At 72.2% G+C, this 55,970-nt stretch carries 54 protein-coding genes (1 of these 54 running past the window's edge); 27 read left to right on the top strand and 27 right to left on the bottom strand.

The window, feature by feature from the left end; translation table 11 throughout:
- Nucleotides 1-2,691, bottom strand: partial view of a BTAD domain-containing putative transcriptional regulator gene (locus ABZ386_RS24805; RefSeq protein WP_355715236.1) — the 5' portion only. The gene continues 291 nt to the left of window position 1, outside the view; only the first 2,691 of its 2,982 coding nucleotides appear in the window; its start codon is at nt 2,689-2,691; the stop codon falls past the left edge of the window.
- A 227-nt stretch (nt 2,692-2,918) separates the two neighbouring features.
- On the opposite strand from ABZ386_RS24805, the gene ABZ386_RS24800 reads away from it, so the two are divergent.
- The 6 genes from ABZ386_RS24800 to ABZ386_RS24775 all read left to right on the top strand — a co-directional run bounded on the left by ABZ386_RS24800 (nt 2,919) and on the right by ABZ386_RS24775 (nt 10,563).
- Nucleotides 2,919-4,163: an amidohydrolase family protein gene (locus ABZ386_RS24800; protein ID WP_358965871.1), complete on the top strand. Its 1,245-nt coding sequence runs from the start codon at nt 2,919-2,921 to the stop codon at nt 4,161-4,163.
- Nucleotides 4,164-4,177: 14 nt separating this feature from the next.
- Nucleotides 4,178-5,080 carry an LLM class F420-dependent oxidoreductase gene (locus ABZ386_RS24795; RefSeq protein WP_358966076.1) on the top strand — a complete coding sequence of 301 codons (903 nt, stop codon included), beginning with the start codon at nt 4,178-4,180 and terminating at the stop codon, nt 5,078-5,080.
- Between the two features lie 9 nt (nt 5,081-5,089).
- A complete protein-coding gene (locus tag ABZ386_RS24790) occupies nt 5,090-5,860 on the top strand; it encodes a glucose 1-dehydrogenase (protein WP_358965869.1) in 771 nt (256 codons plus the stop codon).
- Nucleotides 5,861-5,959: 99 nt separating this feature from the next.
- Nucleotides 5,960-7,078 (top strand): LLM class flavin-dependent oxidoreductase, encoded by a 1,119-nt coding sequence (locus ABZ386_RS24785; protein ID WP_358965867.1) that lies wholly within the window; start codon nt 5,960-5,962, stop codon nt 7,076-7,078.
- Between the two features lie 306 nt (nt 7,079-7,384).
- Complete coding sequence (locus ABZ386_RS24780; RefSeq protein ID WP_351338799.1) at nt 7,385-9,115, top strand: D-aminoacylase; 1,731 nt, start codon at nt 7,385-7,387, stop codon at nt 9,113-9,115.
- Nucleotides 9,112-10,563 (top strand): aldehyde dehydrogenase family protein, encoded by a 1,452-nt coding sequence (locus ABZ386_RS24775; RefSeq protein WP_358965865.1) that lies wholly within the window; start codon nt 9,112-9,114, stop codon nt 10,561-10,563. Before ABZ386_RS24780 ends, ABZ386_RS24775 begins: the two co-directional genes overlap by 4 nt.
- Before the next feature lie 3 nt (nt 10,564-10,566).
- Here the strand turns inward: ABZ386_RS24775 and ABZ386_RS24770 are convergent, their stop codons facing one another.
- Nucleotides 10,567-10,959 (bottom strand): nitroreductase/quinone reductase family protein, encoded by a 393-nt coding sequence (locus ABZ386_RS24770; protein ID WP_351338805.1) that lies wholly within the window; start codon nt 10,957-10,959, stop codon nt 10,567-10,569.
- A gap of 101 nt (nt 10,960-11,060) precedes the next feature.
- Here ABZ386_RS24770 and ABZ386_RS24765 point away from each other — a divergent pair, with 101 nt between their 5' ends.
- Complete coding sequence (locus ABZ386_RS24765) at nt 11,061-11,888, top strand: endonuclease/exonuclease/phosphatase family protein (protein WP_358966073.1); 828 nt, start codon at nt 11,061-11,063, stop codon at nt 11,886-11,888.
- A gap of 43 nt (nt 11,889-11,931) precedes the next feature.
- Complete coding sequence (locus ABZ386_RS24760; RefSeq protein ID WP_356525251.1) at nt 11,932-12,444, top strand: hypothetical protein; 513 nt, start codon at nt 11,932-11,934, stop codon at nt 12,442-12,444.
- 10 nt (nt 12,445-12,454) lie between these two features.
- Here the strand turns inward: ABZ386_RS24760 and ABZ386_RS24755 are convergent, their stop codons facing one another.
- Entirely contained in the window at nt 12,455-13,969 is a 1,515-nt protein-coding gene (locus ABZ386_RS24755; RefSeq protein ID WP_358965863.1) for a CehA/McbA family metallohydrolase, read from the bottom strand.
- Between the two features lie 208 nt (nt 13,970-14,177).
- Here ABZ386_RS24755 and ABZ386_RS24750 point away from each other — a divergent pair, with 208 nt between their 5' ends.
- Genes ABZ386_RS24750 through ABZ386_RS24740 form a run of 3 tightly spaced genes read left to right on the top strand, consistent with a single transcriptional unit; the run spans nt 14,178 to nt 17,908 of the window.
- The gene (locus tag ABZ386_RS24750) at nt 14,178-15,032 is read left to right on the top strand and encodes an LLM class F420-dependent oxidoreductase (protein ID WP_351338813.1); all 855 of its coding nucleotides are present in this window, start codon (nt 14,178-14,180) and stop codon (nt 15,030-15,032) included.
- A gap of 40 nt (nt 15,033-15,072) precedes the next feature.
- Nucleotides 15,073-15,279 carry a hypothetical protein gene (locus ABZ386_RS24745; RefSeq protein ID WP_114253654.1) on the top strand — a complete coding sequence of 69 codons (207 nt, stop codon included), beginning with the start codon at nt 15,073-15,075 and terminating at the stop codon, nt 15,277-15,279.
- Between the two features lie 43 nt (nt 15,280-15,322).
- On the top strand, nt 15,323-17,908 hold the full coding sequence (locus tag ABZ386_RS24740; RefSeq protein WP_355715253.1) for a bifunctional FO biosynthesis protein CofGH: 2,586 nt from the start codon (nt 15,323-15,325) through the stop codon (nt 17,906-17,908).
- A 9-nt stretch (nt 17,909-17,917) separates the two neighbouring features.
- Here the strand turns inward: ABZ386_RS24740 and ABZ386_RS24735 are convergent, their stop codons facing one another.
- Together ABZ386_RS24735 and ABZ386_RS24730 are read right to left on the bottom strand one after the other, a co-directional pair.
- Nucleotides 17,918-19,327 (bottom strand): hypothetical protein, encoded by a 1,410-nt coding sequence (locus ABZ386_RS24735; RefSeq protein ID WP_356500253.1) that lies wholly within the window; start codon nt 19,325-19,327, stop codon nt 17,918-17,920.
- A gap of 18 nt (nt 19,328-19,345) precedes the next feature.
- Nucleotides 19,346-19,786, bottom strand: a complete 441-nt coding sequence (locus tag ABZ386_RS24730; RefSeq protein WP_351338821.1) for a GtrA family protein — start codon at nt 19,784-19,786, stop codon at nt 19,346-19,348.
- Between the two features lie 123 nt (nt 19,787-19,909).
- Between ABZ386_RS24730 and ABZ386_RS24725 the strand changes: the two genes are divergently transcribed.
- Together ABZ386_RS24725 and ABZ386_RS24720 are read left to right on the top strand one after the other, a co-directional pair.
- Complete coding sequence (locus ABZ386_RS24725) at nt 19,910-20,908, top strand: glycosyltransferase family 2 protein (RefSeq protein WP_355715260.1); 999 nt, start codon at nt 19,910-19,912, stop codon at nt 20,906-20,908.
- An 83-nt stretch (nt 20,909-20,991) separates the two neighbouring features.
- Entirely contained in the window at nt 20,992-21,546 is a 555-nt protein-coding gene (locus ABZ386_RS24720) for a hypothetical protein (RefSeq protein WP_356500251.1), read from the top strand.
- Here the strand turns inward: ABZ386_RS24720 and ABZ386_RS24715 are convergent.
- Entirely contained in the window at nt 21,539-22,051 is a 513-nt protein-coding gene (locus tag ABZ386_RS24715; protein ID WP_351338829.1) for a DUF2165 domain-containing protein, read from the bottom strand. The genes ABZ386_RS24720 and ABZ386_RS24715 overlap by 8 nt on opposite strands.
- Before the next feature lie 98 nt (nt 22,052-22,149).
- Between ABZ386_RS24715 and ABZ386_RS24710 the strand changes: the two genes are divergently transcribed.
- Together ABZ386_RS24710 and ABZ386_RS24705 are read left to right on the top strand one after the other, a co-directional pair.
- A complete protein-coding gene (locus ABZ386_RS24710; RefSeq protein WP_358965862.1) occupies nt 22,150-24,660 on the top strand; it encodes a tetratricopeptide repeat protein in 2,511 nt (836 codons plus the stop codon).
- A gap of 277 nt (nt 24,661-24,937) precedes the next feature.
- Complete coding sequence (locus ABZ386_RS24705) at nt 24,938-25,090, top strand: hypothetical protein (RefSeq protein ID WP_358965861.1); 153 nt, start codon at nt 24,938-24,940, stop codon at nt 25,088-25,090.
- Between the two features lie 20 nt (nt 25,091-25,110).
- Here the strand turns inward: ABZ386_RS24705 and ABZ386_RS24700 are convergent, their stop codons facing one another.
- From ABZ386_RS24700 to ABZ386_RS24690, 3 genes are read right to left on the bottom strand one after another with little or no spacing between them, the layout of a single operon-like run.
- Complete coding sequence (locus ABZ386_RS24700; RefSeq protein WP_358965859.1) at nt 25,111-25,581, bottom strand: hypothetical protein; 471 nt, start codon at nt 25,579-25,581, stop codon at nt 25,111-25,113.
- 4 nt (nt 25,582-25,585) lie between these two features.
- Nucleotides 25,586-25,777 carry a DUF397 domain-containing protein gene (locus ABZ386_RS24695; protein ID WP_358965857.1) on the bottom strand — a complete coding sequence of 64 codons (192 nt, stop codon included), beginning with the start codon at nt 25,775-25,777 and terminating at the stop codon, nt 25,586-25,588.
- Nucleotides 25,774-26,586, bottom strand: coding sequence for a helix-turn-helix transcriptional regulator (locus ABZ386_RS24690; RefSeq protein WP_358965856.1), 813 nt, complete (start codon nt 26,584-26,586; stop codon nt 25,774-25,776). Before ABZ386_RS24690 ends, ABZ386_RS24695 begins: the two co-directional genes overlap by 4 nt.
- Before the next feature lie 113 nt (nt 26,587-26,699).
- On the opposite strand from ABZ386_RS24690, the gene ABZ386_RS24685 reads away from it, so the two are divergent.
- From ABZ386_RS24685 to ABZ386_RS24665, 5 genes are all read left to right on the top strand, one after another.
- The gene (locus tag ABZ386_RS24685) at nt 26,700-27,134 is read left to right on the top strand and encodes an ATP-binding protein (protein ID WP_355718934.1); all 435 of its coding nucleotides are present in this window, start codon (nt 26,700-26,702) and stop codon (nt 27,132-27,134) included.
- A 225-nt stretch (nt 27,135-27,359) separates the two neighbouring features.
- Complete coding sequence (locus tag ABZ386_RS24680) at nt 27,360-28,139, top strand: helix-turn-helix domain-containing protein (protein WP_358965855.1); 780 nt, start codon at nt 27,360-27,362, stop codon at nt 28,137-28,139.
- Nucleotides 28,140-28,239: 100 nt separating this feature from the next.
- A complete protein-coding gene (locus ABZ386_RS24675; RefSeq protein WP_358965854.1) occupies nt 28,240-28,587 on the top strand; it encodes a DUF6247 family protein in 348 nt (115 codons plus the stop codon).
- Nucleotides 28,584-28,844, top strand: coding sequence for a hypothetical protein (locus ABZ386_RS24670; RefSeq protein WP_114253643.1), 261 nt, complete (start codon nt 28,584-28,586; stop codon nt 28,842-28,844). The genes ABZ386_RS24675 and ABZ386_RS24670 overlap by 4 nt, the downstream gene beginning before the upstream one ends.
- 123 nt (nt 28,845-28,967) lie before the next feature.
- Nucleotides 28,968-30,086: an ADP-ribosylglycohydrolase family protein gene (locus ABZ386_RS24665; RefSeq protein ID WP_351338869.1), complete on the top strand. Its 1,119-nt coding sequence runs from the start codon at nt 28,968-28,970 to the stop codon at nt 30,084-30,086.
- Between the two features lie 23 nt (nt 30,087-30,109).
- Here the strand turns inward: ABZ386_RS24665 and ABZ386_RS24660 are convergent, their stop codons facing one another.
- A complete protein-coding gene (locus ABZ386_RS24660) occupies nt 30,110-30,577 on the bottom strand; it encodes a nuclear transport factor 2 family protein (RefSeq protein ID WP_358839925.1) in 468 nt (155 codons plus the stop codon).
- 2 nt (nt 30,578-30,579) lie between these two features.
- The gene (locus ABZ386_RS24655) at nt 30,580-31,530 is read right to left on the bottom strand and encodes an amidohydrolase family protein (RefSeq protein ID WP_351338873.1); all 951 of its coding nucleotides are present in this window, start codon (nt 31,528-31,530) and stop codon (nt 30,580-30,582) included.
- Nucleotides 31,531-31,692: 162 nt separating this feature from the next.
- Here ABZ386_RS24655 and ABZ386_RS24650 point away from each other — a divergent pair, with 162 nt between their 5' ends.
- Both ABZ386_RS24650 and ABZ386_RS24645 read left to right on the top strand, forming a co-directional pair.
- The gene (locus ABZ386_RS24650) at nt 31,693-32,175 is read left to right on the top strand and encodes a MarR family transcriptional regulator (RefSeq protein WP_356618993.1); all 483 of its coding nucleotides are present in this window, start codon (nt 31,693-31,695) and stop codon (nt 32,173-32,175) included.
- 189 nt (nt 32,176-32,364) lie between these two features.
- Nucleotides 32,365-33,666: a phytase gene (locus tag ABZ386_RS24645; protein ID WP_358965852.1), complete on the top strand. Its 1,302-nt coding sequence runs from the start codon at nt 32,365-32,367 to the stop codon at nt 33,664-33,666.
- Nucleotides 33,667-33,715: 49 nt separating this feature from the next.
- On the opposite strand, the gene ABZ386_RS24640 is transcribed toward ABZ386_RS24645, so the two are convergent.
- Together ABZ386_RS24640 and ABZ386_RS24635 are read right to left on the bottom strand one after the other, a co-directional pair.
- A complete protein-coding gene (locus ABZ386_RS24640; RefSeq protein WP_351338880.1) occupies nt 33,716-35,287 on the bottom strand; it encodes a sodium:solute symporter family protein in 1,572 nt (523 codons plus the stop codon).
- Nucleotides 35,288-35,413: 126 nt separating this feature from the next.
- Entirely contained in the window at nt 35,414-36,199 is a 786-nt protein-coding gene (locus ABZ386_RS24635) for an SDR family oxidoreductase (protein ID WP_355718950.1), read from the bottom strand.
- A gap of 80 nt (nt 36,200-36,279) precedes the next feature.
- Between ABZ386_RS24635 and ABZ386_RS24630 the strand changes: the two genes are divergently transcribed.
- A complete protein-coding gene (locus tag ABZ386_RS24630; protein ID WP_358965851.1) occupies nt 36,280-37,119 on the top strand; it encodes a hypothetical protein in 840 nt (279 codons plus the stop codon).
- A gap of 3 nt (nt 37,120-37,122) precedes the next feature.
- Here the strand turns inward: ABZ386_RS24630 and ABZ386_RS24625 are convergent, their stop codons facing one another.
- A complete protein-coding gene (locus ABZ386_RS24625; RefSeq protein WP_356618989.1) occupies nt 37,123-38,988 on the bottom strand; it encodes an MFS transporter in 1,866 nt (621 codons plus the stop codon).
- Between the two features lie 199 nt (nt 38,989-39,187).
- The gene (locus ABZ386_RS24620; RefSeq protein WP_358965849.1) at nt 39,188-42,055 is read right to left on the bottom strand and encodes a D-alanyl-D-alanine carboxypeptidase; all 2,868 of its coding nucleotides are present in this window, start codon (nt 42,053-42,055) and stop codon (nt 39,188-39,190) included.
- Nucleotides 42,056-42,290: 235 nt separating this feature from the next.
- Here ABZ386_RS24620 and ABZ386_RS24615 point away from each other — a divergent pair, with 235 nt between their 5' ends.
- The 3 genes from ABZ386_RS24615 (at nt 42,291) to ABZ386_RS24605 (ending at nt 44,583) form a co-directional block, all read left to right on the top strand.
- Complete coding sequence (locus tag ABZ386_RS24615; protein ID WP_114253636.1) at nt 42,291-43,046, top strand: GPP34 family phosphoprotein; 756 nt, start codon at nt 42,291-42,293, stop codon at nt 43,044-43,046.
- A 291-nt stretch (nt 43,047-43,337) separates the two neighbouring features.
- A complete protein-coding gene (locus ABZ386_RS24610; RefSeq protein WP_114253635.1) occupies nt 43,338-44,195 on the top strand; it encodes a helix-turn-helix transcriptional regulator in 858 nt (285 codons plus the stop codon).
- A 196-nt stretch (nt 44,196-44,391) separates the two neighbouring features.
- Nucleotides 44,392-44,583 carry a DUF397 domain-containing protein gene (locus ABZ386_RS24605; RefSeq protein ID WP_114253634.1) on the top strand — a complete coding sequence of 64 codons (192 nt, stop codon included), beginning with the start codon at nt 44,392-44,394 and terminating at the stop codon, nt 44,581-44,583.
- A gap of 106 nt (nt 44,584-44,689) precedes the next feature.
- Here ABZ386_RS24605 and ABZ386_RS24600 read toward each other — a convergent pair whose 3' ends face one another.
- From ABZ386_RS24600 to ABZ386_RS24590, 3 genes are all read right to left on the bottom strand, one after another.
- Entirely contained in the window at nt 44,690-45,568 is an 879-nt protein-coding gene (locus ABZ386_RS24600; protein WP_351338895.1) for a MerR family transcriptional regulator, read from the bottom strand.
- A gap of 68 nt (nt 45,569-45,636) precedes the next feature.
- The gene (locus ABZ386_RS24595) at nt 45,637-46,140 is read right to left on the bottom strand and encodes a glutathione peroxidase (protein ID WP_351338898.1); all 504 of its coding nucleotides are present in this window, start codon (nt 46,138-46,140) and stop codon (nt 45,637-45,639) included.
- Nucleotides 46,141-46,149: 9 nt separating this feature from the next.
- Entirely contained in the window at nt 46,150-47,133 is a 984-nt protein-coding gene (locus tag ABZ386_RS24590) for a winged helix-turn-helix domain-containing protein (RefSeq protein WP_355722561.1), read from the bottom strand.
- Nucleotides 47,134-47,242: 109 nt separating this feature from the next.
- Between ABZ386_RS24590 and ABZ386_RS24585 the strand changes: the two genes are divergently transcribed.
- Entirely contained in the window at nt 47,243-48,430 is a 1,188-nt protein-coding gene (locus ABZ386_RS24585) for an MFS transporter (protein WP_355722564.1), read from the top strand.
- A gap of 18 nt (nt 48,431-48,448) precedes the next feature.
- Here the strand turns inward: ABZ386_RS24585 and ABZ386_RS24580 are convergent, their stop codons facing one another.
- The 9 genes from ABZ386_RS24580 to ABZ386_RS24540 form a co-directional block, all read right to left on the bottom strand.
- The gene (locus ABZ386_RS24580; RefSeq protein WP_355722568.1) at nt 48,449-48,922 is read right to left on the bottom strand and encodes a MarR family transcriptional regulator; all 474 of its coding nucleotides are present in this window, start codon (nt 48,920-48,922) and stop codon (nt 48,449-48,451) included.
- 33 nt (nt 48,923-48,955) lie between these two features.
- Entirely contained in the window at nt 48,956-49,639 is a 684-nt protein-coding gene (locus tag ABZ386_RS24575; protein ID WP_358965847.1) for a nucleotidyl transferase AbiEii/AbiGii toxin family protein, read from the bottom strand.
- 141 nt (nt 49,640-49,780) lie between these two features.
- Nucleotides 49,781-50,587, bottom strand: a complete 807-nt coding sequence (locus ABZ386_RS24570) for an SAM-dependent methyltransferase (protein WP_355722575.1) — start codon at nt 50,585-50,587, stop codon at nt 49,781-49,783.
- Between the two features lie 127 nt (nt 50,588-50,714).
- Entirely contained in the window at nt 50,715-51,209 is a 495-nt protein-coding gene (locus tag ABZ386_RS24565) for a hypothetical protein (RefSeq protein ID WP_358965845.1), read from the bottom strand.
- A 199-nt stretch (nt 51,210-51,408) separates the two neighbouring features.
- Nucleotides 51,409-52,101: a polysaccharide deacetylase family protein gene (locus ABZ386_RS24560; protein WP_358965843.1), complete on the bottom strand. Its 693-nt coding sequence runs from the start codon at nt 52,099-52,101 to the stop codon at nt 51,409-51,411.
- 2 nt (nt 52,102-52,103) lie between these two features.
- A complete protein-coding gene (locus tag ABZ386_RS24555) occupies nt 52,104-52,787 on the bottom strand; it encodes a glycoside hydrolase family 11 protein (protein WP_114253625.1) in 684 nt (227 codons plus the stop codon).
- Nucleotides 52,788-53,066: 279 nt separating this feature from the next.
- Nucleotides 53,067-53,984, bottom strand: coding sequence for a calcium-binding protein (locus tag ABZ386_RS24550; protein WP_355727609.1), 918 nt, complete (start codon nt 53,982-53,984; stop codon nt 53,067-53,069).
- 176 nt (nt 53,985-54,160) lie between these two features.
- Nucleotides 54,161-55,075 (bottom strand): aminoglycoside phosphotransferase family protein, encoded by a 915-nt coding sequence (locus ABZ386_RS24545; RefSeq protein ID WP_351338924.1) that lies wholly within the window; start codon nt 55,073-55,075, stop codon nt 54,161-54,163.
- A 100-nt stretch (nt 55,076-55,175) separates the two neighbouring features.
- A complete protein-coding gene (locus ABZ386_RS24540; protein ID WP_358965840.1) occupies nt 55,176-55,784 on the bottom strand; it encodes a dihydrofolate reductase family protein in 609 nt (202 codons plus the stop codon).
- Between the last annotated feature and the right edge of the window lie 186 nt (nt 55,785-55,970).

Raw genomic sequence — 55,970 nt, 5'->3', positions numbered from 1 at the left:
GTTCTCCCGGAAGACGGCCAGCGCCGCGCTGAGTTGTTCCAGCGCCTCGCCGTACCGGCCCGCGACGGTCAGCGCGAGCCCGAGGGCGTACCGTCCGTTCGCCAGACGCAGGGCCGCTCCCAGGCCGTCGTAGATCTCGATGCCCTGCTCCACGAGCGAGATGGCCGTGCTCGTCTTGCCCAGGGCCAGATGCACACGGGAGAGGTTGCACAGTGCGCTGGCCTCTCCGGGGGCGTTCCTGTCATCGCGGAAGTTGTCCAGGGCGATGCTCAGGTAGGTCTCGGCGGCCTCCAGTTCGTTCTTGTAGAAGGCGATGACGCCGCGTTCCAGGGGTGCGTTGCACATGGACCACGGGTCCTCGGCCGATTCCAGGGTCATCGCCTTGCTCGCCTCGACAGCCGCTTCGTCGAAGCGCCCGGCGCGCACGTGCACCTGCGCCAGGGTGGTGCGCGCCTGCGCCTCGACATGAGCGTCACCCAGTTGCTGGGCCGCCCGGCACAGTGCGGTGGCGGCCCGCTCGTAGAAGAGCGAGCTGGCGCCGGACTCCGAAAGGTCCTTCGCCACGAGGAGAAGGCCGGCCGCCCGCCGGAGCGTGGGCGCGAGCAGCGACTGCACGACACAGGCCAGCAGGCACTCGGCCTCGGCGAAGAGCCAGTCGAGGGCCGCCTCCCTGCTGCCGAAGGACAGGCCCTGGTGCGTCGTCGGGGCGAGATGATCCACCAGCCGGTCGCCCGGCCGTTCGATCGCGTACACGGCCGCCGCCGAGGCCAGGTAGAAGTCCAGCAGGCGGGAGACCGCCGCCCCGCGCTCGCTCGGGGGGTGTTCGTCCCGCTCCGCGCACGCACGCGCGTAGAGCCGCACCAGGTCGTGGAAGCGGTAGCGGCCGGGGGCCGCCGACTCCAGGAGGGAGGTGTCGACGAGGGACTCCAGCAGGTCCTCCGTCTCCTCCACGGGCAGGTCCAGGACGGCGGCCGCCGCCGCGAGGGAGATGTCCGGGCCGTCGGCCAGGCCCAGCAGGCGGAAGGCGCGGGCCTGGGCGGGCTCCAGCTGGCCGTAGCCCAGCTCGAAGGTGGCCTTCACCGCGAGGTCTCCGGCCTGGAGTTCGTCCAGGCGGCGGCGTTCGTCGGCGAGTTTCGCCGCCAGGACCGACACCGTCCAGGTGCGGCGGGCCGCCAGGCGGGAGGCGGCGATGCGGATCGCCAGCGGCAGGAAGCCGCAGGCCGCGACCACGTCCAGGGCGGCCTTCCGCTCGGACGCCACCCGCTCCTCGCCGACGATCTTCGTGAACAGCGCCAGCGCCTCGTCCGGGGACATCACGTCCAGGTCGACCAGGTGGGCGCCCGCCAGGTCCACCATCCGCACCCGGGAGGTGACCAGGGCGGCGCAGCCGTCCGTGCCGGGCAGCAGGGGGCGGACCTGGGCGGCGTCGCGGGCGTTGTCCAGCAGGACCAGGACGCGGCGGCCGGCCAGCACCGAGCGGTACAGCGCCGCGCGCTCCTCCAGGGAGTCGGGGATGGCCGAGTCGGCGGTACCGAGGGCGCGCAGGAACGAGCCGAGGACCGTTTCCGGCTCCGCCGCGCGGGCGCCCGCGCCCTGGAGGTCGACGTACAGCTGCCCGTCGGGGAACGCCGAGCGCGCCTGGTGGGCCACGTGCACGGCGAGGGTCGTCTTGCCCACGCCGCCGATGCCCGCCAGGGCCGACACCGCCATCACCCGGCCCTCGGCGGCGGCCAGGAGGTCGCCCAGTTCGCGGACGAAGCCGGAGCGGCCGGTGAAGTCCGGCACCGTCGCGGGCAGTTGCGCCGGGCGGACCGGGACGGCGGCCGGCTCGGGGGCCGGGGAGGAGGGTTCCGCCAGGCCCGGGTCGGCCTGGAGGATCCGCTGCTGCAGTTCGCTCAGGCCGGGGCGCGGGTCGACGCCCAGTTCGTCGGCGAGCAGGCGGCGGGTGTCGGCGTACACCGCGAGGGCCTCCGCCTGGCGGCCGCTGCGGTACAGGGCCAGCATCAGCAGCTCGCGGAGCCGTTCGCGCAGCGGGTGGGCGGCGGTGAGGGCGGTGAGTTCGGAGACGGCCTCGGCGTGGCAGCCCTGCTCCAGGTCCATGTCGAGGCGTGTTTCGAGGAGTTGCAGCCGCCACTCCTCCAGGCGGACGCGCTGCGCCTCCGCGTACGGGCCGGGGACGCCCGCCAGGGTCTCCCCGTCCCACAGGGCGAGGGCGCGCCGCAGCACCTCGCGGGCGTGGCAGAGGTCGCCGGCCGAGCGGGCCTTCTCCGCCTCGGTCGCCAGGTCCTGGGCGACGGCCAGGTCCAGGGCGCCCTCGGCAAGGTCCCGCACCGCGTACCCGCCGGACTCGCTGACCAGGACGCCCGGGTCGAGCACCTTGCGCAGCCGGGAGGCGTACGTCCGCAGCGCCGCCAGGGCCTGCGAGGGCGGTTCCTCGCCCCACAGGGCGTCGATCAGCTCCGCCGCCGTCGCCGTACGGCCCTCGCGCAGCAGCAGGGCGGCGAGCAGGGCGCGTTGCTGGGGGGACCCGGTGCTGATCGGTTCGTCGCCGCGCCAGGCGCGCACCGGCCCGAGCACGCCGAAGCGCAGCGCCGCGAACCCCGCCGGTCCTGCGGAATCCGGCGATACCGCCGGGAAGCCGGTACGCCGCTGCTCCGGTACGCGCGGCACACCGTCCGGTACACCGTCCATGCAGTCCCCCTAGGCATCCTGAGCAACCAGGCCAGTTTGCCTTGTGTGCGGCGGATACGTCAGCCGTGGGAGACACCGATCACAGGCCGACGCACGGGAGTCCACGAGGTCTGCACACTCTCTCCGCACGGACCCGGGGCATGCCGCTGTGACCAGGCCATCGTGGCCGGAACCGGACCGCGTGCGCATAGCTGACGATCCGTCAGATCGGCGCTACCGTGAGCGCCATGGACACCCACGCGAGCACGTTTCCGCTGATCATCTCCGTGGACGACCACACCGTGGAGCCCGCGACCGTCTGGCAGGACCGGCTCCCGGCGAAGTACCGGGGCGTCGGCCCCCGGATCGTGCGGGCGCCCGTGAAGGAGATGACCTTCCTCGGCGGCCGCTTCAAGCCCGTCATGGGCGAACCCGGCGACGACGGCCCCGTCGGGGACTGGTGGGTCTACGAGGAGCTGCGCCGGCCCCTGACCCGGCTCGACACCGCCGTCGGCTGTGCTCGGGACGAGATCAAGCTGGAGGTCATCACCTACGAGCAGATGCGGCCCGGCTCCTACGACGTCACCGCGCGCCTCGCCGACATGGACGTCAACCACGTCCAGTCCGCCCTCTGCTTCCCGACCTTCCCGCGCTTCTGCGGCCAGACCTTCACCGAGGCCGAGGACCACGAACTGGGCCTGCTCTGCGTCCGCGCCTACAACGACTGGATGGTGGAGGAGTGGTGCGGCCCCGACGCGCGGGGCCGGCTCATCCCGCTCACCCTCATCCCCCTGTGGGACGCCGAGCTGGCCGCCGCCGAGGTCCGGCGCAACGCCGCGCGCGGTGTCCGTGCCGTCGCCTTCTCCGAGATACCGCCCTACCTCGGCCTGCCCTCCGTCCACACCGACGACTGGGACCCCTTCCTCGCCGCGTGCGACGAGACCGGCACGGTCGTCGCCATGCACATCGGCTCCTCCAGCCGCATGCCCTCCACCTCGGCGGACGCCCCGCCCGCCGTCGGCTCCACCATCACCTACGCCAACTGCTGCTTCTCGATGGTCGACTGGCTGATGAGCGGCAAGTTCGAGCAGTTCCCGAACCTCAAGGTCATGTACGCCGAGGGGCAGATCGGCTGGATCCCCTACATCCTGGAGCGGGCCGACGTGGTGTGGGAGGAGAACCGGGGCTGGGGCGGCGTCGCCGACAAGGTGCACCGGCCGCCGTCCGAACTGTTCGCCGAGCACGTCTACGGCTGCTTCTTCGACGACGCCTTCGGGCTGCGCAACCTCGACTCCATCGGCGTCGGCAACGTCCTCTACGAGACCGACTACCCCCACTCCGACTCCACCTGGCCCAAGTCCCGCGAGGTCGGCGAGGCACAGATGGGGCACCTGGAGCCGGACGTGGTGGAGCGGATCGTGCGCGGTAACGCCATCGACCTGCTGGGCCTCACGGACGAGGGGCTGTGGCCCGGCCCCGGCGGTGCGCGGTGAGCCTGCTGTACGGGATGCAGCTGCCCGTCCAGTCGCAGAGCACCCTCTACGCCGAGCCCTGGGAGGCGGCGGCGGGCCCCGAGGACCTCCTCGACATCGCCCGCACCGCCGACCGGGCCGGTTTCGCCTACCTGGCGAGCTGCGACCACGTCGGCATCCCGCGCCGGCTGGCCGCCGCCATGAGCACGGTCTGGTACGACCCGGTCGCCACGCTCTCCTTCCTCGCCGCCGCCACCGCCCGCGTCCGGCTGCTCAGCCATGTCGCGGTCGTCGGACTGCGGCACCCGCTGCTCACCGCCAAGCAGTACGCCACCCTCGACCACCTCAGCGGCGGCCGGCTCGTCCTCGGGGTGGGCGCCGGGCACGTCCGTGAGGAGTTCGAGGCCCTGGGCGTGGACTTCCGGCAGCGCGGGCCGGTGCTCGACGAGTGCCTCGACGCCCTGCGCGCCGCCCTCGGACCCGACGAGTTCCCCGAGCACCACGGCAAGCGGTACGACTTCGAGGGACTCGGGCAGCGGCCCCGCCCCGCGCAGGAACGCGTACCGCTGTGGGTCGGCGGCTCCTCGCCCGCCGCCGTACGCCGGGCCGCCCTCAAGGGCGACGGCTGGCTGCCGCAGGGGGACCCCAGGGACCGGCTGCCCGCGCAGCTCGCGCGGATCCGGGAGCTGCGCGAACGGGCGGCGGCGCGGGGTCCGTTCACCGTGGGCGCGATCACCGAGCCGCTGTACGTCGGCACCCCCGGCTGGGACGTGGGCCGCCGCACCCTCACCGGCCGTCCGCGGGTGCTCGCCGAGTCGCTGCGGGCGTACCGGGCGATGGGCGTGGACCAGATCCAGGTGCGTTTCCGCAGCCGGAGCCGCGCCGAACTCACCGACCAGATCGCGGCGTTCGGCGCCGAGGTCGCCCCCGAGCTGTGAGGGAGAGCCATGGGCAAGCTCGACGGACGGGTCGTCATCATCACCGGTGCCGCGCGCGGCCAGGGCGAGCAGGAGGCCCGGCTGTTCGCGGCCGAGGGCGCCCGGGTGGTCGTCGCCGACGTCCTCGACGACCGGGGCGAGACCCTCGCCAAGGAGATCGGCGCGCGGTACGTCCATCTCGACGTCGGCCGGGAGGACGACTGGCAGGCGGCTGTCGCCGCGGCCAAGGACGCCTACGGCCGCCTGGACGGGCTCGTCAACAACGCCGGCATCCTGCGCTTCAACTCCCTCCTCGACACGCCCCTCGACGAGTTCATGCAGGTCGTCCAGGTCAACCAGGTGGGCTGCTTCCTGGGCATCCGCACGGTCGCCCCGGAGATGGCCGACGGGGGCACGATCGTCAACACCGCGTCCTGCACGGGCCTGACCGGGATGGCCGCCGTGGGTTCCTACGCGGCGACCAAGCACGCCGTGCTCGGGCTGACCCGGGTCGCCGCCCTGGAACTGGCCGGGCGGGGGATACGCGTCAACGCCGTCTGCCCGGGGGCCGTCGACACGGCGATGTCCAACCCGGCGCGGCTCGACCCGGACGCCGACCCGGAGGAGAGCGCGAAGGGCCTCGACCGGCTGTACCGCAAGCTCGTGCCGCTGGGGCGGGTCGGGCGGCCGGAGGAGGTGGCCAGGCTCGCGCTGTTCCTCACGTCGGAGGACTCGTCGTACATCACGGGGCAGCCGTTCGTGATCGACGGGGGGTGGCTGGCCGGCGTCAGCGTTATCTGACGGCTCGTCAGCTCTTGACGCTCATGAGGGCCGGTGGAACAGTCGGAGCCATACATCTGATGGTCCGTCAGATAAGATCCCATGGGGCGGTGAACCTCCTTGGAATTCGGCATCTTCGTACAGGGATACGTCGGCAAACGGGCCGAGACCGACCCGCTCGCCGAGCACAAGGCGCTGATGGAGGAGACCGAGTACGTCATCCAGGCGGACAGGTCCGGCTTCAAGTACGCCTGGGCGTCCGAGCACCACTTCCTGGACGAGTACTCGCACCTCTCCGCCAACGACGTCTTCCTCGGCTACCTGGCCCACGCCACCGAGCGGATCCACCTCGGCTCCGGGATCTTCAACCCGCTGGCCCAGGTCAACCACCCCGTGAAGGTCGCCGAGAAGGTGGCCATGCTCGACCACCTCAGCAGCAACCGGTTCGAGTTCGGCAGCGGGCGGGGCGCCGGCTCGCACGAGATCCTCGGGTTCCTGCCGGGCATCACCGACATGAACCACACCAAGGAGATCTGGGAAGAGACCATCGCCGAGTTCCCCAAGATGTGGCTCCAGGACGAGTACGAGGGCTTCCAGGGCAAGCACTGGTCGCTGCCGCCGCGGAAGGTCCTGCCGAAGCCGTACGGTCCGGCGCACCCGGCCATGTGGTACGCGGCCGGTTCGCCCCCCTCGTACGCCATGGCCGCGAGGAAGGGGCTCGGCGTGCTGGGCTTCAGCGTGCAGAAGGTCTCCGACATGGAGTGGGTGCTGGAGCAGTACAAGACGGCGATCGTGGACGCGGAGCCGGTCGGGGCGTTCGTCAACGACAACGTGATGGTGACGACCACGGCGATCTGCGCGCCGACGCATGCGGAGGCCGTGCGGATCGCCGCGAACGGGGGGCTGCACTATCTGCCCTCACTGGTGTTCCGGTACCACGACACGTTTCCTCGGCCCGAGGGGTTCCCGGTGTGGCCGGAGACGCTGCCGGAGTACACCGAGGAGTTCGTGGAGGTGCTCATCGAGGAGGAGCTGCTGATCTGCGGGGATCCCGATGAGGTGCTGCGGCAGTGCAAGCGCTGGGAGCAGGCCGGGGCGGATCAGCTGAGCTTCGGGTTGCCGGTGGGCGTGCCGAAGGAGGAGACGCTGCAGACGATCCGGCTGGTCGGGGAGTACGTGATCCCGAAGATCGACACGGATCCCGTGCATCGGACGTCGCGGTTCCGCCGGGGTGTCTGAACGTTCGTCGGCGGGTGCGGGCGCGTCGTGGCATGTCGCGCAGTTCCCCGCGCCCCTAGGGCCTGTTGTTTGGATCACGCCGCAGACGCGGGGTCTGGCACGCACATCTGCCGCGTTGTCGTCGGTTGCCGACTCCCCCAAGCTCTCGACTTCGCTCGAGCAGGGGGGACCCCCATCGCGTCGACGCCCTCCTCCGCCTTGCAGCTGCACGCACCAGACCCCGCTCACCGGCGCTGAAAAGCACCGTCGCATTCCTGCGACCTGATCCAAACGACAGGCCCTAGGTACCACCAGGAGGTGCGCCCAGTGCTCGATCACGTCATCAAAGGTGCGACGGTCGTCGACGGGACCGGTGCCGTCGCCCGCACCGCCGACGTCGGTATCCGTGACGGTCGGATCGCCGTCGTCGGCACCGTCACCCAGGAATCCCGCACCACCGAGGACGCCGCCGGCCTCGTCCTCACGCCCGGCTTCGTCGACCCGCACACCCACTACGACGCCCAGCTCTTCTGGGATGCGTACGCCACGCCCTCCCTCAACCACGGGGTCACCACCGTCGTCGGTGGGAACTGCGGGTTCACGCTCGCGCCGTTGCACCCGGAGCGGCCCGAGGACGCCGACTACACGCGGCGGATGATGTCGAAGGTCGAGGGCATGGCGCTGGTGGCGCTGGAGCAGGGGGCACCCTGGAACTGGCACTCCTTCGGGGAGTACCTGGACGCCCTGGACGGGCGGATCGCCGTCAACGCCGGGTTCATGGTGGGGCACTGCGCGCTGCGGCGGTACGTGATGGGGCCGCAGGCCGTGGGCGGGCAGCCGAGCGGGGAGCAGCTCGACGCGATGGTGCGGCTGCTGCGGGAGGCCATGGACGCCGGGGCCTGGGGGCTGTCCACCACCCAGTCGAGGAGCCACTCGGACGGGGACGGCCAGCCCGTCGCCTCGCGGCACGCCCGGCCCGCCGAACTGCTCGCGCTGTCCCGGGCCGTCGGGGAGCACGAGGGCACGCAGATCGAGGCGATCGTCGCGGGCTGCCTCGACCAGTTCAGCGACGCCGAGATCGACCTGTTCGTGGAGATGAGCGCGGCGGCGGGGCGGCCGCTGAACTGGAACGTGCTGACCATCGACGCGGCGGTGCCCGAGCGCGTGCCCCGGCAGTTGCTGGCGAGCGAGCGGGCGAGGAAGGCGGGCGGCCGGGTCGTCGCCCTGACCATGCCGATCCTCACGCCCATGAACATGTCCCTGGGCACGTTCTGCGCGCTCAACCTCATCCCCGGGTGGGGGCCGGTCCTCGGGCTGCCCGTCCCCGAGCGGATCGAGAAGCTGCGCGACCCGGACGTCCGGGCCGAGATGCTGAGGCGCGCGAACTCCAAGGAGGCGGGCGTCTTCCGCAGGCTCGCCGACTTCGGGCGGTACGTCATCGGTGACACCTACAGCGAGGACAACGCCGGGCTGACCGGGCGCGTGGTGCGGGACATCGCCGAGGAGCGCGGCCAGGAGCCGTTCGCGTGCCTGGTGGAGATCTGCGCGAACGACGGGCTGCGCACGGTGCTGTGGCCGATGCCGCCCGACAACGACCCGGCGTCCTGGGCGCTGCGGGCGGAGACCTGGCAGCACGAGGACGTGCTGCTCGGCGGGTCCGACGCGGGCGCCCACCTGGACCGCATGTGCGGGGCGCCGTACACCACCCGGTTCCTCGGGGACTGCCTGCGCGGGCGGAAGCTGGTCGGTCTGGAGCAGGCCGTGCGGATGCTGACCGACGACCCGGCCCGGCTCTTCGGGCTGCGCGAGCGGGGGCGGATCCAGGAGGGCTGGCACGCCGACCTCGTCCTCTTCGACCCCGAGCGGATCGACGCGGGCCCGGCCACCCTGGTGCACGACCTGCCCGGCGACAGCCCGCGGCTGGACTCCCGGGCGCTCGGCGTGCGGGCCGTGTGGGTCAACGGCGTCGAGACGATCCGGGACGACGTGGTGACGGGCGCGGTGCCCGGCCGGGTGCTGCGCTCGGGGCGGGACACGGAGACGGTGAGCACGAGGTGACGGCACGGCAGCCGCTCTTCGTCGGCGGTTCCTGGACGGAGCCGGACGGCGGGCACTACGAGGTGATCGACCCGGCGACCGAGCAGCCCGTCGGGTGGGCGCCGGAGGCCTCCCGGGACCAGGTGCTCGCGGCCTGTGCCGCGGCCCGGGAGGCCTTCGGGCCGTGGTCGCGGACGCCTCCGGAGGAGCGGGCGGCGCTGCTGGGCCGGGCCGCGGCCGTCATCCGGGAGAACCTGCCGGAGTACGCGGAGCTGTCCCGGGCCGAGACCGGCGCGACCACGGGCACCGCACGCGGTCTGCAGGTCGGCGTCGCCGCCGCCCGTTTCCGCCGCTACGCGCGCGTGGAGCCCGCCGAGTGGGCGATCCCGCCGCAGATCAACGAGGCGGGGCCGATGGGGAGGGCGGGCGTGATGGGCGCGCTGGCCGTCCGCCAGCCCGTCGGGGTCGTCGCCTGCGTCACCTCGTACAACAACCCCTGGGCCAACCCGGCCGGCAAGATCGCCCCCGCCCTGGCGATGGGCAACACGGTCGTCGTGAAGCCGGCACCCCAGGATCCGCTGTCGGTCTACCGGATGGCGGAGGCGCTTGAGGCGGCGGGCGTGCCGCCGGGCGTGGTGAACGTGGTGTCCGGCCGGTCGACCGGCGTCGGCGAGGCGGCCGTCGCGTCCCCGGACGTCGACATGGTCAGCTTCACCGGCTCCACCGCGGTCGGGCAGCGGATCGCCGAAGTGTGCGGGCGGGGCATGAAACGCCAGTTGATGGAGCTGGGCGGGAAGGGCGCGGCGGTCGTCTTCGACGACGCCGACCTCGGCTCGGCCGTGGCCGGGATCGGGACCACGTTCTCCTTCTACAGCGGCCAGATCTGCACGGCCCCGACGCGGGTGCTGGCCCAGCGCGGGATCCACGACCGACTGGTCGATCAACTGGCGGCCTACGCAAGCAGGTTGAAGGTCGGGGACCCACGGGAGCCGGACACGGTGGTCGGGCCGGTGATCTCGGCGGCGCACCGGGACCGGGTGGAGTCGTACGTCGAACTGGGCCGCAAGGAAGGCGCGGTGGTGGTCACCGGCGGCGAGCGCCCGGACCTGCCGACCGGCTTCTACGTCGCCCCCACCCTCCTCGCCGACTGCACCAACGCCATGCGCGTGGCCCGCGAGGAGATCTTCGGGCCGGTGGTCGTCGTCATCCCCTTCGACGACGAGGAGGAGGGCGTCGCGCTCGCCAACGACACCGACTACGGCCTGATCGACTACGTCTGGTCGGGCGACGTGGCCCGCGCCTTCCGGGTGGCGCGGCGGCTGCGGGCCGGGGGCGTCGGCATCAACACCGTCGGCCGCAACATGGAGGCGCCCTTCGGCGGGTTCAAGCGGAGCGGCGTCGGCCGGGACGTCGGCTCGTACGCGCTGCACGCCTACAGCGAGGTGCAGGCGATCGTCTGGCCGGGCTGACCCTCAGTCCGCCAGATCGACCCGCACCGTCAGCAGATCCGTCCCGAACGCCCGCACCCCCAGGCTGTTCACCCGGGGCAGCCGCCGCAGCCGGGCCACCGGGTCGTCGTCCGGCAGCAGTTGCGCGGTCCCCTCGTGCCACCGGCCCCGGATCCGCACCCGCACCCGCGGGTCCGCCTTGATGTTGCGCACGTACTGGGAGCGTTCGCCGAACTCCGACACCAGCCAGAAGGAGTCGCCGACGCGGCGCCCGCCCACCGGTGTCCGGCGGGGCAGCCCGGAGACGCGCCCCCTGGTCTCCAGGACCGTCTGGAACGGCAGGCGCCGCAGGAGCGGGTTGACGCGGCGCTGGAAGGCGGTGGTGGCGCGGAACCTCAGGTCGGTGCGGCGGGACATCGTCGGCGTACTCCTTCGCACACAGCTCTCACGGTTTCTCCAATGGTTCCTGCTTCAATGATGCTCCCCTGACGTGGCGGGACGGGAGCGGGTGGCCGGTGGTGCGGATCGTGACCTGGAACCTGTGGTGGCGCTTCGGGCCGTGGCAGGCGCGGCAGAAGGCCATCCTCACGGCCCTGCGGGAGCTGCGCCCCGACGTCGTCGGCCTGCAGGAGGTGTGGGCCGCCGACGGGGAGAACCTCGCCGAGTGGCTCGCCGGTGAGCTGGGCCTGCACTGCGCCTGGGCCGCCTCGCACGCCCCGGAGCGCTGGCGGCGGCGGATCGGCGACCCCACCGTCGACATAGGCAACGCCGTGCTCAGCCGGTGGCCGGTCGTCGACCGGGACGTGCTGCCGCTGCCCGCCCCGGCCGACACGGACGACGGCCGGCTGGCCCTCTACGCCCGCCTGGCCGGCCCCGGCCACGACATCCCCTTCTTCACCACCCACTTGACCTCCCCGGTGCACGCCTCGGCGGTCCGCCGCGGCCAGGTCGCCGCGCTCGCCGCGTTCATCGCCCGGCACCGGGGCGACACCCCGTTCCCGGCCGTCGTCACCGGCGACCTCAACGCCTGGCCCGACTCCGACGAGGTCCGCCTCCTCGGCGGCTACAAGACCGCCCCGGCCGTGCCCGGCCAAGTGCTCCTGGACGCCTGGGAGTACGCCGACCCGGCCGCCCCCTCGGCCACGTGGGACGCGGCCAACCCGTACGTGGCGCCGACCCATGAGCCCAGCGTGCGCATCGACTACATCCACGTGGGCCCGCCCGGCCCCGACGGCCTCGGCCGCGTACAGGCCGTGCAGCGGGCCTGCCATGGCCCGGTGGACGGGGTGTGGCCCTCCGACCACGCGGCGGTCGTGGCCGACCTGGCGGCCACGGACGGCGGCTGATCCCCGGGAGGGGTCCCGGCCGGGGCGGGGTTTCATGGCGGGCATGATGCGCAGAACGTCATCCACCGCCGTCGCCCTCCTCGCCGCCGGTGTGTTCACCGCTCTCACCTCGTGCTCCTCGGACTCTGCGGACGGCTCCGCGGCCGAGGCCCGGCCGGGCGTGTCCGGCTCCGGGTCGCCGGCGACCGGCCCCACGCCGACTCCCACCGAGACGGCCCGGCCGTCGCCCTCGCCGACCGGGCCGTGCGCCGACGGGACGTGCGAGACCGAGGTCGCCGTGGGGGACGTCGTGACGGTGCCGGCCAGGTACGGCCTCGGGCCGATCGAGGTGACGTCGATCACCGGCGACGGGGTCGAGATGGCCGCGCCGCTGACGGGGCCGGGCTACAGCGTTTCGGGCTGTTCCGGTGGCGGCGGCGTGTCGTCGGCGGGCGGCGGCGGCGTCGAACTGCGCTGCGACCGGGGAACCGTGGCGACCATCAACGACGCCATGAGCCTGGAGATCGTCGAGATCCGCGACACCGCCGCCGTCCTCCGGATCGAACCCGCCGGGTGACGTACGGCCCTCACCCCGAGCCGCGCCCCAGGAAGATCGGGTTGGTGAACGCCGCCAACGCCCCCGGCACCGGCCCCGCCGCCGCCTCGTGCCGCAGTTCCGCCCGTACGTACGCCGCGTACGACGGCGTCGTCCGCCACTCGACGACACCCGAGCCGGACACCGGCAGCGGGGCACTGGTGTGCAGCACCCCCTGGTCGGTGACGAAGCGGACCGTGCAGCGCGGGGCGCCCGTGACCTCCAGGCGGACGGTGACAGGGGTGTCGCGGCCGACGGTGAGCCGTTCGCCGATGCCCGCGTGCTCCCCGCGCCCGCCGGACGCCCGGAACGCCAGCTCGACCTTCGCGGACTCGGCGACGTACGACCGTCCCGCCCGGATGCCCTCCTGGATGGCCCGGCGGGTCAGGTCGTCGGCGAGGACGACGGTCTGCGGGCTGCCCACCGGGTCCGGGGCGCGGTGCGCGTCGCTGCTGCCCATCGCCGGGATCCAGTCGCGCCCGTCCCGCACGGACGCCACCAGCATGCTGTCCCAGTCGGCCAGGGCGACCTCGTCGTCGGGCGTGTAGGGGCCGTTCCACACCTCGATCGCGTCGGCCTCGCCGAAGCCGAACTTCCAGTTGCAGCCGACGCAGGTGGCGTGCGGGTGGGCCGGGACGACCAGGCCGCCGGCGCGCCGGATCTGCCGGGCGAACCGGCCGAAGCGGTTGTCGCGGGCCCGGTAGCGCCAGTCGACGAAGGTGCCCGGGTCGGTGCCGAGCGCGACCACGTGACCGTTCCTGGTCGTGATCTCCTCGCCCAGCATCACCAGCAGGTCGTCCCCGGCCACGTCGGCCCAGTGGGCGTGCGCCGCGTGCGTGTTGTGCTCGGAGGAGTTGATGAAGTCCAGTCCCGCCGCCCGGGCCAGCTCGCCGATCTCGGCGGGGGTGCGGCGGCCGTCGGAGTACCAGGAGTGCAGATGGCAGTCGCCCCGGTACCAGGCACGTCCCCGGCCCCTGGCCCGCTCCGGCGGGTACACGGGCTCGACGGCCTCGCCCGGCTCGCCGTACGTCAGCGTGATCGTGATCTCGTACGCGAGGCCCTGCGGGGCGACCGTGTACGGGCCGAGCGCGATGTGCCAGGTGCCCTCGCGCACCGGGCCCGGCAGGTAACCGGGCGTGGCGTCGTCGGCGCGGATGAAGAACTCCGTGCGCGCCCCGCCCGACCAGCCCCGGAAGCCCCGGCCCCCCAGCTCGGTGCCGCGCTCGTCGAAGACGCCGATGTCGAGGGCGTTGCCGGTCGTGCCGGCCGGGACGGTCGGCCGGTCGTAGGTGTAGGCGACCTTGATCTCCCGGACCCCGGCCGGGACCTCGACGGGCACGTACACGAAGTCGGGCGAGCCGGGCGGCAGGGTGCCGCGCACCGTTCTGCTCTCCCGGCCGCCGTCGTCCGCTGCGGCGAAGCTCACGCTCCCCAAGGTAAGCGCGGCGGCCGCTCCCGTCACGAACAGCGCCCGCCGACCGGGCCCGCCGCGGTGGTCCTCGCACATGCTGCTGCTCCCAGGTGTCGTCGGTGACGTGGCACGGGCGGTGCAGGGTGGTGCGTGGGAACTCTTGTAGTCCCCCGTGAACTGGCGTGCAAGGGAAGGGAATCCGCCGACGCTGATCCGCGGAACAGGCCGGGACACCAGCCGGGGCATCACAAGAGTCCGACCGGTCGGTATGGACAGTCGGGTCTCCCTCGGGTAGAGATGGCCCATGCGCATCGCCGTGACGATCTTCCTCACCGACGAGACGATCACTCCGACCCGGCTCGCCCGGGAGCTGGAGGAGCGCGGTCTCGCCGGGCTGTACCTGCCCGAGCACACGCACATCCCTGTCGAGCGGACCACCCCGTACCCGGCGGGCGGGGAGCTGCCGCGCGAGTACGGCCGTACGCTCGACCCGTTCGTGGCGCTCGGCCAGGCCGCCGCCGTCACCGAGCGGCTCGGGCTCGGCACGGGCATCACGCTCGTCGCCCAGCACGACCCGATCGACCTGGCCAAGCAGGTCGCGACCCTGGACCACCTCTCCGGCGGCCGCTTCACCCTCGGGATCGGTTTCGGCTGGAACGTGGAGGAGGCCGCCGACCACGGCGTCCAGTGGCGCACCCGGCGCGAGCTGGTCCGGGACCGGATGGGGCTGATGCGGGCCCTGTGGGCGGAGGAACCCACCCCGTACGAGGGGGAGTTCGGGAGCGTACGGGCGAGCCTCGCGCACCCCAAGCCCGTGCAGCAGCCGCGCGGCCCGGTCGTCGGCCCGCGCACGCTGCTCGGCGGGGCCGCCGGGCCCAGGCTGTTCGCCGACATCTGCGCGTACGCCGACGGCTGGCTGCCCATCGGCGGACGCGGCCTGTCCGAGTCCCTGCCGCGGCTGCGCGCCGCCTGGACCGAGGCGGGCCGTGACCCCCGGGCCCTCCAGGTCGTCCCGTACGCCGTTCACCCGACCCCGGGCAAGCTCGCCCACTACGCCGACCTCGGCATCGAGGAGGTCGTGGTGCAGCTGCCGCCGGCGGGGGAGGCGGAGGTGCTGAAGGCGCTGGACGGGCTCACGCGATATCTTCCAGGTACCTGACAACCCGGTCGGGGTGACATGGGGGGAGCAGTACAGCGTCATGAGGATCGCCTGGTTAGCGTGGCTCGGGCGGCATTTCGCCGAGTACGGCTACAGCCAAGGCCTGTTGCGCGGCGCGATCGGCACGCTCGCGGTCCTGGTGACCGCCCTGCTGGTCTGGTTCACCCTGCAGCGCCACAGGCCCCTCGCCGTGGTCCTCAGCGGTCTCGTCTCGGCCCTGGGCATCGGATGGCTGGCCTTCCACTGACAGGGCTCGGCCCTGTTGATCAGCGCACTCGTATGCTCGAAGGATGACGACTTCCGCGACCTCCGGAACCGGCCCCACCGAGAACTCCCTGCGTCGCGCCCTGAAACGGGCCAGGGACGGCGTCTCCCTCGACGTCGCCGAGGCGGCGGTCCTGCTCCAGGCCCGGGGCGAGCAGCTGGAGGACCTGTCGGCCTCGGCCGCCCGGGTGCGGGACGCGGGCCTGGAGGCGGCCGGCCGGCCCGGCGTCATCACGTACTCGAAGAGCGTCTTCATCCCGCTGACCCGGCTGTGCCGGGACAAGTGCCACTACTGCACGTTCGTGACCGTCCCCGGCAAGCTCCGCCGGGAGGGCCACGGGATGTTCATGTCCCCGGACGAGGTGCTGGACATCGCCCGCAAGGGCGCCGCCCTCGGCTGCAAGGAAGCCCTCATCACCCTCGGCGACAAGCCCGAGGACCGCTGGCCCGAGGCCCGCGAGTGGCTCGACGCGCACGGCTACGACGACACCCTCGCCTACGTCCGTGCCATCTCCATCCGCATCCTGGAGGAGACGGGCCTGCTGCCCCACCTCAACCCGGGCGTCATGTCCTGGACCGACTTCCAGCGCCTCAAGCCCGTCGCGCCGAGCATGGGCATGATGCTGGAGACCACCGCGACCCGCCTGTGGTCGGAGCCGGGCGGCCCTCACTACGGCTCCCCGGACAAGGAGCCCGCCGTCCGCCTGAGGGTGCTGGAGGACGCCGGGCGGTCCTCCGTCCCCTTCACCTCCGGGGTGCTGATAGGCATCGGCGAGACCTACGAGGAGCGCGCCGAGTCGCTGTTCGCGCTGCGCAAGGTCTCCCGCGCTTACCACGGCGTCCAGGAGCTGATCATCCAGAACTTCCGCGCCAAGCCGGACACGGCGATGCGCGGCATGCCCGACGCGGAACTCGACGAACTGGTCGCCACGGTCGCCGTCGCCCGCCTCCTCATGGGCCCGAGCGGCAACATCCAGGCCCCGCCCAACCTCGTCGACGACGAGTACGAGCGGCTGATCCGGGCCGGTATCGACGACTGGGGCGGCGTCTCCCCGCTCACCATCGACCACGTCAACCCCGAGCGGCCCTGGCCGCAGATCGAGCAGCTCGCCGAGAAGTCCCGCGCGGCCGGTTTCGAGCTGCGCGAACGGCTCTGCGTGTACCCGGAGTTCGTGCGGCGCGGCGAGCCCTGGCTGGACCCGCGGCTGCGCCCGCACGTGGCGGCCCTGGCCGACCCGGAGACGGGCCTCGCCCGCCCCGACGCCGTGCCGGTGGGCCTGCCCTGGCAGGAGCCGGAGGAGGTCTTCGTCGCCTCCGGCCGCACCGACCTGCACACGACCATCGACTCCGAGGGCCGTACCTCGGACCGCCGGGACGACTTCGACGAGGTGTACGGCGACTGGGGCGCCCTGCGCGAGGCCGCCGCCCCGGGCATGGCACCCGAGCGCATCGACACCGACGTACGCGAGGCCCTGCGCACCGCCGCCGACGACCCGACGAAGCTCACCGACGACGAGGCCCTGGCCCTGCTGCACGCGGACGGCCCGGCGCTGGACGCCCTCGCCCGCGTCGCGGATGACGTACGGAAGTCGGCCGTCGGTGACGACGTGACCTACATCGTCACCCGGAACATCAACTTCACCAACGTCTGCTACACCGGCTGCCGCTTCTGCGCCTTCGCCCAGCGCCGCACCGACGCCGACGCCTACACCCTCTCCCTGGATCAGGTCGCCGACCGGGCCCAGCAGGCCTGGGACGTGGGCGCGGTGGAGGTCTGCATGCAGGGCGGCATCCACCCGGACCTGCCGGGCACGGCGTACTTCGACATCGCGCGGGCCGTGAAGGAGCGCGTCCCCGGCATGCACGTGCACGCCTTCTCGCCGATGGAGGTCGTCAACGGCGCGGCCCGTACCGGCATGTCGATCCGCGAGTGGCTGGCCGCCGCCAAGGAGGCGGGCCTGGACACCATCCCGGGCACGGCCGCCGAGATCCTCGACGACGAGGTCCGCTGGATCCTCACCAAGGGCAAGCTGCCCGCCGCCGACTGGATCGAGGTCGTGACGACGGCCCACGAGCTGGGCATCCGGTCGTCCTCGACGATGATGTACGGGCATGTGGACCAGCCGCGCCACTGGCTCGGGCACCTGCGCACCCTCGCCTCCATCCAACAGCGCACCGGCGGCTTCACCGAGTTCGTGACCCTGCCGTTCGTGCACACCAACGCGCCGGTGTACCTGGCGGGGATCGCCCGCCCGGGCCCGACCATGCGGGACAACCGCGCGGTGACGGCCATGGCCCGGCTGCTGCTGCACCCGCACATCCCCAACATCCAGACCAGCTGGGTGAAGCTGGGCACGGAGGGCGCGGCCGAGATGCTCCGCTCCGGCGCGAACGACCTCGGCGGCACGCTCATGGAGGAGACCATCTCCCGGATGGCGGGCTCGTCGTACGGCTCGTACAAGTCGGTCAAGGACCTCATCGCGGTGGCGAACGCCGCGGGCCGGCCCGCCAAGCCCCGCACCACCCTCTACGGGGAGGTCCCGGAGGAGCGGCAGCGGGCCGCGCGGGAGTCGGACGGGCACCTGCCGGAGCTGCTGCCGGTGCTGGACTGAGGCGACCGGCTACTGCCCCCCGGCGTCCGCCGGCTGGTGCGCCGTCAGGGCGCGGCCGGCCGTGGCGCCGGGGGGTGCCGGTGGCGGGGGAGGGGTGCGCCGGCCGAGCCGGAGGAGCAGCAGGCCGAGGGCGCAGGCGATCGCGGGCCAGTACAGGTAGCGGTAGTTCGTCGCGGGCATGATCGGGAGATAGCCCAGGATGTAGGCCGCCGAGCTGATGCCGAGCGCCCGGACGGGCATCGCGAAGGTGCCCTTGCCGGGGCGGATCGCGAGCACCAGCGCGACGGCCAGCCAGAACCAGCCGCGGAACAGCCACCGCAGGTCCGTGGCCATGCCGGTGACGTACGTGTCGAGCATGTCCTCCAGCCGGGGGTGCGCCACCTCGATGCCCTGGTCGTTGCGGCTGACCCCCGGGTGGTACGGATAGCCGGTCTCGAACAGCAGGCTCGTGAAGAGCCGCAGCCGGTACTGGACGTAGTGCGGCACATGCCCGCTCATCTCGCGCAGCCACAGGGACGTGATCTCGTCCGAGTCGCCGCGCAGCCCGTCCGCCGGGCGGTCGTAGCAGGCCCAGTAGGCGTCCGACAGGGCCCCGACGCGACGGCATTCCCGCGCGGCGGCCACGAGCCGGTCCCTGAGATCGGGTGACACGTCCGCCGACCGCAGCTCGTCCGCCCCCAGCACGTGCACCAGGTCGTCGATCATGATCTGCGCGCCCTGCTTGGTCTGCAGCGGCTGCGCGAACAGGGAGATGGCCGCGGCGGGCACGACGAGCGCGGCCGCGAGCGCCGCCGCGCACGTCACCCACGTACGGCGCCCGGGAGCCCGCCACAGGGCGAGGACGAGCATCACGAAGACGGGGAGCGCGGCGACGAAGGCGTTCTTGCGCACGAGCATGGCGTAGGCGAGGAACAGCACGCCCAGCCAGAGCAGCGCCCAGCGCACGGCCGGACGCGGGCGGGTGTCCCGCAGCCGCAGCCCGGTGAACGCGACCGCGCACGCGGCGAGCAGCGCGAACGCCGCGTGGACGTCCTTCCACACCACCCCGGCGAACGTCAGCACGAACGGCGTCAGCCCGAGGCCGAGCACGGCGAGCGAACCGCCCCGGCTCCCGGTCAGCCCCCACACGCACCAGGCCAGCACCCCGAGCGCGCCCCAGAAGACGACGGCCTGGACGACGAGCAGGGAGGTGATCGAGCCGGTCACGGCGATCAGCGCCCGCCACACCAGGCTCAGCACGGGCGGATGCCAGTCGGTCAGGGGCCTCTTGCCCTCCGCCTGCTGGAGCTGGTCGAGGCTGTCGGGACTCAGGTACCCGGGGGCGAAGACGAGGATCGTGGCCAGGCAGCAGACCGCGGCGACGGCGGCCAGACTCCACGTCCAGCGCTGCGCGAACGGCAACCGCCCCTTTTGTCCCATGTGCCGGATGCTAACGGCTCAGGGTGCGACGAACACGTAGCGCCGGTAGGCGTAGAAGCGGAACAGCGTCGCCAGGGCCCAGCCGAGGATGCGGGCCGTGTTGTCGCTCAGCGCCGAGTCGAGCCCGAGCAGGTTCCGTGAGGCGAAGACCGTGCCCGCCGTGATGGCCAGCCCGACCCCGTTCGCGACGAGGAACAGGGCGAGTTCGCGGCTCACCTGCTCGCGGTGCTGGTGGCGGTAGGTCCAGTAGCGGTTCCCGGCCCAGCTGAACAGGGCCGCCGCGCCGGTCGCGACGACCGACGCCTGGACGGGGGCGTCCCGCATCGCCCCGCCCCCGGCGCCGCCGGGCAGTCCGAAGACGAGCAGGTTGTAGCCGCCGTTGTCGACGACGAACGCCAGGGCCCCGACGACGCCGAACTTGGCGGCCTCGCGCCAGATGCCCCGGAGGGTGTCGCGCACGCGCAGTGTCACAGATGCGAGGACCGGCACACGGCGAGCGTAACGACCCGGCGCGCCCTCACCGCCCAGACGCGCTCATATCGCATGATTTCCTACCGAACGAGACATCGGTCCGGGTGAGGAGTGGTCGTGGAACCGACGATCGCGTGTGTCGTGCCGTGTCACAACGAGGAGGCGGCCGTCGGCAAGGTCGTCCGCGACCTGCGCGCGGCCCTCCCCGAGGCCGACATCTACGTCTACGACAACGCCTCCACCGACCGCACGGTGGAGATCGCCCGGGAGGCGGGCGCGATTGTCCGGACGGAACCCCGCAAGGGCAAGGGCAACGTCGTCCGCCGCGCCTTCGCCGACGTCGACGCGGACGCCCTGCTCCTCATCGACGGCGACGACACCTACGACGCCTCCCGCGCCCGGGACCTCGTGGACCTGCTCTTCGAGGGGCCCTACGACCAGGTCGTCGGCGCCCGCCGGGTGACGGTCGACGGGGCCTACCGGACCGGGCACGCGGCCGGCAACAAACTGCTCACCGGGGCGGTGCGGTCGCTGTTCGGCAACGACGTGACCGACATGCTCAGCGGCTACCGGGTCTTCTCGCGCCGGTTCGTGAAGTCCTTCCCGGCCCTGGCCCGCGAGTTCGAGACCGAGACCGAGATGACCATCCACGCGCTGCACCTGCGGCTCCCCACGGCGGAGGTCGTCGTGGACTACCGGGTCCGGCCCGCGGGCGGCGAGAGCAAGCTGCGCACCTACCGGGACGGCTGGCGCATCCTGCGGGTCATCCTCGACCTGGCGCGCCGCGAGCGGCCCTCCCTCGTGCACACCCTGGTCGCGGGCGTGCTGGCCCTCGTCTCGGTCATCCTCGGCATCCCCGTCGTCACCGAGTTCGTGCGGACGGGCAGCGTGCCCCGCCTGCCCACGGCGGTGCTCGCCGCCGCGATCATGACCATCGCGGCGCTCGTCCTGCTCGTGGGCTACATCCTGGAGTCGCTCACGCACATGCGGCAGGAGCAGTCCCGGCTGGTGCACCTCGCCTACCCGGCGCCGGTGCGCACCCCCCGCTACACGGCCCACGGCGCCGGCACGGGCCCCGTCCCGGTCCGCAAGCCCCTCGGCGGGCCCTGAGCCTCCGAGCGACCGGCACGCGCGCAGTACGATGATCGGAACCCCGGGTGTGCGGGGTCCCGTGACTGAGGAGATGCGTGCCGGTGCCTGCCCGACTTCCTTCGTGGGCCTGGACGACCGGGCTGACCGTAGGAGCGATAGCCGCGGTGACGGTCCTGGCCGTGCAGGCGGACCGGGGCCCGCACCCCACCGCCACCTCGGCCAAGCCGAGCAGCACGGCATCGGCGCAGCCCACGCCCACGGCGTCCGCCCCGGCCCGGGTCCCCGACGGCTCCGGCACCGGCCGGCGCATCGTCTACTCCCTCGGCGAGAAGCGGGTGTGGCTGGTCGACGCGAGCGAGGCGACCCGCCGCACGTTCACGGTCTGGCCGGGCACGGTCAGCCCCGACCCCGGCACGTACACGGTGTCGGACCGCAACCCGGCCACCACCGGCTCCGACGGCGTCCAGATCGAGCACATCGTCTACTTCGCCGCGAAGTCCGGCGTCTCCGTCGCCTTCTCCAACGCGGTCGACGGGGCCTCGCCGCCGCCCGCCGCGTCCGGCACGCAGACGGGCGGGGTCCGGATGCGGAAGGCGGACGGCTCGGCCCTGTGGGCGTTCGGCACGGTCGGCACGACCGTGACCGTCGTCAAGTAGCGGACGACTCCGACCGCGGGGCCGACAGCTGGTTGACGATCAGCACGACCCCGCTGAACAGGAACACCCGGGTCGCGGCGTCCAGCCCGTTCCAGCTCTTGGACTGCCACATCGAGAACCACTCACCGCCGATCGCGATGAACCCGGCCCCGAACAGCAGCATCACCATCAGCAGCCCGTACGTCGACATCCGCCGGGCCCGCGCCGCATCGCGTCTTGCCCACAGCCAGCTCCCGTATATGAGGACGAGCGCGGCGACGGTCTCCCACACGATGATCGCGACGTAGGCGGCGTCCTGGAGCCCCTGGTTCGTGATGGCCCGCCACATCAGGTCCTCGTCCTTGAACGTGGTGTCCATGGCCAGCACATGACGGACGAACTGCTGGTTGGTTCCGAAGTCGGTGATGTTCCCGAAGGCGACGAGCGCCATGTAGAGGGCGATGGTGGCGGTGAGCAGCAAGGCGGCGAGGGACAGCCCGCCGCGTGAGGTTGTGGAGGTGGCCATGTCGATCATTCTTCCCGGGCGCGACCGCGATTGTCCCCCCAACCGCTGAGCGAGAATGACGACGGAGGGCGGTCGGGCGAGGCGAGGGGGCGGAACGGATGGCGCAGGCGAGACCGTCGGTGCAGGAACTGATACGCCGGCGCAGCCGGGCCGGGTTCGTCGGCCGGTCCGCCGAACGGTCCGCCTTCCGCGCCAACTTCGACACCGCACCGCACGACGAACGCCACCGCTTCCGCTTCCACGTGCACGGCAACGCGGGCGTCGGAAAGACCTTCCTGCTCAGGGAGTTGGAGCAGATCGCCCGCGAGTGCGGCGCGCTGACCGCGTACGTCGACGACAGCGCCGGCAGCGTGCCGGAGGCGATGGCGGAGATCAGCCGCCAGTTCGCCGCCCAGGGCAGCCGCCTGAAGGACCTGGACCGCCTGCTCGCCACCCATCGCGAGCGCCGGCACGAGGCGGAGCTGGCGGCCCTCGCGGCCCAGGACACGGAGGCGGAGGAGACCGGCCAACCCTCGGCGGGCGGGAGGCTGGCGGCCCGGGCGGGGGTGGTGGCCGCCGGGATGGTGCCGGTGGTCGGCCCCCTGGCGGGACTGCTCGACCCGGACCAGGTCGCCGAGGGGGCGGGCCGGTTGCGCGCGAGCCTCGTCGCCCGCTTCCGCAACCACGAGGACCTCCAGTTGGTCCTCGCCCCGGAGCAGGTGCTCACCCCGGTCCTGCTGCGCGAACTCGCCGACGCGGACGCCCCCTGGATCGCGCTCTTCCTCGACACGTACGAGCGCACAGGCCCCTACCTGGACCCCTGGCTCCACACCACGATGACGACCGACCGCCACGGCCCCCTGCCCGCCACGACGGTGGTGGTCACGGCGGGACAGCGCCCCCTGGACACCGCTCTCTGGGGCGGCCTGGGCGACTTCGTGACGGACCTGCCCCTCGCCCCCTTCACGGAGACGGAGGCACGTGGCCTGCTGGCCGCCCGGGGCGTGACCGCCGAACCGGTCGTCGAGGAGGTCCTGCGCCTCACCGGCGGCCTCCCCGTCCTGGTCTCCACCCTCGCCGAGTCCCGCCCCACCGACCCGGACGACGTCGGCGACCCGAGCGCCACGGCCGTGGACCGCTTCCTGAAGTGGGAGCGCGACCCGGCCCGCCGCGCCGCAGCCCGGTCCTGCGCGCTGCCGAGGTGGCTCGACGGGGACGTGTTCCGGGCGGCGGCCGACTGCCCCGACGAGGACGCCGAGGCCGTCTACGACTGGCTGCGGTCCCTGCCGTTCGTCACCGACCGCGACGGCGGCCGCCTGCGCTACCACGACGTCGTACGGGCACCGATGCTGCGCGCCGAACGGCACCGGTCGCCGCGCGCGTGGGCGCAGCGGCAGCGGCGGCTGGCGGGGGCGTTCCGGGCCTGGCGCGAGGAGACCGGCGCGGGCCGGGACACCGCGGACCTGTGGGCGGACGAGGCATGGCGGGAACTGCGGCTGGCGGAGACGTACCACCTGCTCTGCGCCGGGGAGCGGGACGCGCTGCCTCAGGCACTGCGGGACTTCGTCGCCGCGTGCGACGCCGGCGCGGGCGTGGCGGCGCGCTGGGCCCGCGCGCTGCTCGACGCCGGGCAGGACGCGGACGCGGAGGCGACGGCCCGGTGGGGGAGGGACCTGACGGCGGCCCTCGACACGGAAGGCATCACCGCCGCGCTCGGGCTCCTCCTGCGCCACGCCGCCCTCGACGCGCCGGCCCAGGCCCGGGCCCGGCTCGTACGGGGCGGCGAGCTGCGCGGCGAGGGCGCCTACGCGCAGGCCCTCGCCGAATACGACCAGGCCGTCGCCCTCGACCCGGAGCTGGCTCCCGCCTACCGGCACCGGGCCGGAGTCCGGGGCGAGCTGGGCGACCACGAGGCGGCCATCGCCGACCTGGACCGGGCCGTCGCGCTGGAGCCGGACAACGCCTGGTACCTCGCCCTGCGCGGCGAGCACCACCGGATCGCCGGGCACGACGCCGAGGCGATCCGGGACCTGACCGAAAGCATCCGCCTCGACCCGGCGACCAGGTTCGCCTGGGCGTCCCGGGGCGCCACACACGCACGCGCCGGAAACCTGGACGCCGCCCTCGCCGACCTCGGGCGCGCGCTGGACCTCAATCCCGACTACGCCTGGGCGCTCGCCCGCCGGGCCCGGGTGTGGCGGGCCATGGGCGACTCCGCACGCCAACTGGCCGACCTCGACCACGCCCTCACCGTGACCCCCGACTGGCCCTGGGCCCGCTGCGAACGCGGCGACGCGCTGCGCGCCGCGGGCCGCGACGAGGAGGCGGTCGCCGACCTGGACGTCGCGCTGACCCTGGACCCCGCCTACGCCTCGGCCTACGCGAGCCGCGGCGCGTCCCTGGCCACCCTGGGCCGCCACGCGGAGGCACTGGCCGACCTGAACCGGGCGGTGGAGCTGCGGCCGGGCTACGTCTGGGCCCTGTGCCGCCGGGCGGTGCTCCACGCGGCCCTGGGCCGGCCGGAGGAGGCCCGGGCCGATGTGGAACGCGTCCGAGCGCTGGATTCCGACGCGGCGGAAAGCTTTTCGGATACCGACCGCGCGGTACTGGGACCTGTCCTCGCCGGGTGAACGGCATGCGAATTACCTGTGTGCGGGCGTAATCCGACCGTGACGAATTGAGTGCCGGTGGGGTAATCTTCTGGCCAAGAGGCTTGTGGTCTGGTCGAGTTATTTCCGGGAGGTGTGCGATGGTGCGGCGGCTGATCCCTGACGAACCCCACCGTTCGACACCCTCACTCCCGGCTCCCAGCCGCCCCCGGTCCTAGCGCGCCCCTGCCGGGCTGCCGGACCGTTCCCACCCCCCTGGGTTTTTCCTTCCCACACCCCTGCATTAAAGGAGGCATCGGTGTTCGACGAGCGCAAAGAAGCGGAAATGAGGCTGTACTCGGAAAGGCTGGCGCGGGAACTCGCCGAGAAGAAGCAGGGCGAGGAGAACGCCGAGAACGCCGAAGGCGTCGAGAACGCGGAGAACTCCGAAACGCTCTCCGGCGCGAACTGAGCCGGTCGGCCCGGGCGCGGTCAGCCGCGCCCGAGCCGCTGTGCCGCTCCCGGCGTCCAGAGCCAGGTGCGCACGCGCGTCCGGCCGACGATGTCGGCGCTGTGCGCGGCCGCCACCGCCGCCATCACCGGCCAGGCCAGGAACGCCGTCCCGAGCTGCGCGTACGCCCCGTTTGTGGCCCCTCCGACGACGAGGATCTCCACAGGGAAGACCAGCAGCCCCAGCAGCCCGCCCACCAGGGCGAGTCCCCCCGCGCGGGTGACGACGCGGGAAGCCAGGGCCAGCCCTCCCGCGAGGACCGAGCCCATCAGCAGCCCGGCCAGCACACTCCCCGCCAGCAGCAGCCCGCCGTAGCGCACGTCATGAGCGGCGAGCTGTGTGTCCCCGCCTCGGAGGAACTCCACCGCGGCGACCCCCAGGGCGAGAGCGGCCCAGGGGAGGCTCGGGACGCAGGCCATCAGCAGGCCGACTCTCACTCCGCGTCCCCACATGCCCTCAGTGTCCCACCGTGAACTTCAGGAACTCCGACCAGGCGCCGTCGCTGAAGGCCAGACGGGCACCGTCCTTGTTCTTGGAGTCGCGGATGTGGATGGCGCGGTGCGAGGTGTTGGATATCGCGGCTTCGAGGCAGTCAGGGCCGTCGTTGCTGCTGTAGCTGCTCTTGAACCAGACGAGCTTTGTGGTCACGTCACTTCTCCCAGAACTTTTCCGATGAAGGCCAGGGACTCTTCGGGCGAGAGGGCCTGCGCGCGGATCATTCCATAGCGCATGTCGAGGATCTGGGCGTCCCGGGGGTCGCTGATCACGCGATTGTGCAACTGGGCCTCGAAGTGCCCCAGGGTCTTGCCCTCGTGCAGCTTCAGCACCCGGAACGGACCTGCCATCCCCGCGTGGTCCTCCCGGTCCGTCGGCATGACCTGGATCGACACGTGCCGCAACTTGGCGACATCCAACAGGTGCTCGAGCTGGCGGCGCAGCACCATTCTGCCTCCGACAGGCCTCCGCAGCGTGGTCTCTTCCTGGACAAAGGTGATGAGCGGTCGAGGCACGCGATCGAACACGGCCTTCCGTGCCATGCGTGCGGCGACGTGCCGCTCGATCTCGTCCTCGCTGAAGGCTGGTCGCCTCATGGCGTACAACGCCTGGGCGTACTCCTGCGTCTGGAGAAGCCCGTGGATCTGGTGGTTGTCGTAGGCCCCGAGTTCGAGGGCCTCGTCCTCCAGCTTCGCCAGGTCCCGCACCTTCTTCGGATACCGAGCCTTCTCTACGTCCTCCTTCATCACGGCAAGCTTTCCGCCCGCCCCCAACACCTCATCCGCCTTGTCGAGAAAGTCAGGCTTGGGGATCCGGCGCGCTCGCTCCACGGACGACACCATCTCCTCGCCGTACCCGATGGCCGCCCCCAACTCCGCCTGCTTCAGACCCGCGGCCTCGCGCCACATCTTGATCTGGCGCCCGACCGTCCTGAGTACGGCCGCCGCTTCCTCGTCCTCCACGCCTTCCCCTCCTGACGTACGAGCCGGACGACCCCGCCATGCGACCGGACAGTCACGCTCCGTACCGGGGTCGTTGCTGTTCAGAGTAGGGATGGATGACCACGCTGGGTGACATGAGTCAGAAATCCCTCGCTGAAATCTCCACGCCCGTGCGCCACTTCACGATTCAGCTGTCGGCCACTCGAAGGGGTGCGCGACTGGCGCGCCTGCTCGCCGAGCGCCAACTCGACGAGTGGGGCGAGCCGTACGAGGCCGCGGGGCACGTGGTGGCGGAGCTGGCGTCGAACGCGGTGCTGCACGGACGTGTCCAGGGAAGGGACTTCCGGCTGGGCCTGAAGCTGCACCCCGACCGCACTCTCCGCGTCGAGGTCACCGATGCCCGGGGCGACCGGATGCCGCGGATCCCGGACCCGGTGGCGGACGACGCGGAACGGGGTCGCGGCCTGCGGATCGTCTCGGCGTACGCGGCCCGTTGGGGCGTGGAGGCGGCACCGGCTCACGCCAAGACCGTGTGGGCGGAACTGTCGCCGGATCGCGGCCCGTCATGACCCGGCCGGTCCCGACGCCAAAGACCAAAGAACCGGGGAAAGAACCAACCCGCCCCCACCGCCCCCGCGGCTCACCCGCAGGAGTGAACATCGCCAACTCGGCTGGCGTGGCGGGGAGTCGGTGGTGCACCGTCGGCACAGACAACCGAACAAACGAATACGGCCCCCGCCGGGACTGGCATCCCAGTGCGAGGGCCTGATCACCAAGGAAGCAGGACCTTCCCGATGACTGAGCAGCAGCCTAGCGCGCCCGCACGCGCGCAGTCCGGCACTTCCGGTGTCCAGCACGTGACGGAACGCCACGACGAGAACTTCACGGTGGTCGGCAACCACCTCGCCCAGCACCCGGACCTGTCGCTCACGGCGATCGGCCTGGCGGTCCACATCCAGTCGCTGCCCGCCGGGACGCCGGTCGGCATCAAGGCGCTGGCGGCCAAGTTCCGCGAGGGCGAGATCCGGATCGCCGCGGCCCTGCGGGAGCTGGAGACCCACGGCTATCTGACGCGCGCCAAGGAGCGTCTTCAATCGGGCCGAGTCGTAACCCGCACGGTGTCGTACAACAAGCCCCACCGCCCGGTCGTCCCCGAGTGCCGCCCGGCGTCCCCGCCGCCCAGGCCGGAGCCCGCCGCGCCGAAGCCCCACGGCACCGCCGCCGACCTGCTCACCGGCCTGCGCGCCGTCGACTCCCGCCTGCTGCTCAGCGAGCGGGACGTACACCGCCTGGCCCCGCAGGTGTCGGCCTGGCTGGAGCGGGGCGTGCCCGCCACGGCGGTCCAGCGCACCCTGACGACCGGCCTCCCCGAGGACCCGATCAAGCACCCGGCGGCCTTCCTCGCCCACCGCCTCACCACCCTCCTCCCACCGCCCCTCCCCGCGGCACCACCCTCCGCACCCACCTTCCGCCCGGCCCCGCTCCAGACCTGCGACGGCTGCGACCGCGCCTTCCGGGCAGCACAGCCGGGCCGCTGCCGCGACTGCCGAACCGGCGAGCGGAAGGCGGCGTAGCGTGCCGGGAACGAGTCACGTGGTCTGTTCCGTCTCAGCGGTTCCCCAGGGCGTTCGCCGGTACCGTACGAGGAGCGAACCACCTGCACCGGAGGTCACTGTGAGTGCTCAGAGCGACGGCCCCTACGGGCCGCTGATCCCCATGCCTCAGCTGACGCCGGACGCGCTGCGTGATGCCGTCGCACGGATCGCCCCCAGCCGGCTTCCCACGCTCACGCAGCACCTCTTCGAGGCCACGACCCATGCCCAGCAGACCCAGAGCCTGGCCCCCCTGCGCGCCTTCGTGCACTCCTGGGGTGTGTTCGTCGCGATCGAGCGTCACCCTGCTCGTGCCGAACGCCTGCGCGAACTGGAGCGCATCGTGGATGCCGGCGAACAGGACCCGACCGAGGCCATCGCGGAGATCCACGCCATCCGGGAGGTCGCGGAGGCAGAGGCCGGGCTGTGACGGACTGGTCCTGGGACTACAACCCGAGCGCCGACTATGTGACGAATGGGCTGCCACCCGGGGTAGTGGCGGAAGTGGAACGACTCGCCACCGAACTGGCGGCGCTCGGCCACGACGCCGTGAGGGTCGGCAGGCCCTACGACCGGGAGGCCGGACTGCGTGAGTTCGACCTGCTCGGCGGGCGTGGATTCATCAGCTTTCTGGCCGTACCGCGGCATGAGTGTGTCTATGTCTGCAACGTGACCTGGTACGGCTGACAACCGAACCACGGGAGCACTCCGTCCACACCCCCGCACCATTCCGCCCCCTCAACCCCCCGTCCCCGTTCGAATACAGTGCAGAGCTGTCGGACGTATGGACGGTTCCCTGGGGAGGACTGGGTGGGTGCGACTGCCGGTGCCGTCTGGGGCCGTACGGAGCAGCAGGACTTTCGGAGCCGGGTGCGGGGGACGTTGCTCGGTGTGGCCGTCGGGGACGCGCTGGGGGCGCCCGTCGACGGGGTGACCGTCGAGGGGATCCGGGAGGCGTACGGGGCGGAGGGTCTCGTGGACCTGGCCCCGGCCTACGGCAGACGCGGTGCCGTCACCCACCTCACGCAGCTCACCCTGTTCTCCGTCGACGGGCTGATACGGGCCCAGGTGCGGCGGGACACCGGCGCCTGGCATCCGCCGACCGATCTGCACCGGGCCTATCTGCGCTGGGCCGCCACCCAGCGGGACTGGGGGCCCGACGAGCGTCGCAAGGACGACGGGTGGCTCGCGCGGGAGGAGTGGCTGTACGCGCGCAGGGACCCCACCCGCGCCCTGCTCCTCGGGCTCGGCGACGACACCATGGGGACCCCGGACGCGCCGAAGAACCCCGGCGAGGCCGGGCCCGAGGCGGCCGCCCGGTCCGCGCCGTTCGGGCTGCTCGTGGGGTGGGAGCCGCAGTTGGTCGTCCAGCTCGCGGTGGAGTGCGCGGCGCAGACCCACGGGCATCCCACGGCCTGTCTCGCGGCGGGCGCGTACGCCGTGATCGTGCACGCGCTGGCCCTCGGCGAGAGCCTCGACGGTGCCGTGCAGCGGGCCTTCGCCCTGCTCGCCGCCCGACCCGGGCACCAGCCCGTGTCGGACGCGCTGCAGCACGCGCTGGGCGCCGTACGGCAGGGCATGCCCGGTCCCGAGCGGGTCGCCGAGCTGAGCGGGGCGGGGACGGCGGAGGGGCTCGTCGGAGCCGCCGTGTACTGCGCGCTGGTCGCCGCCGACGTCCGGCACGGGCTGTGTCTCGCCGTCAACCACGACGGCCCCTCCGCCGCCACCGGCGCGCTGACCGGCGGCCTGCTCGGCGCCCTGCACGGCGAGACGGCCCTCCCACCGGCCTGGCTGGCCGAACTGGAGGGCCGCCCCACCATCCTGGAACTGGCCGACGACTTCGCCATGGAGATGACCCAGGGCCCGGCCCTGCACGGCCCGGCGGGCTCCTCCCCGGGCTGGCTGGCCCGGTACCCGCGGGGCGCCTAGCAATCCGGGAACCGGACGCTCACTCAGACGTCGAGGCTCAGGGAAGCCCCTTGGGTCAGGACGATCTCGAGACGGAGCCGCGCGATGCGCCAGCCGTTCTCGGTTCGCCGGGCGACGGCGTGGTACTTGCCGCCGGCGTCCTCGTGCGTCATCGGCTCAGACGCCTTCGGGAGGTGGTACGCGACGATGTAGGCGAGGATCGTCGCCTCGTCTCCGTCGACGTCGACGCATATCTGGCCCATGTGGTGATACGTCGCCTCATAGCGGCAGGGCAGGTCGTGCCTGGGGCCGTCGGCGATCGCTTGCCGGCCGCGGCGGACCTCCCTGCCGATCTCCATCACGGCGTCTTCGGTGAACTGTGCACCGTAGCCGTCGAAATCCCGTTCATCGAGTGTTCGCGGCAGCGCCTGTATCAGCTTCCGCAGCTCCGCTTCGTCCAGCAGTCGCCGCACCGTGGCAGTGTCCACGTTCTTGTTCCTCTCGTCGGTCACGGTCAGATGTGCAGCAGGCGTTCCGCGTTGCCGTGTGCGACGCGTTCCAGGTCGGCGGGGGAGAACGGCGCCGTGCGGAGGAAGTCGACTGCTTCGGCGGTGGATTCGTAGGGGTAGTCGACGGCGAACAGCAGCCGGTCGGTGCCGAGGGCGTGGACGGCTCCGAGGAGGGCCGCGTGGGAGAAGACGCCGCTGGTGGTCGCGTAGAGGTTGTGCCGCAGGTAGTGGGAGGGCAGTCGGTGTGGCCTGCCCTTGGGGTCGGCCTGGTGGTAGCGGCTGTCGAGCCGGGCCAGTTGGAAGGGGAGCAGTTCTCCCATGTGCCCGAGCGTGACCGAGGCCCCGGGGAACTCGTCGAACACTCCGCCGTAGATCAGGCGCAGCGCGTGTGCGCCGACCTGCGCTGTCCATCCCCAGGTCGGCCCGCTCAGCACGGGATGCCCCTGGAACACCCGCCACTGATCGGCAGGGGCGAGCGCGGGGTGGAGGTAGAGCGTCACGCCGAGCCGTTCGAGCTCGGCCCACACCGGGCGGAACCGCGGCTCGTCGAGGTAGTGGCCCTGGACGTGGTCGTTGTGCAGGACCCCCTTGAGACCCAGTACCTCCACGGCTCGGCGCAGCTCGGTCACGGCGGCCTGCGGGTCCTGCAGCGGCAGGACGGCGAAGCCGGCGAACCGTGTCGGGTGGGCGGCGACCACCTCGGCCAGGTGGTCGTTGACCCGGCGGGCCGTGGCCACGGCCTCGGACGGGTCCTCGATGGTCTCCACGCCGGGTGAGGTGAGCGACAGGACCTGCATGTCGACCCCGTGCTCGTCCATGTCCGCCAGCCGCAACTCCGTGAAGTCGGCGAGTCGGCGCCCCCACTCCTCCCCCCAGTCGGCAGGCATAGGGGCCTTGCCCGGCCACGGGATCAGCTCCGGGACGGAAAACGCCTCTTCGACTGCGATCACCTTCATGGTGCACTCCTCTGCGATCCGATCCACCATTAGGTAGCCTAATCGTAGGTTACCTAATGAATGGGGATCGCGGAAGGGCCAGTGATGTTGGTCGTCAAGGTCGACCGGCATACCATCGGCGGACCGTCCCCGAACCGGCCGTCCCACCGGGAAAGCAGACCCATGTCCTCCTCCCCGTCTGAATCCGAGCCCCTCATCCGGCTGCTGTGGCGTGCGCACAACTGGTTCCGAGCCGCGCTGACCGCTGCGTTCGAGGCCCAGGAGGACGGGTCGGCCATCAGTGCGGCCCACGTGACCCTGCTGAGTCAGCTCCCGTCGGAGGGGGCGAGCATCGCCGAGCTGGCCCGGCGTCTGGGTGTCAGCGCTCCCACCGCGCACCAGTGGGTCCATGAACTCGTCGCCCTGGGCGCGTTGACCGTGGAGAACGATCCGCGGTCCGCCCGGTCGAAGCTCGTGCTCCTCTCGGCGGACGGTGTCCGGCGCCGCGCGGAGACGATGGAGACACTGGCCGGGCTGGAAGCCGCGCTCGCCGAGCGCGTCGGTGCGGACACCGTCACCGCGCTCCGGGCCGCACTGGAGGCACCCTGGGGAACTCCGGAGTCGGTGGCTGTGGACGCCGCCGATGCCACCCGGCAACGCCGTTGACTCCCGGGCGCAGTGGCCGTTACCTCCCGGGCCGCTCCCATTGCTCATCGCCCTGGCACGGCCGCGTCACCACACAGCGGCCACCCCGTCACCTTCGGTCCTGAGGATCTGCACGGCCCGACGCGGGGATCACCTCCCCGGCGCTGCCCCACCGGGTCTCGTCCGTTCATCCCCCTTCGTGGAGGCACTGTGCGCAACCTGCGCGGGACACAGACGGCCGCGATCCTCGCGGCCCTGACGGCCGTGGCGGTCCTGCCCACCTCGGCCCAGGCATCCGACTCCGGGCTCCCGGAGCTGACCGCCACCACCGAGACCCCGGCCCTGTACGGCGACGACGCCGGGGGCAACGCCGACGCCGACGACCCGGCGATCTGGCGCAACGCCGCCGACCCGGACGCCAGCCTGGTGATCGCCACGGCCAAGGAGGGCGGCCTGCGCGTGTACGACCTGGCCGGCAAGGAGGTGCAGTCGATCCCGGCGCCGCCCGCGCCCACCCCCGACGACAAGCCGGGCCGCTTCAACAACGTGGACCTGGTCTCCGGGTTCCCGCTGCCGACCGGCCGCGCCGACGTCGCCGTCGTCACCGACCGGGGCCGCGACCACCTGCGGATCTACCGCATCACCCCGGGTGCCGCGCGGCCGCTGACGGACATCACCGACCCGAACGCCCCGCTGGTCTTCTCCAAGACCCTGGACGAGGTCAACGACCAGACCACGCCCTACGGCCTGGCCACCTGGACGGACAAGTCCACCGGCCTCTCCTACGCCGTGGTCAGTCAGCGCAGCCGCACCCGGCTCGCCCTGCTGGAGCTGAGGACGACCGCCACCGGAGCCGTCACCTACCGGCAGGTGCGCACCTACGACCTGCCGGCCTCCTTCACCCTCCCCAACGGCCGGTCCTGGACCCCCTGCGCCGACCCCGGCGACCTCCCGCAGGTCGAGGGCATGGTCGTCGACCCGGTGAACAAGGTGCTCTACGCCGGCCAGGAGGACGTCGGCATCTGGCGGATGCCCGCCGACCTCGGCGGCAGGCCGAAGCTGATCGACAAGGTGCGCGAGTACGGCGTCCCCGCCACCTACGACGAGGCCACCGAGGAGTGCGTCCCGGGCGCGGACCCCGGCTACGGCGGCACCCACCTGTCCGCCGACGTCGAGGGCCTGACCATCCTCGACGAGGGCTCCGGCGACGGCTACCTGCTCGCCTCCAGCCAGGGCGACAACACCTTCGCCGCGTACGACCGCGAGGTGTCCGACGACAACGAGTACGAGAGCGGCTTCCGGATCACCTCCGGCACCGTCGACGGCTCCGAGGAGTGCGACGGCGCCGCCGTCCTGAACGCCCCCCTCGGCTCCCGCTACCCGAACGGCCTGCTCGTGGTGCAGGACGGTCACAACACCCCGGACGAGACGGACGCCGACGGGGAGGTCCGCGACAACACCGATTTCAAGTTCGTCGACCTGGGCAAGGTCACCGGCGCCCTGGACGACTGAGCAGTGCCTACGCCTCCGCCCGTGAGGGGCGGAGGCGTGGGCGGGGCCGTCAGTCCTTCACCGTGGTGCGTACGGGGTCCCCGACCCCGTCCGCCGGTGTCGGGATCGCGGCCGCGGCGGCTCCGTCCCCGTCCGTGTTGATCTTCTCGATGATCGCGAGCCGCTCCGGGGTGTCCTCCGGCTTCACGAAGCCGATCAGGATGTAGAGGACCAGCGACACCGCGAGCGGGATCGACACCTGGTACTGGAGCGGGACACCGCCCTCGACGTTCCAGTTGATCGGGTAGTTCACCAGCCAGAAGGCCAGTAGGCCCATCGACCAGCTGGTGAGGGCCGCCGTCGGGCCGGAGCGGCGGAAGGGCCGCAGCAGGCCGAGCATCATCGGGATGGCCATCGGGCCCATGAGACCGGCCACCCACTTGATGACGACGGTGATGATGTCCTTGAAGGCGGGGGAGTTGACCTGCGTCGCCGCCGCCATGGACAGACCGAGGAAGACGACCGTCGCGATCCGGGCCACGCGCAGGCCCTGCCCCTCGCTCCACGCCCGCGCCCGGCGCCACACCACGGGCGCGCAGTCCCGGGTGAACACGGCCGCGATGGCGTTGGCGTCGGAGGAGCACATGGCCATGGTGTGCGAGAAGAAGCCGACGATGACCAGGCCCAGCAGGCCGTGGGGGAGGAGCTGTTCGGTCATCAGGGCGTAGGAGTCCGAGCCGTCCGACTTCTGCGACTCGACCAGCAGCGGCGACATCCACATGGGGAAGAACAGCACCAGCGGCCAGACCAGCCAGAGGATCGCCGACAGCCGGGCCGACCGCTCGGCCTCCTTGGCGTTGGGCGTGGCCATGTAGCGCTGGGCCTGGTTGAGCATGCCGCCGTTGTACTCGAAGAGCTTGATGAAGAGGAACGCGAGCAGGAAGACCGTGCCGTAGTCGCCGACCAGCGGCTTCTCGTGGCCCTGGAGCTCCGGCTGGTCCCACACGCCGAAGAAGCCGCCGTGGTCGTCGAGCCGTACCCACACCGCGACGAGCATCGCGACACCGGCCAGCAACTGGATGACGAACTGGCCGAGTTCGGTCAGCGCGTCGGCCCACAGGCCGCCGATGGTGCAGTAGACGGCGGTGATGGTGCCGGTGATGAGGATGCCCTGGTTGAGGGAGATCCCGGTGAAGACGGACAACAGGGTCGCGATCGCGGCCCACTTGGCGCCCACGTCCACGATCTTCAGCAGCATGCCCGACCAGGCCAGCGCCTGCTGGGTCTTCAGGTCGTAGCGGTTCTTCAGGTACTCCAGCGGGGAGGCCACATGGAGCCGGGAGCGCAGCCGGTTGATGCGCGGCGCGAACAGCTTCGAGCCGATGGCGATGCCGAGGGCGATGGGGAAGGACCAGGTGACGAAGGACGTGACGCCGTGGGTGTAGGCGATGCCCGCGTACCCGGTGAACATCACCGCGCTGTAGCCCGACATGTGGTGCGAGATGCCGGAGAGCCACCACGGCATCCTGCCGCCGGCGGTGAAGAAGTCGCTGACGTTGTCCACGCGTTTGTGCGACCAGACGCCGATCGCGACCATCACGGCGAAGTAGCCGATGAGCACGGCCCAGTCGAGACCGTTCATGTGCGCCCTCCCAGGGATCAGCCCGGCGCTCATCGTGGGCGCTACCGCGTGAACACGACAAGTGACCGTATGGTCAAAGGGAGGTAAAGATGTTCGGTGTACTGGCCTCGGTTCAGCTATCTGAACTCAACGCATCAGCTCCCCCGCGTTGACCAGCAACGACTGCCCGGTGATCGCCCGCGCCCGGTCCGACGCCAGGAACACCGCCGCGTCGGCCACATCCGTGTCCGTGGCCAGATCGGGCAGCGCCATCCGTCCCGTCAGCCGCTCCAGAACGGCTCCCTCGGGCACGCCCTCCGCCCGCGCGGCGGACCGCACGTACGCCCGCACCGGCGGCCCCCACATCCACCCCGGCAGCACGGTGTTGACCCGGATCCGGTACGGGCCGAACTCCCGGGCCAGCGAGTACATCGCACTCGTCAGCGCCCCCTTCGACGCCGCGTACGCCGCCTGCCGCACCTGCGACGGAGCCGCCACGGCCGACTGCGTCCCGACGAACACCACCGACCCGCCGCCCCGTTTCAGCGCCGGCAGGCAGGCCCGGGTCATCCGCAGGGTGCCCAGCAGGTTCACGTCCAGGACGGAACGCCAGGCCTCGAAGTCCGCGTCCTCAAGCCCGCCGAAGTACCCGTCGAGCGCGGCCACATGGACCACGGCGTCGATCCGCCCGAACCGCCGGACCGCCAGCCCGGCCAGTGCCTCGCACTGCGCCTCGTCGCAGATGTCGGTGGCCCGGTACGCCGTACGCGCCCCGCCCGGGTCCAGCTCCCCGGCGGTCTTCGCCAGGTTCGCCTCCGTCCGGGCCCCGAGCACGGCACGCCCCCCGTCCCGCACCACGGCCGCCGCGACCTGCCGCCCGAGCCCGGCCCCCACCCCCGACACCACGACGGTCTTCCCCGCGAGCAGCGACATGGCAGGACCTCCCCGAACCTCTGGCGCATTACCTGACGGGCCGTCAGAGTATGGGCCAGCCGCCGACGAAGGGGAAGGCAATGAGTGACGACACCCGCAGCGAGCTGTACGCAGAACTGGCCGCCGTCGGCCCCTACGGCACCCGCCCCGGCCACGCCCTGATCACCATGGTCGAGCCGCATCCGGGCCACGAGTACGCCTACAACCGCTGGTACGAGGACGACCACTACTACGCCGGCGCGATGGCCATGCCCTGGATGTACGCCGGCCGCCGCTGGGTCGCGACCCGGGACCTCCAACTCCTGCGCTACCCCGAGAAATCGGCGATCGCCCGGCCGGTGACCACCGGCTGCTACCTCTCCACGTACTGGATCACCGCCGGCCGCTACGACGACCACATGCGCTGGACGGTCGCCATCAACAGGCGCCTCAACCGCGACGGCCGCGTCTACCACGACCGCACGCACGTCCTCACGGCGTTCCAGGACCACGAGACGACGGTGTACCGCGACGGCGCGGCCGGACCCCGGGACGTCCACGCCCTCGACCACCCCTACGCGGGCCTGGTCCTCCAGGTCGTCGAGTCCGACAGCCCCGAGCAGCGCGCCGCCCTGCTGGAGTGGCTGCGCACCCGCCACCTCCCCCAGCGCCTCGCGGGCTCCCCGGCCGCACTGGTGACCGTCTTCCGCCCCACCCCCCTCCCCGGCGACCGCATGACCTACGTCAAGCAGGTCGAGGGCGTCGACACCCGCCTGACCCTGCTGTGGTTCCTCCAGGCGGACCCCAGGGAGTGCTGGGAGCACTCCTTCACCGGCCTGGACACGGCGGTGGCGGAGTCGGGCCTGGGCAGGGTGGAACTGGTGGCGCCGTTCAGCCCGACGGTGCCCGGCACCGACCGGTACGTGGACCGGCTGCGCTGAGCGTCAGCGCAGCTCCTCCGGGCACGGCGTCCCACGGGGCAGCTGGTACGGCGCGGCCAGGCGGTACGTGCCCGCCTTCGGGGCCAGCAGCTCCGTCCACCGGTCGCCGTGCGCGTCCTCCTCCGTCTCCGTCAGGCAGCCGTTGACGTTGACGTACGTCTTCGGCTCGCCCTCGGGGCGGTCCCGGGACTCCGGCGTCTCCTGGGGCGGCTTCAGGCTCTTGCCCTCCGCGTCGACGATGCTCAGCCACGGCGAGTACGGGATGCGGACCAGGATCCGGCCCGCCTTCCTCACCCTCAGGACCATCTCGCCCTGCTCGGCCCGCTCGACGACCGCGTTCGGCTCGGCCAGCGGGGTGGGGGCGGTCACCTTGAACAACTGCCAGTTGGCGTCGCCCCACACCTGGTTCAGATACGGCAGACCGCGCTGCACCAGCTCCCGCTCGCGCTCGCCGCCGTCACCGTCCGGCTCGTCCTTCGGCAGCACGACGTAGTGGACCGCCCAGCGCTTCAGCCACTCGTGGTAGTTCGCCGAGTTGAGCGTGTCGTCGTAGAAGAGGGGGTTGCGTTCCATGTCGGCCTGGCGGTTCCAGCCGCGGGCCAGGTTGACGTACGGGGCGAGGGCGGACGCCTCCCGGTGGGAGCGGGCGGGGACCACCTCGACCCGGCCCTTCTCCGCGCCGACCTCCTGCAACTCGTTCACCAGCGGCGCCAGCTCGCGCGACCAGGACGCCGCCGGGGCCGTGTGGACGATGTCGTCGGTCGACTTGAAGCCGATCCACGCCGTGAAACCGACGAAGGCCACCACGATCGCGTACCACTTGCGGCTCCGCGGCACCGTGAAGGGCAGCGCGGCGACCAGCGCGACACCCGCGAACAGCATCGCCAGCCGCGTGATGTTCGAACCGATCTGGGAGCTGATCAGCCACACCAGCACGACCCCCAGGCCGTACACCGCGGCCGTCAGCCGGACCGTCTTCCAGTCCCGCGGCACCAGCGCGTAGACCAGGATCGAGAAGGCCAGCGGCAGGATGACCGAGCCGATGGCCATCGGCTGCGTCCCGGAGAAGGGGAACAGCCAGGCCGACACCGCCACCACCGCGCTCGGCGCCAGACCCAGCGCCCAGGCACCGGGACGGCGCTTCTGCAGGAACAGCGCCACCGCCACCAGCCCCACGAACAGGCCCGCCACCGGGGACGACATCGTGGCCAGCGCGGCCAGCGGCGCCGCGCACAGGGCCTTCGCCCAGCGCTTGTAACGCCAGCGGTACGGCCAGCAGAACACCACGGCGACCGCGCCGAGCGCGAACATCATGCCCAGGCCGAAGGTCACCCGGCCCGACACGGCGTTGCAGAACAGCCCGAACACCCCGGCCAGGGACGCCCAGAGGGGATTGCGGACGGCGCGGCTGCGGAGCAGGAGCAGCGTGAGCAGCCCGGCCGAGACCGTCCCCGCGATCATCATCGTCGTCCGCACGCCGAGCACCGACATCAGATACGGCGACACCATGCTGTACGACACCGGATGCATGCCGCCGTACCAGGCGAGGTTGTACGCCGAGTCCGGGTGCCGCCCGACGAACTCGGCCCAGGCGTCCTGCGCGGCCAGATCGCCACCGCTGTTCGCGAACGTGAAGAACCAGACGACGTGGAGGACTCCGGCCAGCCCGGTGACGGACAGGACCGGGTGCCGCAGCATGCGCTCACGCAGGGTCAGCAGGGCGGGGTGCAGCCGGGATGCGACGTCACGGCCGGGCGCGCCGGTCTCCTCCCGCGAGGCGCCCTCCGGCCCTGCGGGCACGCGTATTCGCGGGCCGGACACCGGTCCCGGATCGGCGTCGTCGGCGCGTGTCGGCTCCGCAGTGGCCACTCGAAGGCACTCCCCGTGTCCCGATCTTCTGTTCTCGGCTCGTTCTTCCTCCCGGCCGTGTTCCGTTCCCCCCGGTTCACGGCCGTGGCCGCCGCGAACGGCGACCTGTCCCGGTTCGGGACGCTAGCACGCACCCCGCCGGGCGGCGCCCGGACGGGCCGTTACCGGCGGAGTGCGGTCGTGCGGGGCGCGTCCCGGGTCAGCCGAGACGCGTGAGCTTGGCCCCGAAGCCCGGCTCCACCAGGTCCTCCTGGAGGGCGACCGGGACCTTCACGGCGCTGGTCGTGCCGTCACCGACGGTGAGCGTGCCCACCTTCGTGCCGGCCTTCGCCGTGTGCGGCAGGTCGTCCGCGGCGAACGTCAGCTTCACGGACAGGCCCGACCAGCCGACGGCCGTGACGTCCTCGGTGACGGCGACCGGGGTGCGGCCGCCGAGACCGTCGTCCGCGTACCCGACGACCGTGCCCTTCTTCAGGATCGTCGCCGACTCCAGCGCGCCCTGCGCGGCCCGGATCAGCTTGTCGCCCTCGTAGAGCGCGGCGCCCAGGATGGTGTTGTCCGGGCCGCCCGCGGGCTGGCGCACCACCGCGCCGATGATCCGGCGCGTCTCGCCGTTCACGTCCTTCTTGGCCGCGAAGACGAGGTTGCCGAGCGCCGAGGTGGTGGTGCCGGTCTTGATGCCGGTCACGTCGTTGGAGCCGACCAGGCGGTTCCAGTTGTCGTGCTTGGTGCCCTTGTAGTCGACGTACGACATCATCGCCGCGACCTCGCGGAAGGCGGGCTGCTGCATGGCGGCCTTGGCGAGCTTCACCTGGTCCACGGCCGTGGAGACGGTCGTGTTGTTCAGGCCCGACGGGTCGGTGTACGTCGTGTTCTTCATGCCGAGGTCCTTGGCGGCATCGTTCATCTTCTGCACGAACGCCTTCTCGGACCCCGCGTCCCAGCGGGCCAGCAGCCGCGCCACGTTGTTCGCGGACGCGATCAGGATGCTCTCCAGTGCCTCCCGCTGGGAGATCTTGTCGCCCTTGGTCACGTCGACTGTGGACTCCTGGCCGGCGTCGGACTGGTCCTCGGCGGCCTGGTCGATCTCGATCTTCGGCCCCTCGGCGCCGCTCTTGAGAGGGTGGTCGCGCAGGATGACGTAGGCGGTCATGACCTTGGCGACGCTGGCGATCGGCACGGGCTTCTGCTCGCCGGACGAGCCGAACGTACCGATGCCCTGCACGTCCAGCGCGGCCTGGCCCTTGGCGGGCCAGGGGATGTCGACGTTGCCGCCCTTGAAGGTGTAGCTGTCCTTCGCGGTGAGGTCGAGGGTGGGTGCCGGCAGCGGCCGGACACTCTGTACGACCGCGAAGACCACCACCAGCAGCAGCACCAGCGGCGTCCAGATCTTCACCCGCCGTACGGCCGTCCGCAGCGGGGTGTCCGGGGGCGGCGGGGTGTTCGTCAGCTCGGCCAGCAGATCCAGCGGCGGCTTCGGCGGCAGCGGCTGCTGCGTGGTCCGCTCCGGGCCGACGGTGGGCACGGGGGCGGTGGCGTCGGCGGGGGCGGCCGGCTGGGCCGGTGCGGAGGCCGCCGGCTTCCGGGTCGCCGGGTCGTCGAGGGGCTTGAGCGCGACGAACTTGCTCGTCCGCTCGGCTTCCCTCTCGGGAACGTCCTTGGCGGCCCCGCCGAGCTTCAGCATGGTGGTGGGCTGATCGACGGGCGGCCGGACGGCCTTGAAAACGGCGGTGGGCTGATCGACGGGCTGGCCGCGGCGCTCGTCATCGGTGTCGCTGGCGTCGTCGGTGTCGGTGTCGCAGGTGTCGTCGGACGCGGCCTTGCCATCGCTGGGCTTGCCGCCGGGCGCCTTCTCGCCGCTGGGCTTGCTGCCGGGCGCGGCCTTCTCGCCGCCGTCGGGCTTGCCGGCGGGCCCGGGTTCCTCGCGAGCGTCTTCGGCGTCGGGCTCGACGTCGTCTTCGGCGCCCTTGTCACCGTCGCCGGAGGCAACGGCTGCGCCTGCATCGGCGCCGGCCTCAGATTCGGCCTTCGGCTGTGTCTTCGGGGCGGCCTTGGGCTCGGCGTCCGGCTTGGGGTCCGCGTCGGCCTTGGGCTCGGCGTCCGGCTTGGTGTCGGCGTCGGCCTTGGGCTCTGCGTCCGGCTTGGTGTCCGGCTCGGTCTTCGACCCGGCCCTCGAATCGGTCTTCGGCTCAGTCTTCGGCTCGGCCGCGGACGCGGCAGGGCCCTCCTCGCCGCCGGAGTCGGCCTGCGCCGCTCCCGCGTCATCGGCGCTGCCGGAACGGTCCGCCTCAGCCGCAGCGACCCCGCCAGGGCCCTCCTCGGCCTTCTCGGACGCCGCTCCTGCGGCTTCCTGGCCGCCCTTGGGCTCGCCTTCACGGCTGTCCCGGGGGTCAGCCCCCTGCCCCGCGCCTTCGGCGGCCTCCTGGCCGTCCTGCGCGTCCGTCTCGATGTCCGTGGTCTCGGCCGTGGTCTCGTCCGCGCGCTCGGCCTCACGGCCGTCACCGGCGTCCGTGCCGGCCTCTGGGGCCCCGGTGGGCTTCCCAGCCTCCTGGGCGTCCGTGTCGGCCTTCGCGGGCTTCTCAGCGCCATCGGCAGGCTGCTGCCGGGCGTCCGCTGAGGCCTTGTCGCCCCCCTGGCCGGCAGCAGGCTCCTTGCCCTCGTCCGCCGAAGCGACCCACGCGGCGACGGCGTCCCGCAGCCGCCCGTCACCGGCAGTGGCGCCACCGCCCGGCTCACCGGAGCCGGAACCCGCACCCGAAGACTCCCCGGCCCCCTTCACAGCCGCCGCCGCACCCTCGCTGTCCGAGTCGCTCTCACCCTGCCCGGCGTCAGCCGGGGGTGTCGCGGTGTCGTCGGACGGGCGCGTGGACAGGACGCGGGTCGCCGTGTCGACACCCCCGCGCCCAGAGGACCTCTCCGCGTCCCGGGCCACCGCGAGGCGCGGGTCGCGCGGTTCGCGCGTGTCCGCCGTCTCGCTCCTGGCCCCGGGAACCGGACCCGCGCTCCCCGACGTCGGTTCTGCCGACGACTCGCGCTGCTTCGACCTGTCGGGGGACTCGCCCGCCACCGATGCCTCCTCCTCGCGCCGCACTCCCCGCGTGCGCGTACGAACCGTGAACCGCCGCCCTGACACCGCTCCCCGGCGCTGTCCGAACCATGTACCAGTGTCCTGTGTGCGGACCGGACCCATCCGGTAGACGAGAACGACATACCTACTGGTTCCACTACGAACCGGTCACGCACCCTCGACAGACCAATGTGAGAGGGGTCACCCTGTCATTCATCCACGCGGGGAGGCATGGATGGGCAGGAGCCGCAGAACACTTCCGGAGGAGCTTCTGTTGCTGGCACTGGACCCGACCACGGGTACCACTGCGCAGCCGCAGTCGCTCGACCTCGGTCTGGCCGGAGCACAGCTAGTAGAGCTGGCGCTGGCCGGACGGATAGCCCCAGACGGGGATCGTATCGCCGTGGTCGTACCACGGCCGACTGGAGATCCAACGTTGGACTGCGCGTTGGAGTTGCTGCGTAGGCGCGGCGCTCCCGTGCGGGCAGTGAACTGGATTGGCGGGCCGCGTCTCGGGCTCCGCCAGACCTACCTCTCGCATCTGGAGCGGTGCGGCATGGTGCATGCCGTGGCGGGCCAGATGTGCGGAGTGCTGCCGACGACTCGCTACCAGGCGACGGACAACGAGATCAGCCGGGAGATCAGGGCCCGGCTGGATTCGGCGATCCGCACCGGCGTACCGCCGGACCCGCGGACCGCGGCGCTCGCCGCCCTGGCACACGCGGTCGGCCTCGGCAAGCACCTGTATCCGGGCAACGAGGGACGTTCGTCCCGATCCCGGCTGCGGGACCTGATCAGGCACGACCCCATGGGCGGCCTCGTGGCGCACGCCGTGATGGACGTCCAGAACGGCGTGGCGGCCCAGCCGCGCCGCAGCCCGGCCCCGTCCGGCCGTCAGGCCGCCGGCGGAACCCGGGCCGCAGCGGAACCCGCCCGCGGCGTTCCGATGCAGCCGCGCCGCGGCCCCATGGCGCGCGTCGCGGCCCACTGAGCCGCGCCGCGCCGGCAGCACGGCAGCGCACCACCAGCACACGGCACCGCACCAGTACGACCGACGACCGGCACACGCAGCACGGGACCCCAGAACCCGGTCACCGGGAGCCGCTGTCCGAGCGGGGCGGAGAGAGTGCAGACTCTCGCCGCCCCGCTCGGCGTGCCGTGCCCGAACTGGCGTGTACCCGTCGCATATCCACCGTTTCCCAGCGGTAGGAAGCACCTTGGTGGCAGTCTGCTCAACAGCAGATACGCAAAGTAGAGGCACGCAGCCGGAGGTGCACGTCCCGTGGCGTCCAATGTCAATCCCACCGTCAGGCGGCGCCGGCTGGGCCAGGAGCTCCGCAGGCTCCGCGAGCTCAAGGGCATGACGGCCGAGGAAGTGGCCGAGCGGCTGCTGGTGTCGCAGTCGAAGATCAGCCGCCTGGAGAACGGGCGGCGCAGCATCAGCCAGCGCGACGTGCGCGACCTGTGCGGGGTCTACGAGGTCGAGGACCAGCGGATCGTCGACTCGCTGATGCAGATGGCCAAGGACTCGCGCCAGCAGGGCTGGTGGCACGCCTTCGGGGACATCCCGTACAGCGTCTACATCGGCCTGGAGACGGACGCCGAGTCGCTGCGGGTCTACGAACCCCAGATCATCACCGGCCTGTTGCAGACGCGGGCGTACGCCGAGGCCATCATCCGGGGCGGTTCGCCCGAGGCGACGGAGGCGGACAACGACAAGCGCGTCGAGGTCCGGCTGCGCCGGCAGGGCCGTATCACCGCCGAGACGGACCCGCTGCGGCTGTGGGTGGTGCTGGACGAGGCGTCCCTGCACCGGGTCGTGGGCAACAAGGAAGTGATGCGCGAGCAGCTGGAGCATCTGATCGAGATGTCGCAGCTGCCCCACATCACCGTGCAGGTGCTGCCGTTCGAGGTCGGCGCGCACGCCGGCATCAACGGCCAGTACTCGATCCTGGAGTTCGCCGACGCGGCCGACTCCAGCGTGGTCTACATCGAGGGCGTCACCAGCGACCTGTACCTGGAGAAGCCGCTCGACGTGCAGAAGTACACGGTGATGTACGAGCACCTGCGCGCCCAGTCGCTGAACGTGGACCAGTCGCGGCAGCTCATCGAGCGCCTGGCCAAGGACTACGCACGCTGAACCGCTGCCGGAAGGGGACTTCCCCCGGGCAAAACGCGGGATGCTACACCCCTGACACGCCTGACTGGAAGTCTCCCCTGGAATATGCCATCCAGTCGAGTGAATGACTGCTCCGAACGAGGATGTGGGCGAGTAGCGTCGATCACGCCAACCACCAGCACGGGTTGGCGTAAACGCAACTGGCTACGGAGCGAACATGGCAATTCGTCTGGGCGCCACGGAAACGTGGACGACGTCCTCCTACACCAACAACAACGGCGCCTGCGTGATGGTCAGGTCGACCGTCGAAGAGGCCCTGGAACTCGGGGACACCAAGGTCCCCGAGGGCCCCAAGCTGGCGTTTCCCGCCGACGCGTGGAACGCCTTCGTGGCCTCGGTCAAGGCCTGACCCCGGCACCGACGCCCGCACAAGCACCACCGACAGAGCCCTCTCGACCAGCATCGCCGTCCTAGCCGAGAGGGCTCCGCTTGTGCCCGCAGTCCCTGCGGAGGGCTCAGCCCACCGGGAACGCCACGTCACACACCGGGTCCCCGGGTCCCGCCGCGGCCCAGTCGGCGAAGTACAGCTCCCGGCAGGGACCGGTCGCCGTCAGCCCTTCCGCCGCCATCCACTCCTCCACCGCCTCGAACGCGGCCAGGATCTGCGGATGCGCCACCTGCGCCTTGGTGATCCTGGTGTACGCCAGCCGCCCGGCCGGCTCCACCCGCACGGCCGTCTCCCAGGACCGCCCCCGCCGTTCCGCCCAGGCCCGGGCCGCCGCCTCGTCGGCGACCGGCACGCACGCCTCCGCCGGACCGTCGCTCTCCATCGACACCTCGGAGTAGTAGGCGACGTACGGCACCCCGGCCACGCCGCCGCACTCCCGGGCCGCCTCCTCCAGCCGGCCCAGCGCCGCCCCGATCCACGTCGGCAGCTCGTCCGCCAGCGTGTGCCGCCTCTCGGTGATCACCACCTGCGCGGGCATCTCCACCGTCTCGACCGTGAACTTCCCGTACATCTCGGAGCTCCTCCCCGACAGCCGTCCACGGAGGTACTCGGCGAGCGTCCGCTGTCCCGCCACCCGCGCCTCGACATCCGCCCAGTACGCGCCGAGCAGCTCGGCCGCCGCGGGCCCGTCGCCCGCCGCGACCACCTCGGCGATCCGGGCGAGCGGCATGTCCAGCTGCCGCAGCATCGCCACCAGCCGGGCCTGTTCGACCTGGCCGGCGCGGTAGTAGCGGTAGCCGGTGGCCTCGTCGACGTACGCCGGGGCCAGCAGCCCCAGCCGGTCGTACAGCCGCAGGGCCTTGGCCGACAGCCGGGCGCGCGCGGCGAACGCCCCGATGGTGAGCAGGTCCCGGTCCGGTACGTCCACCACGGCATCCTCCGTCATCGGGCGGCTCTTCCACCCGATGACGAGGACGCTCGGCCCTGCCCCAGGGGCAAGGTCAAGCGGGGCCGTCAGCCGAGCTGGGCCTCTATCGCCGCCACGACCTCCGCCGACTCGGGCTCGGTCTGCGGGGAGAAGCGGGCGACGACCGTGCCGTCCCGGCCGATCAGGAACTTCTCGAAGTTCCAGCGGATGTCCCCGCTGTGCCCCTCGGCATCGGCGAAGCCGGTCAGGCGCTCGTACAGCGGGTGCCGGTTCTCGCCGTTGACCTCGACCTTCTCGGTCATCGGGAAGGTCACGCCGTAGGTCGCCGAGCAGAACTCGGCGATCTCCTCGGCGCTGCCCGGCTCCTGGCCGAGGAACTGGTTGCAGGGCACCCCGAGCACGGTGAAGCCACGCTCGGCATAGCGCTCGTGGAGCTTCTCCAGCCCGTTGTACTGCGGGGTCAGGCCGCACTTGGAGGCCACGTTCACCACGAGCACCGCCTTGCCCGCGTACTGGGACAGGTCGGCGGAACCGCCCTGAAGCGCACCGATCTCGACGTCGAGGGGAGAGGAACCGTTGGTAGTCGTCATGAGCGGATGCTAGCTCCGGCGGGTGACGGGCCGGTGCTGGGCCTCCAGGAGCATCTGACCCGCCGCCGTCCGCGCGTACAGCACCGACCTGCCCGCCCGGCGCCGCTGCACCAGCCCCGCGTCCAGCAGTACCCGCAGATGCCGCCCGACCGAGCCGAGGCCCTGGCCCGTCACGGCGACCAGCTGGGTCGTGCTGAGCGGGGAGTCGAGCAGCACGAGCACCGCGGCGCGCGCCGGCCCGAGCAGCGCGCCCAGGCTCGCGGGCGCCGCCCGGGCGGCGGGGTCGGTGAGCGCGCCCGCGCACGGATAGACCAGGGCGTACCGGCCGGGCTCCTCCCAGGACACCCAGCCGCTCTTCGGGGTGACCGGCACGAACAGCAGCTCGGCGCCCGAGATCTCACGCGGCGGATACTCGTGCAGGTTCACCTGCAGCCGGTTGCCGCCGAGCCACCGCGTGCGTCCCGGCCGCAGCGAGTCCACCACCGCCGCCCAGCCGCCCCGGCTCACCTGCGCGGTCCGGGCCACCACGTCGGCCTCCAGGACGCGCCGGCGCCGCTCCCAGTCCGGGCGTACGGCCCGCGCCCAGACGTACTCCAGCAGCGCGGCCGCACGCTCGGGCAGGTCGTCGCGGTCCAGTACGGCGGGGAGGGGGCCGGCGAGGGAGACGGTCAGGTCGGCACGGGCCTGGCCGGGGTCGGCCGCGCGCACCCGCGCGACGCCGTCCGCGAAGGACTCGCCGTCCCGCGGGGTCGGGGTGAGGAAGTCGGCGATCCAGTCCTTGCCGAGCCCGGCCCGCACCAGCCGCGCGGTCACCGGGTCGGCGGCCAGCCGGGCCCGGTAGTCCGGCAGATGGGCGTCCAGCCAGACGCGTTCACCGGGGTGGGTGGCGACGCCCGCGTGGAGCAGCTTCAGCGCGGCGAACGTCTCGGCGAGCGGGGAGAGACAGAAGCGACTCGCGGCGAGGGTATCGGCGTTGATCTGCCACCAGCCCATGCCCACCCCACCACCTTTCGCGCCCTGGCCGCTGCCTTCCCGCGCCCACCACCTTTCGCGCTGCCGCGAAACAATAACGAGGTGCCGGCGCTGCTCGCAGACTCGGCGCATGCGCAGCTACCGGCAGCTCTTCCGCACCCCGGAGTTCACCCCCCTCTTCCTCGCCTCCTCGGCCAACGTCCTGGCCCAGACGATCGGCGGACTGGCCCTGGGCGTCCTGGTGTTCCGGGCGACGGACTCGCCGCTGCTGTCGGCGCTCAGCATGTTCGGGCAGTCGCTGACCCAGGTGCTCGGCGCGACGTTCCTGCTGTCGGGCGCCGACCGTCTGCCCCCGCGGTCCGCCCTGACCGGCATCTCCCTCGTCCTGGCCGCCGGCACGGCCGTACTCGCCCTGCCCGCGCTGCCCGTCTGGGCCGTCTTCGCCGTCCTCCTCGGCCAGGGCCTGGCCGCCTCGCTCGGCGGGGGAGTGCGCTGGGGGCTGGTGAACGAGATCCTCTCCGACGACGGCTACCTGCTGGGGCGTTCGGTCTTCAACATGATGTCCGGGGTCGTGCAGATCCTCGGATACGCCACCGGCGGCGTCCTGGTGGCGGTCCTCTCCCCACGCGTGTCCCTGCTGCTGGCGGCGGCGCTGTACGGCGTCGCTGCGGTCGTCATCCGCCTGCGCCTGACCCCGCGCCCGCCCCGCGCGACGGGCCGCCCCTCGGTGTCGGCGACCTGGCGCGCTAACGCGCTGCTCTGGTCGTCACCGCCCCGCCGCCAGGTCTATCTGGCCCTCTGGATCCCCAACGGCCTGGTCGTCGGCTGCGAATCCCTCTTCGTCCCCTACGCCCCCGAGTCCGCCGGCACCCTGTTCGCCTGCGCCGCGCTGGGCATGCTGGCCGGTGACGTGCTGGTGGGCCGTCTGCTCCCGCCGCGGCTTCGCCCCCGCCTGGGTTTGCCGCTGCTGCTGCTCCTGGCCGTCCCGTACGTGCCGTTCCTGCTGCGTCCGCCGCTGCCGCTCGCGGTGGCCGCCGTCACGCTGGCGTCCGTCGGCTTCGGCGCGGGCCTCGTGCAGCAGGAGCGGCTGGTGGCCCTGACCCCCGACGACCTGACCGGTCATGCCCTGGGGCTGCACTCGGCGGGCATGCTCACCATGCAGGGCGTCGCGGCGACGCTCGCGGGATCGGTGGCCCAACTGACCTCACCGGCCCTGGCGATGACGGCGATGGCGGTGGCGTCGGCCGCGGTGACACTGTCCCTGATGGCGGCGGGACGACGGGAGCAGCGGGCGACGACGCCGGTGCCCGGGAAGTGAACGCCCCCCGGGATCCCGCTACTTGCTGTCCGAGACCCTCCCGGTCTCCACGAACACCTCGGGCACCTCGTTGTCGACCACGACCCGCGACAGCAGCGCGGCCAGCCGGTCCCGCTCGGCGCCGCTGAGCCCGGACGGCAGCGCCTGAATCCGGCGGCAGGTCTCGGCGTAGAACTCCTCGGCGAGCGCGGCCCCTTCCTCCGTCAGCGCCACCCGCACGGCCCGCCCGTCCCGGGGATCGGCCTCCCGCCGGACCAGCCCCCGCCGCACCGTCCGGTCCACCAGCCCGGTCAGACTCGACTTCGCCAGCCCCAGCGTCTCGCCCAGCTCACCCATCCCGTACGGCTGCGGCAGCAGCACACAGAGCAGCTGTCCCTGCTGCGGCGTCAGCCCGTACGACCGGCTGGCCTCCGCGTACACCCCGTCCACCAGGAACGCCGCCCGTACCAGCGCGGCCACGACTCCCACCTGCCCGCCTGCCCCTTTCCCCATCCGGCCAGGGTACCGACCGGTAAGTCCCGCGGGTCACTCCTCCTCGGGGGCCTCGCCCTCGATGAGCCGCTCCGCGATGTCGTCGGCCCACTCCTGCGCCCAGCGGCGGAGCCCCGCGACGGCCCCGACGTCGAGGCCCTGGGCGGTGAACGCGCTGTCGTCGAGCCAGTCCGTGCCGGTCAGCCGGGCCTGGAGGTCGGTGAGGTCGAAGGTGTCGGGGGCGTGCCGACGGCCCAGCTCCTCCAGTTCGGGGTGGCTCCAGCGGGCCGAGGCGGCGTGTACGTCGACCAGGTCGCGGGTGAGTCCCCGGTCGGCCAGGTCCCGCACCCGGGTGCCGACGAGGTCCTCGAGGGACAGGGCCGGCCCGAGTTCCGTGACCACGGGCGGGCGCCACAGCACCTCCTTGCGCAGGCCGACCTCGAACTCCGCACCGCTCGCCGCGTCGGTGACCAGGAACTGGGCGGCCAGCGGGCCGGTCTCCAGGGTCCGCACCAGCCAGCCGCGTGCCACCAGCCCGGTCCGGACCGTGTCGGCGATGGCGTCCATCCCGGCGGGGTGCTCGGTGGCGACATCCACGTCCCGCCCGGCCCGCGCCACGAGCCCGTGCGCCAGCACCGCGTACCCGCCCGCGAGAACGAGGGAGTGGGCCTCACCCACCGCGACCAGATCACCGAGCAGCCGACGGGAGGGCTCGGGGACGGGGGGTGGGTCGGGCATGTCCTGATTATCGCGTGGGGGGTGGTGGGGGGCTGGGGTGACGGATCCGGACGGGTGAAGGAGCCTTTTTGGGGCCGGCCTTATGTGGGGGCGCGGGGGACTGCGCGACCAGCCCCCACGGCGCCGCACCACACCACGGACCTACGCCGGCTTGCGCCCCACACCGCAGTACGCATCCACGGCACCGGCACGGCCATGGCCCCCCTCCGACGGCCCAGGCCGCCACTCCGGCACCCGCACCACCCCGGGCTCGACCAACTCCAGCCCGTCGAAGAACCCGGCGATCTCGGCAACAGGCCGGACGTAATACGGCACGGCCCCACTCGCGTTGTAGGCCTCGGACGCGGCGATCATGCCCTCACTCGTCGCCGTGCTGTCGCTGATCACCAGATGGCTCCCGGCGGGCAGCCCGGCCATCAGCCGCCGCACCAGCTCCCGCGCCCGCTCGTACTCGGCGACGTGCCCCAGCGTGTTGAGGATCATCAGCCCCACCGGCCGCGAGAGGTCGAGCGTGCCCGCCGCGGCCGCCAGCACGGCCTCGGGGTCGTAGAGGTCGGCGTCCAGGTACGCCGTCCTGCCCTCGGGCGTACTGGTGAGGAGCGCGTTGGCGTGGGCCAGGACGATGGGGTCGTTGTCGACGTAGACGATCCGGGCGTCCGGGGCCACGCGCTGGGCGACCTCGTGCGTGTTGTCGGCGGTCGGCAGCCCGGTGCCCACGTCCAGGAACTGCCGCACGCCCTGCTCCCCGGCCAGGTACCGGACCGCGCGCCCCAGGAACCGGCGGCTCGTGACCGCCACGTCGACCAGGCCCGGGAAGATCGACTTGATCTGGTCGCCGATCTCGCGGTCGACCTCGTAGTTGTCCTTGCCGCCGACGAAGTAGTTCCAGAAGCGGGCCGAGTGCGGCTTGGAGGTGTCGATACGGGCGCGCAGGCTGTCGTCGGGCACGGCAGGGCCTCCTGGGGGGTGGGAAGGGACACCGGTCCACCAACCTAGGTGAACCTCCCCAGGGGATACGGACGTTGCCTCCCCTGCCGTCGACCCGCCATGGTTTTTCGGCCAAGCAGCCCGGCCGTCACACCCCGCGGGAGGCGAACCCGCCCAGCTCCCCGCCGCCGGTCCGGCCGCCGTCCCCGCTCCGGTCGGTCACCAGCCACACGCCCCACGCCAGGGCCCACAGCGACAGCCCGGCGACGAACGGCGTACCGAAGATGATCAGCAGCCCGGCCCCGATGTTGGCGCCGACACCCCCCGCGGTGAGGATCCGCCAGCCCACACCGGCCATCAGCCCGACGACCACCAGCGGCCCGATCACCCCCCACCAGCGCGGATCCAGCGCCCCGCGCCGCGCACCCCGCACGAGCACGGTCGCGCCCAGCCCCGCCAGCACCAGCGCGAGCCCGCCGAACACCGCGGCGACGCCGTCCCCGATGTCCCACGGCTGGAAGGCGTAGTCGAGCTCACCCGCCGGCAGCCCCTCGTAGTTCTGCTGCCCCATCAGTCCCCAAGCGGCAACGGGCACACCACCGACGAGCGCGGCCCCGGCCGAGAGCAATCCCCAGTTCCTCATACCACCAGGATCCCGGCCCGGGAGGGGACCGTCATGAGCACACGTACTCAGGTACGAAGACCGTCGAGGCCGACGGGGGCGCCTGAACCGCCGGGGCGGACGCTCCTGAGGTGTTCGAGTAGGAGCATGTCGGCAGCGCGACGGTCCTGGGGGCCGTCGCGCTGGGGTGGGGTGTGTTGTGGGTTTTCGGCTCGTCGGGTCAGGCGGGGGGCACCGCGCGTCCCGTCTGGGGGGAGATCGTGCCCGGGCAGAGGCCTCGGGAGGCCAGGTTCTGGGCGATGCGGGGGATCGCGGCGAGGGTGTTGGCGGACCAGTCGTGCATGAGGATGATCTGGCCGTTGGTGAGGCGGGCGGCGGACTGCGCGATCGCGTCGGTGCTCGCGCCGTTCCAGTCCTGGGAGTCCACGTGCCAGATGATCTCGGTCAGGCCGTGGCGGGCCGCGACCGACCGCACCGTCGAGTTCGTCTCGCCGTACGGCGGGCGGAACAGTTTCGGGGTGCCGCCTCCCGCGCCGGCGATGGCCTGCTGGGTGCGGGAGATCTCGGAGTCGATCTGCGCCTGGCTCAGCCGGGTCAGGTGCGGGTGCGTGTAGCTGTGGTTGCCGACCCACATGCCGGCGGCCACCTGGGCCCGGACCAGCGACGGGTTGGCGGCGGCGTACTGGCCCTGGTTGAACATCGTGGCCCGCAGCCCGTTCCGCCGGAGCGCGTCGAGCAGTCTCGTCGTGTTGCCGGACGGGCCGTCGTCGAAGGTGAGCCCGACGTACCCGGTGCAGGCCGCCGCCCGCGCCGCGCCGGCGGGGGCCGCGGCGGTGAGGGTGGCGGCAGCGGCCGTCGCGAGGACCGTCAGCGCCGTGAGCAGTGCGCGCGGGGAAGGTGCGCCGGTGCTCATCGTCACGGCCCCGTGTGCACGGTGATGTTGGAGCTGCCGCTGCTCCGGTAACCCTCGGTCGCCATGATCATGTAGTACTTGAAGCTGCCCATGGGCATGCCGGCGCGGGCCCACGCGTCGAAGTGGTTGCCGGTGGTGATGGTGCCGCCCGTCCGCTTCGACTGCCGGACGCTCCAGTACTGGTCGAAGGTGCGCGTGCCCTCCACGGACGGGGCGTTGTACCGCGTCGTCTTGTAGATGTCGTACGTGCCGCCGTCGCTGGTGACGGTCCCCTTGTACGTGCCCGTGGGCCGGTACGTGCCCCAGTTGTCGACGATGTAGTACTCGACGAGCGGGTTCGCCGTCCAGCCGTAGAGGGTCAGATAGGCGTTGCCGGACGGGTTGAACGTGCCCGAGTAGCTCACGGTGCGGCGGGCGCCGGTGCTCCAGCCCTTGCCGGCGACGAAGTTGCCGGTGTTCCGCCAGGAGGTGCTGTAACTTCCGGCCCCGGACAGGGTCATGGACACCGTGCCCGGGGCGTCCGTCCAGAACGAGTAGTAGTAGCCGTTGTGGGTGCCGGTCTGGTTCCGGTTGACGACCGTGTCGGCGTGGGCGGTGCCCGGCAGCGCGATGGCCGCCGCCGCGACCAGCAGCAGGGTGCAGACACCGCTGAGGAACAGCCGCAGCCGGCCTGATGACTTCTTCATGGGGGTGCTTCCTCCTCGTCCTCGTGGGGTGGGTGACGGGGGAGCTCTGTCATCGGGAGTGTTGGCCTGGCCCTGTCAACTGTCAATAGTTTCGGCGAGCGTTGCGAAATGTTCGTGGCGCCCCGTATCCCGGGTGCTGGCAATTTCCGCTGTTCAGGCGGTGCTTGGAGTGGGCGGGAGTCATCTGTGCGGGGAGTGCCCTGCCCTTCTGGCTCGGAGGGCAGGGTTCCGGTCCTCGAATGTTTCGAACTGCTTCCGGACCAAAGAGGGGTGTTGTGGTCAGTCCTGGCGGACGACGTTCCTGCCGGGGCCGCCGGAGAGCGTGTCTGTGCCCCGGCCGCCGTACAGTTCGTCGTTCCCGCTGTTCCCGTACATCGTGTCGTCGCCGTCCTCCCCGTGGAGGATGTCGTGGCCCCTCCCGCCGTAGAGGAAGTCGTTGCCGGCGCCGCCGCGGATCAGGTCGTCGCCGTCGTCGCCGGACAGGTGCTGCCGGCCGGCCCCGCCGAGGAGCGTGTCGCCGCCCGCGCCGCCGTCGGCGTGGCTGTCCTCGCCCGAGGAACGGATCGTGTCGTCGCCGTCGCCGCCCTTCGCGATGGACCCGGCGCCGCCGCGGAGCGTGTCGTCACCGGCGTCCCCCCACACCACGGTGACCTCGCCGACCGTGAGGTGGTCGTCGCCCGCGCCGCCGGAGACGCCGTTGCCGCTGACGTCGCCGGTCTCGGTGTACGCGTCCTGGCCGGCACCGAGATCGAGGGAGGCGAAGTAGTACGCCTGGTCGGTGGCGTTGGCGTAGGCGACGACATCGTTGCCGTCGCCGAGGGACATCCTCAGGGCGGGGTACGGGTCCTGGCTCTCCAGGGTGCCGACCGTGCAGGCGACCTTGGTCCGGTCCGTGGCGCTGGGGTACGCGCAGTCGGTGCCCGCGCCGATCGGGACGGAGTCGTCGATCAGGTAGGTGATCCGCGAGGAGTCGTCGGTGATCGTCGCGGTGACGGTCACGTCGTTGGTCTGCCCGGGGGCGGCGGTGTAGACGATCGCCCGCCCGTCGGACGCGACGGCGGCGGTGGCTGCTGCGGCGGGCGTCGCCGCGGCGGCGGTGCCGCCCAGGAGGAGCGGGGACGCCATGCCCGCGCCGATCAGCAGCGTCAGCGCCGACGAGAGACGTAAGGAACGACGGCCGGCCTGGGAAGAGGACATTGCAAAACCTCCGTGAAAGGGAATGGTTCTCGCAATGTGGTGTGACGGCGGGGAATTGGATTTGGTTGTGTGGTGGGATCCCCCAGACGCCAATGGTTCATTGCCTGTCAGCCCCGATTAACCGTCAATTCATCCGCTGTAAGCGTCAATTCACGCGGCGGCCGGGGAATGCCGGGTCAGGGCAAGGCCGCGTCATGGTCGGCCAGGACCTCGTCGATGACCCGGCGGTGGACGGCCGCCTCCTCGGCATCCGTGTCGATGTCCCGCGCCAGGCAGATCAGGGCCTTCCACAGCGCCCACCCGCGCGCCCGTGCCCAGGCCGAGCTGTCCTGGCCCACCGCACGGCGGAAGGCCTCGCGGCTGTCGCCGGTGAACATCGTCCAGGCGATCACCAGATCGCAGGCCGGATCACCGACGCCGGAGGTGCCGAAGTCGATGACGGCGGCCAGCTCGCCGTCCCTGACCAGCAGGTTGTTGGCGGCGATGTCGCCGTGGAACCAGACCGGCCGCCCCCGCCAGGTCGCCCGCAGCGCCGCGTCCCACACCGCGGCGGCCCGGTCGGTGTCGACGCGTCCGGCGAGCGCCGCAAGGGCGCGGCGCGTCTCGTCGTCGTAGTGGGCCGGCGGAGCGCCCCGGTAGAAGCTGTGCGCCCCGGCCGGCGGCCCGCCCGTGGGGTCGACGGCCCACAGGGCGCGGAGGAACTCGGCCACCGACTCCGCGAACCGCGGCAGGTCGGCGATGCGTTCGGGACGGGCCACCTCACCGTCCAGCCAGCCGCGGACCGACCAGTCGTAGGGATAGCCCTCACCCGGCCGGCCGCGCGCCACGATCGGCGGAACAGGGACCGGCAGCGACGGCGCGAGCACCGGCAGCCAGCGGTTTTCCTTGGCGACGGCGGGGACGTAGTGCTCGGCGGTGGGCAGCCGCACGGTCATCGTCTCGCCGAGCCGGTAGGTCCGGTTGTCCCAGCCGTCGACCTCGACCGGTGTCACGCTCAGCCGGCTCCACTGCGGGAACTGCGCGGCGATCAGCCGCCTCACCAACGCCGCGTCGATGCCCGCCCGGCCGTCGGCGGGAGAACTCGTGGTCATACCGGAATGGTGTCCACCGCCCTCCGGCCCGGGCAACGGAATTTCCCGCGCGCGGAGCGGAGTTGTCGCGTCCGTCGTCGTACTTCCCCCCGCCTGCCGCTCAGGACAGCACGCGGTAGCGCACGTGGGTGACCTGCCTCGCCGACCGCGACGTCACCTGCTCCAGGTCCAGCGGGGGCACGCCGTCGAACAGCCGCGTGCCGGCGCCGAGCATGAGCGGCACGATGTGCAGCCGCAACTCGTCGACCAGACCGGCGGCGAGGTACTGGTTGACGGTGGTCGCGCCGCCGAGGACCAGGACATCGCCGCCACCGGCCGCCGCACGCGCCCGCTCCAGCGCCGACGCGATCCCGTCGGTGACGAAGTGGTACGTCGTGCCGCCGTCCATCGGCTCCGGCTCACGCGGGTGATGGGTCAGCACGAACACCGGCGCGTGGAACGGCGGATCGCCGCCCCACCAGCCGTTCCACCGCCGGTCCCAGGCACCCCGCACCGGGCCGAACATGTTCCGCCCCATGACGAAGGCCCCGGCTGCGGTCATCGCCTCGACCTCGGCCCGGTTCTCGCCGGGTGTCTCGAACATCCAGGCGTGCAGCCTGTTCCCGGTCCCGTCTCCGCCGTCGTCACCGAACGGCCGTTCCTCACTCTGGTCGACCCCCGCCGCATAGCCGTCGACCGAGACGGTGATGTCACAGATGACCCTGCCCATGGCTCTCTCCTCCTGGCGACGAGGAATCTTCGAGGGGTTCCGGCGCGTACGTCTCGCCCGGCGTGGGGGGGGCCCCCCGGGGCCCCCCCCCCCCCCCCCCCCCCCCCCCCCCGGCGCCCCCGCCCCGCCCGCGCGGGCCCGGGGCGCCGCGCCCGAAGCGGGGGGGGGGGGGGGCGCGGGGGCCGG

Source organism: Streptomyces sp. NPDC006140 (assembly GCF_040628815.1).
GTDB lineage: Bacteria > Actinomycetota > Actinomycetes > Streptomycetales > Streptomycetaceae > Streptomyces.
This window is presented reverse-complemented; position numbering and strand designations above follow the sequence as displayed.

Bases quoted from the DNA above. Each gene is read 5' to 3' on its own strand.
- ABZ386_RS24630 (WP_358965851.1), top strand. From the start codon at position 36,280: ATGAGTGACGACACCCGCAGCGAGCTGTACGCAGAACTGGCCGCCGTC.
- ABZ386_RS24650 (WP_356618993.1), top strand. From the start codon at position 31,693: ATGTCCTCCTCCCCGTCTGAATCCGAGCCCCTCATCCGGCTGCTGTGG.
- ABZ386_RS24715 (WP_351338829.1), bottom strand. From the start codon at position 22,051: ATGGCCACCTCCACAACCTCACGCGGCGGGCTGTCCCTCGCCGCCTTG.
- ABZ386_RS24560 (WP_358965843.1), bottom strand. From the start codon at position 52,101: ATGAGCACCGGCGCACCTTCCCCGCGCGCACTGCTCACGGCGCTGACG.
- ABZ386_RS24760 (WP_356525251.1), top strand. From the start codon at position 11,932: ATGATGCGCAGAACGTCATCCACCGCCGTCGCCCTCCTCGCCGCCGGT.
- ABZ386_RS24615 (WP_114253636.1), top strand. From the start codon at position 42,291: ATGGGCAGGAGCCGCAGAACACTTCCGGAGGAGCTTCTGTTGCTGGCA.
- ABZ386_RS24550 (WP_355727609.1), bottom strand. From the start codon at position 53,984: ATGTCCTCTTCCCAGGCCGGCCGTCGTTCCTTACGTCTCTCGTCGGCG.
- ABZ386_RS24735 (WP_356500253.1), bottom strand. From the start codon at position 19,327: ATGGGACAAAAGGGGCGGTTGCCGTTCGCGCAGCGCTGGACGTGGAGT.
- ABZ386_RS24575 (WP_358965847.1), bottom strand. From the start codon at position 49,639: ATGCCCGACCCACCCCCCGTCCCCGAGCCCTCCCGTCGGCTGCTCGGT.
- ABZ386_RS24590 (WP_355722561.1), bottom strand. From the start codon at position 47,133: ATGGGCTGGTGGCAGATCAACGCCGATACCCTCGCCGCGAGTCGCTTC.
- ABZ386_RS24565 (WP_358965845.1), bottom strand. From the start codon at position 51,209: ATGAGGAACTGGGGATTGCTCTCGGCCGGGGCCGCGCTCGTCGGTGGT.
- ABZ386_RS24800 (WP_358965871.1), top strand. From the start codon at position 2,919: ATGGACACCCACGCGAGCACGTTTCCGCTGATCATCTCCGTGGACGAC.
- ABZ386_RS24595 (WP_351338898.1), bottom strand. From the start codon at position 46,140: ATGACGACTACCAACGGTTCCTCTCCCCTCGACGTCGAGATCGGTGCG.
- ABZ386_RS24545 (WP_351338924.1), bottom strand. From the start codon at position 55,075: ATGACCACGAGTTCTCCCGCCGACGGCCGGGCGGGCATCGACGCGGCG.
- ABZ386_RS24710 (WP_358965862.1), top strand. From the start codon at position 22,150: ATGGCGCAGGCGAGACCGTCGGTGCAGGAACTGATACGCCGGCGCAGC.
- ABZ386_RS24555 (WP_114253625.1), bottom strand. From the start codon at position 52,787: ATGAAGAAGTCATCAGGCCGGCTGCGGCTGTTCCTCAGCGGTGTCTGC.
- ABZ386_RS24685 (WP_355718934.1), top strand. From the start codon at position 26,700: ATGAGTCAGAAATCCCTCGCTGAAATCTCCACGCCCGTGCGCCACTTC.
- ABZ386_RS24600 (WP_351338895.1), bottom strand. From the start codon at position 45,568: ATGACGGAGGATGCCGTGGTGGACGTACCGGACCGGGACCTGCTCACC.
- ABZ386_RS24635 (WP_355718950.1), bottom strand. From the start codon at position 36,199: ATGTCGCTGCTCGCGGGGAAGACCGTCGTGGTGTCGGGGGTGGGGGCC.
- ABZ386_RS24655 (WP_351338873.1), bottom strand. From the start codon at position 31,530: ATGAAGGTGATCGCAGTCGAAGAGGCGTTTTCCGTCCCGGAGCTGATC.
- ABZ386_RS24640 (WP_351338880.1), bottom strand. From the start codon at position 35,287: ATGAACGGTCTCGACTGGGCCGTGCTCATCGGCTACTTCGCCGTGATG.
- ABZ386_RS24750 (WP_351338813.1), top strand. From the start codon at position 14,178: ATGCGCATCGCCGTGACGATCTTCCTCACCGACGAGACGATCACTCCG.
- ABZ386_RS24700 (WP_358965859.1), bottom strand. From the start codon at position 25,581: ATGTGGGGACGCGGAGTGAGAGTCGGCCTGCTGATGGCCTGCGTCCCG.
- ABZ386_RS24540 (WP_358965840.1), bottom strand. From the start codon at position 55,784: ATGGGCAGGGTCATCTGTGACATCACCGTCTCGGTCGACGGCTATGCG.
- ABZ386_RS24740 (WP_355715253.1), top strand. From the start codon at position 15,323: ATGACGACTTCCGCGACCTCCGGAACCGGCCCCACCGAGAACTCCCTG.
- ABZ386_RS24790 (WP_358965869.1), top strand. From the start codon at position 5,090: ATGGGCAAGCTCGACGGACGGGTCGTCATCATCACCGGTGCCGCGCGC.
- ABZ386_RS24605 (WP_114253634.1), top strand. From the start codon at position 44,392: ATGGCAATTCGTCTGGGCGCCACGGAAACGTGGACGACGTCCTCCTAC.
- ABZ386_RS24755 (WP_358965863.1), bottom strand. From the start codon at position 13,969: ATGTGCGAGGACCACCGCGGCGGGCCCGGTCGGCGGGCGCTGTTCGTG.
- ABZ386_RS24680 (WP_358965855.1), top strand. From the start codon at position 27,360: ATGACTGAGCAGCAGCCTAGCGCGCCCGCACGCGCGCAGTCCGGCACT.
- ABZ386_RS24580 (WP_355722568.1), bottom strand. From the start codon at position 48,922: ATGGGGAAAGGGGCAGGCGGGCAGGTGGGAGTCGTGGCCGCGCTGGTA.
- ABZ386_RS24770 (WP_351338805.1), bottom strand. From the start codon at position 10,959: ATGTCCCGCCGCACCGACCTGAGGTTCCGCGCCACCACCGCCTTCCAG.
- ABZ386_RS24585 (WP_355722564.1), top strand. From the start codon at position 47,243: ATGCGCAGCTACCGGCAGCTCTTCCGCACCCCGGAGTTCACCCCCCTC.
- ABZ386_RS24745 (WP_114253654.1), top strand. From the start codon at position 15,073: ATGAGGATCGCCTGGTTAGCGTGGCTCGGGCGGCATTTCGCCGAGTAC.
- ABZ386_RS24795 (WP_358966076.1), top strand. From the start codon at position 4,178: ATGCAGCTGCCCGTCCAGTCGCAGAGCACCCTCTACGCCGAGCCCTGG.